Consider the following 57671-nt stretch of genomic DNA (forward strand, 5'->3'; position numbering starts at 1 on the left):
CGATCCTTGCTTTGCCGGTCGCTCTGATGGTGCCCATGGTTGTTGTAAGAATGTCCCGCCCGCTACCTGTGGCCGTCCTGTTTGTGGTCGCGTTCGCCATAGGTTACGGAGGCATCATCTTCGCGCCACCAGCTTCTGCGGCGGTCTGGGTGGTCATTGCCGGACTAGGCCAAGGGTCCTATTCCTTTGCGTTCACCATGATCAATAAGCGAACACGAACGCAGGCCGGCTCAGGACGTCTGTCCGCGTTTGCCCAAGGAACCGGCTACGCCCTGGCGAGTGTCGGCCCGTTCCTTTTCGCGCTTCTGCACAGCCCCGGGGATGGCTGGCTGGCCTCGTTCGGCATGCTCGGTGCCTGGCTCGTGGTGCTTCTGGCAGGGGCCATCATGGTCAACAAGCCACGCATGCTCGAAGATCACTCGGCGGTACCGGGGCTGGCTCCCGGAGAATTACTGCCCTTCCAGGGTCCAACGGCAGCAAGCTGCAGAACGGAAGTCGGCGTTGACACCGAAGACTTCCGACCTTCGGATCCGAAAATGCCAGGTATTTAAAGGCCTTCTGGGACACCAAAGGGTGGTGCCCCCGAAATACACAACTGATCTCGTCGATTTTCTGAATTAACTCAAAGGAGAGATTTCATGAGCACCTCTTTCAACTTCGGCCTGATCTTCGAGGGGCCCGCATCATGACGACGGCGGCACAGTCCCAGCGCGTCGCCGTGGTGGGGGCGGCCGGGTGGGCAGGATCCCGTCATGCACGAGCATTCACCAAGGTGGGTGCGAATGTCACCCACTTGGTGGAGAAAGACGAGAGGGCGGTCTCGTTGGCCCACGAGCTGGGTGCGCAGGTGGTGCCCAGCGTCCAGGAGCTTCGTTGTGATCAGCTGGACTTAGTCGTCGTCGCGTTGCCCACCACGCTACAACCGGATGTCTGTGCGGATCTGCTGAACAGAGGATTTCGGGTGCTGACGGAAAAGCCGGTAGCTGCAGATGCCGAGAGTGCTGCCATAATGGCCGCCGCTTCGGGAGTGAACCAACGACTCATGGTGGGTTACACACTCCACCAGCATCCGGCCGTCCCGCTTATCTCTCAGTGGATCAGAGACAACGACGTGATCGCTGTAAACGTTCGATCGGTCGCATATAAGGAGACCATCGACTCCTGGCGTGCTGATCCGAAAGAGGGTGGCGTTGCGGTGGTGAATGGCATCCATGCCATCGAGCTGGTCTCTTCGTGGTTCGAGGGAGACCCAAGAGTCGTGGCGACCAACGCCAGCAGCAGCCTGTACGGGTCTCCGGTGCCGGAACACGTCGTTTCCACCCTCGAATTCCCCTCTGGAGCGGTATTTACCTTGCAGAGCTATTGGTCTCCCTGGCAGGAACCCCAAGGGCTCAACCAAGGGGATTGGAGCCTCACCATCGATGTTCTGGCCACTGGCGGCCGGATGTTGTGGTCGAACGATTCCCTCCACGTGTGGACCCGTGACGGCGGACAGCAGGAGAAAAACTTCGCACCCTCCGACCTCTTCCTCCGCCAGGCTCAAGCGGCCCTGAGGTTCTGCGTGGGTGAAACGCCTGCCGTTACATTCGCCCAGGCGCTCCGCGCCACGGAAATCGCCGATGCAGTCCGGACAGCGGCGGCCACCGGCGCCCGGGAGGCGCTCACCCCTTAAGCATCATCGAAATCCAAGCAAACGAGGACCGGCCGAACCGGGCAATTTCGAGTAAGGAAACGAACATGAAGACAGCACCCCACGCTCCGACCACAGGAGAACTGCAGGCAAACTGCGCCCAGAACGGAGATAACCGATGAGCCTCAAAGACCAGGTGGTTCTGGTAACCGGATCAAGCGGAGGAATCGGCGACGCCGCAGTCAGCGCTTTTATAGCCGCAGGGGCCAGGGTCATCGGCGCCGACCGTTCCCCCAAAGAGGACCAGGCCCTTCAGGCGTTTTATCCCCTCGACATCACCTCGGAACAACAATGCGCAACGGTCATACAGGACATCGAAGCCGAGTACGGACGTGTCGATGTCCTCGTTCACGCGGCCGGAGTGCTTGGCCCCACGCCGGACATCATGAACACAACCACTGAAGAGTTCGACTCCATCCTGAGGATCAACGCAACGGCGACCTTCACCATGGTCCGGGAGACAGCAAAATCCATGCTTGCGACCGGCACTGCCGGCGCCATCGTGGTCCTGTCCTCAGTTGCGGCCAAAGAAGCACGCCTCAACTACCTGCCCTACAACGCGAGCAAGCTCGCAGTCCTCCACATCATGTGGTCCTTTGCTGAACTTCTCGGACCCAACGGCATCTCCGTGAACGCGATCGCCCCAGGACCGGTGAACACGCCCATGTGGGCGCAATTTGCCCGGGACTCCGGCCCCGACGCGGCAGCCAACCGAGCGAAGAGGGCAGCGCAGCTGCCGATGCGTCGGTTCGCCGAACCTGATGAAGTAGCCCGGGCCATCCTGTTCCTTTCCGATCCCGACAACCGCTACATCACGGGAGTGTCTCTCGACGTGGCCGGCGGAGCACATCTGGGAATCGGAAGTTGAAATGTGCGACGAGGGCTTGTTATTGGCCGCTCGTGCCACTGTGCCCTTGCCTCACTGAACCCAACAACGCTTTAGGGCCGCTTTCATCCTGAAAGGCAGTTCAGCAATCAGAGACGAGTCCCTGACCTTCGAAGGAGACACTTAATGCGACATCACCACACTGCCCTGCACGTCACGGATATGGAGCGGAGCGAGCGATTCTATGTGGATGGCCTCGGACTGGCGCGTTTGGATGCCTGGACGTCGGGACCATATATCGGAGAACTTTACGGCCGTCCTGACGTAACCGTCAGAGCCATGCTTCTCGCTACCCGTGACGGATCCTTTCGGCTGGAACTCGCCCATGCCGAGCCGCTACTGCCAGCCGTCAATCCATCAGAGGCGCAACCGGGCACCGCTCACCTCGCCTTCACGGATATTGATGTGCGACAGGTTTACACCAGAATGACAGCGCTCGGCTACAGCGCGGTATCAGAGCCCGTTGCTCCGACCTCCGGACCCATCGCAGGCGGGTGGCTGGTTTACCTCCTCGATCCAGACGGAAATCGCGTGGAGCTGATTCAGCCGCCAGACTGGCGCTCGAGCAACGACTCATAAGTCGCTCGTCTTCTGAATGACGCACTCCGTCAGCCCATGCGTCCGAGTGCGTACCGAGGACTGCCCCCGGACAAAGTACGGGGCGCGTCCGGCATAGGTTGCAAAGGCAGTCGGGCGGGCAGGCTGGATCCTGCCCGCCCACACTGCATCCAGTGTTTCAACACGCAGAACGCCTAAAGGTCCCAGACCGCGTTTGGCTCGCCGGCCGAGATTCTGCGCTCCGGAGTGAACTCGGTGGCCATGAGCCCCTCGCCGGCAATCAGGTTGCCCCGGCGGGCCGAGCCAACCACCGACTGAAGGAAATGTCAGGTGTCGACTTATGTCGGTCAGCCACCAGTGCCTGAGGCACTTCGAGGGCGCACTCAGCGAGTCGGACTTCCGTGGTGGCCCGCAAAAGCAGGCCCCGTGACCGCCTGATGCGGTCACGGGGCCTGCCTTTTTTGCGTTGTCGGATAGTGCGGCTAACGGTTGCTTCAGTTATCCCTTGACACCGCCGGATGTCATGCCGGCAACGAACCAGCGCTGGAATGCCAGGAAGATCGAGAGAACCGGGATGAAGGCTACGACGATGAATGCGGCGAAGAGTCCCCAGAAGCTACCGAAGCCGGTGGTTATGTATCGCACTATGCCGTTCTGCACGGTCTTCATGTCTTCTGTGGTGGCGAGGACGGTGCCCACGAGGAAGTCGTTCCAAACGAATACGAAGATGAAGATGGCTACGGCGGCGATACCAGGCCGGATGAGCGGGAGGATGATGCGCCACAAGATCTGCATGCGTGAGCAGCCATCAATCGCCGCCGCTTCCTCGATTTCGACGGGTATATTTTCGATGAAATTGCGCAGAAACAGGATGGTTTGTCCGCAGATGATTGCCGTGTAGACGATGATCATCATGGGGTATGTGTTGATCAATGCGGTTTTGACGAACATGGAGTAAAGCGCGATAAAGACCACGATCGCCGGGACCATGGAAAGGACCAGAATTCCAGTCATGAGAGTTTCCATGCGGCGGCTGCGATACCTCGTTGCCACATACGCTGCGGGGATGCAAATGGCCAGAGCAAGAACGATCGAGCCGCCGGCATAGATGAGAGAGTTTGCGAAAAAGCGGATGTTGGTCGATGTCAGAAGACCAACATAGCCCTCGGATGAGAAGGGGGCAGGTATCCACCTTGGCGGGAATTCCAACGTGCCGGACGCGGTCTTAAGCGACGTGGACACAATCCATGCGACCGGGGGGAGTACCACCGCTGCGGAAAGTATGATGTACGCCCAGGCCGGAACGGCCTTTATGAAACTGCCCAAGCGTCGTTGGCGGCGCGGGGTTGTGATGCTCACAAGCTTTCCTTCCGTCGGAAGCGAATGGCGACGAGGGTGAGGGCGATATTGACGGCGAAAAGCAGGATTGCCGTTGCCGAGGCTCCCGAGAGGTCAAACTTGTCGAACATCTGGTTGTAGACCCGCATGGACAAGGTTTCTGTGGAGCCGATGGGGCCTCCTCTCGTGGTGACCAGGATGATGGTGACCATCTGCACATAAAGCATGAGAAGGACGACCACAACGGAGACGATGGTGTTGCGCAAGTAGGGCAGTGTGATATTCGCAAACTGGTGCCAGATGCCGCCGCCGTCCATTTTGAGGCTTTCGCGGAGCTCCTCAGGAATCGTTTGAAGGGCGCCCAAGAAGAGGAGCATGGCTTGCGGGTAGGACCACCAGGCTGACATCAGAGTTACTGCAACCAGCGCACTGGCCGGAGATGAGAAAACGTCAGTGGGACCGAACCCGAGAGATTTAGTGATCGCTGATGCCGGACCATAGTTGGGGTTGAGGAACCAGAGCCAGATTGTTCCTGCAGTGGCCTGTGACATCAGCCAAGGCAGGAGGAAGAGGCTCCGGACCGAACGCTTGAAGCGGTGAAGGTTGTTGAGCACGATTGCAGAAAGCAGCCCCGCCGGCAGTGCGATAACCAAGGCGCCGAGCGAGAACACCAGGGTTGTCCAGATGCGGCTCGGCAGGTCGGAGTCTGAGAACAGTCGGACAAAGGAATTCAGGCCCGTGAATTTGCCGATCTGGTAATACGACGTCTCGTGGAGGGCCGTCCACGCTGTGTAGATGAGCGGTCCCACAAACACAAAGAGGAAGACGACGCTGACCGGGAGGACGTAGAGCCATACCATTCGATCCCTACGGACCCGGCGAAAACTTGGGGCGCCCAAGGGAGACGTTGCGGTGTTGCGTGGGCTGCGGGTGGGGCTTTTTGTAGACATTTCTGTCCCTTCCGTGGGGGCCTGATTTCTCAGGCCCCCAGATATCGCGAGCGGCTACTTCTTGTTGGCCGCATCCTGCGCGGAACGGACAAAATCGCTGCCTGATGAACCGTTGAGAGTCAGCTTCTGCCCGGCTTGGGAGAGGCCAGTGGCAAGCGCGGTCCATGTGTTGGAATACGTCCGCGGTTCACTGTTGGTCTTGACGTAGGCGGCGATGTCGTTGACGGTCTTTGCCTCCGGAGTGGAGAAAAATGGTTGCTGATAGGTGGCCGCACGGGTGGGTACCTCACCGCCGGTTGCCATCAGAGCACCGGCTTCCGGGCCGGTCATGTATTCGATGAACTTCCAGGCGGCCTCGGTATTCTTACTGCCATTGCCTATGCCCAAGGTCCACCCAATGGTGGTACCTGTCGTATCGCCGGTACCCGCTTTGGGTAGGGCCGTCCACTTGAGGTCCTTGTTCTGCGAGCCGAAGGAAACCGCTCGTTCCGTGCCCAAGACTGCCATGGCAACCGTGCCGCTCGCCATGCCGTCAGCTACGGTGCCGTACGTGTCAGAAACGACGTTGCTGCCAAGAGCCTTAGCGTCCCTGAGCTTGGCCAGGAAGTCACCAAACTCGTTGCCTTTGGCCGTCGCGAAACTTGCCTGCCCATCTTTGTTCCAGATTTCCTGATCCACTTGTGACATGAAGCAGTTAAAGAACGTGCTGATGATGGCCGAGTTGTCCGTGTCCGAGAAGCCGGTCCCGAAGCCGGTATAACCAGCGGCAGCAGCTTTCTTGGCAACTTCGACTACTTGGTCGTACGTGGTGGGAACTGTCGCGCCGATCTGGTTGAGGATCTTTTCGTTGTAGTAGAGGGCGCAGGTTCGGTATTCATATGGCACGGCAACCGGTTTGCCGTCGGGGCCCGCCAGGGTGTCGGTGGGGCGCAGCCAGTCGGTGACCTTCGAAGCAGCGTCAGGCAGCGGGGAGTAGACGCCGGCAGATGCCATCTGGGGAACGACTGGAGTGAACATCTTGAAGACGTCAGGGGCCTGACCTGCTGCCGCGGCCTGAGGCAGCCTGTTCAACATGTCGCCGAGCGAAACAACGGAGAGGTTGATCTTGATGTCCGGATTAGCCGCCTCAAACTTGGCAATATTTTCCTTCAAGGCTTTTGAACGCGGATTGGCCTGGCTGGGATCGAGGAAGTCCCAGTAGCTCAATGTCACGGGCCCTTTGGGTTCCGAAGCTGAGGGTGAGCAGCCACTGAGGGCAAGGCTGGCTACGACGGCTGTTACGAGCGCCAAGCCCCATCGCTTTTTGATCATGAATTTCTCCTGTGAACGGATTTGCTGATGCGGGAGCATGCCGTGCTCAAGCGACGCGTGCTAAGTGCGGGACACCGACGGTCGGGAGAAGTCGTTTTGGTCATCGAGTCTCTCCTTTGAGATCGGTTGCATTATCGAAAGTAGCAGTGAGATCGGTTGCTGAGATCGGTTGCACTAAATTTAGAGCCGAAGGATGGCTCTGTCAAGGAAAGATTTGATGTGGCATTTTGGACGTCCGAATTTCGGCATTGAACAAGGAACTCAGGTGGTCAACCTTTCGCCTGTCCGGCTCTAAAGTGGCTCCCACAGACTCGTTCCTGCCCGCACGCATCACGATGAGTCTTCGGATGTGATCGCCACTCACAGGGCCGATCGCCAGACACGGGTATCTCCTTCGGATCAGGCCAGATCCCACGCCGTTATGCAAAAACTCCCTCAGGGGATGCCGAGGTTGGTTTTGTAGGCGGTGTTTTGTTGGTGTTCCAGCCGGCGATGATGCCGGCGCCGAGCATGTGGTCGGTGAGTCGTGCGTTGCGCCGCTGATAAGCCTGGACCCAGCGGCGCCAGAGAGGCCTGCGGAGCACTGGCAGCCCCCATTGATTGTCAGCTGATAACGCCGAAGGCGCCTGTCCGTCGTTGAAGGCCCATATTCAGACCTGTATTCCGCGTAACCCATGGACTGCGTCATTCCGACAACGCAGTACCAGAGGATTTCTGATGAAAACCTGGTGAGCCCGATGTGTTGACGATCGCGAACCGCAGCGCTCAATGGCGCGCTTTTGTCAGCGCTATTTTGTCACCCCGGGTCAAGGGGCTTGAGGCGAAATCGAGGTCAGCACCGGCTGCAGCTCTCTAGGCACAGAAAGTACTTTGTCTTCGACCACACCGGACGGCTCGCATGTGCCGTGGGCTTGGGGTTCCCCACCCAGCGGATTGGCCCTGGCGGCGTCGCTCGGTTGGGGCCGGTGGTGGCCCGAGCGGGGCAGGAGGCAAGTTATGCGCTCGGGTATGAGGGGCACGGGGACTGGCAGAGGACGCCCTGGCCTGCCAGGTTGGATTCAGGACTTGTCGCCTGGCATCGGATGGGCTGTCAGTTGATTGGCTGTTTGAATCGGCGGCGACGGATCACGGTGTCGGCAACTGCTACGCCAATGAGGGGAAGCAATGCGCCCATAGCGGCAACGAAGGCGGGCAGGAGAAGGCTCAAGCCTGCCAGCACCGCCAAGGTGCCGATGCCGATGAGATCAGTTGGATGGCGCAGGCCCAACACCTGGCGGATAAAAATGCCTCGGCCGGCAAGGAAGAGGGCGGGGCCGCCAAACAGGAGCAGAACGGTGGACAGTTCCGGACGGGCGGACGGATCGCTGATCACAAGCTGATCGCCCGCAGCCACAAGGATCAGGCCAGCCAGGAGCATCAACAAGGTGTTACCCGCCAATATGCCCGGCCGAAAATGATCATCGACCGTGGCGAGCTTGTCCAGGATGTCCCGTTCGAGGCTATGGAAGTAGCACCACCAGATGGCGATGCTTCCAGCCAAACCTACAGTCCCCGTCACAAAGATCAGAGGGTCCTCCAGGTTCCCCGCTATTGCCAGACCGGTCGAGAGGATTGTCTCGCCGAGCGCGATCAGGTAGAACAAACCAAACCGCTCGAACATCCTTTCCCCCGGGAGCGGAACCCGGCTTCCTTCGGTTTTGCGGCCCGGCAATCGGTGAGCCAGCATATGGCCAAGAAGGTCAATCGCGGCAGCAACACCCCAGATCATCAGACGTGGCACCGCATCAAAGAAGACCCCGGCAATCCAAAAAGGCGCGCTCATAAACCCCCAAGTCAGCGTGCGCACGAAATGGTTGTGCGTTGTCTCATCCAGTCCCGCCGTAAGCATCCACGCACCGCGGCCCAACTGGACCGCCAGATAGCAGGCAACGAACAGCCAGCCGAAAGCGCCAAATGACGAGTCGATGGAGGCGTTCATGAACAGCGTGACCAGCATGACGATCAGCAGCATCCACTGCACTTCCCGCAGCGAAGTGTCCAGCAATGTTGCTGACCAAGTGGTGTACACCCATACCTTGTAGACCGCCAGAAGCAGCACGAATGTCTCCCCGGCACCCAGCCAGGACAGATGTTCCAGTAAATGATGGGACAGCTGTGACAGCGCGAAGACGAAGACCAGGTCGAAGAACAGTTCCACGCGGGTAACCCGGTCTCCGGAGGTCGCGGAGCGCATCAGCGACCTGGCACGGACCATCAGTATCCTCCACTGGACCAGGAACGGACGGATGCCCCCTCCTGTTGTCGACAACAGTGGCTGTGGTCAGTAGCAAAGTCAAGGGAGGGGAGCCAGCACAAACGTCTGGAGGTCGCAGGCGCGGGAGAGCGGCTTGGTTACACGGAAGATATCAGCGCATCAGGTTCACCGCCGCGTTGACGATCGATGCTTCGTCTATGCCGTGGATGCGGCAGGCGTCCTCCACGTCGGATGACTGACCGAAATCCCTCACACCCAGTGAGACAGCTCGGTCCCCGCGTGCCCCGGCCAAAAAGGACAGGGTGTGTGGGTGCCCGTCCTGGACCGTGACAAGGGGCGCAGGAGCGTGCCGCGGAAAGAGAGCGTCGACGATGTCGAATCCGGCTGGTCCGGATCCGTGGTTCAGCGAGTTGCGGCTTTGGAGGGAGTCGAAGACCAGGTCGGGGCTGGTGAGACAGACGACGCCGGCCGTGATGCCCAGTTCTTTCAGCCGTGCAGCCGAGGCGATGACTTCGTGCATCATTGCTCCGATGCCGACCAGGGTGACCTTGACTTCGACCGGGTCGTGGTCGCTCAGCCGGCCACCGAGTGCCAGCGGCGTCGTTCCACCAGCACCTCGTCCGTCGGCATGGCGACCAGTCCTTGATCCAGTGGACGGGTGGTGAGCCGGAAGTAGGCAGAGCGTCCTCCGGGGAGGCCGATCCGGCGCATCGCCTCGAGCATGCACCATTCCAGATCCTGGGCGAAGGCAGGCTCCCAAGCCGGGCACTCGAGCTGTTCCAGTCCAATGGAGGCAGTGGTGAGGGATTTGGTGGGCGCCGCCTTCCGGTGCCAGGGTCACACCTGACGGTGTTCCAATGAGGATGGACTGGCCGCCGGCATACATGCCAAAGGACCACGGTTCGAGGGCGCGGGCCACAAAGGGGTCATAGATGGTGGCGATCGGAATCAGGGGCTGACCCCAGCGGCTCCAGGTCGTTCCGAGCTCGGAGACCAAGCCCACGAGGTTGGTGGAGGAGGCAACGTCAGGACTGCAGGTGACGACACGGTGGGCTACGTCGGGCGCTGCCCGTTTCAGGTCGGACAGGAACCGTCCCAGCGCCGCTTGCGTGGAAATTCTGTCACCATAGCCCCAAGGCAGGGAATCGGGGATCTGTTCGAGCGGAGCCTGCTCGGGTTGCCTGCGTTTGAGGCGGAGGGATGTCCGGGCGCAGGTCCATTCCTCGACCGTTCCCGCGGGGAATTTCCGTCAAGGATCGCCCAGGTCCATCCCTCGAGCGGCAGTCCAATGGCATGTCCGGCGAGGTCCCGTACCGCCACAGCCTGTCCGGCCGGGAAACATCGGACTCTGCGCATCCAAAAACGGGAACGGGCTCTGTCGACGGAGGCTACTATGCGCGAGATGCTTCTTCCGTCCGGTGAAGCACTGATGTGCCCTGAAGTTCGAGTTCGCGTCTGACGCGGCATAGGCCATTCGGGATGTCGATGGACGCTCCGGCGTTAACGAGGACGACGGCGGGAGTTATGCTCCCGCCGTCGTGCGCCGTTCGGCTTGCCGCCTCGCGTCGTTGGCGCGGCGCTCAGCCTTCATGCTTGGAATGCTCGCCCAGGCGGTGCCATGAGCGGTTGTGGTAGACCAGAGCGTCGCCGGGTTCGCCCGCTTGGACGTCACGCATCACGCGGGACTCCAGGGCGTGAACGGCGATGATTGTAGAGGTCCCCACCTCCATGCGATTAACGACGGCGCAGCGCACCCAGGCGCGGACATCGTCATACACCGCTTCGCCGGTTGCAAGGGTCGACCAACGGTGCGTCTGGTCAAAGCGGTCGGCGCCAGGGGTCGCGCCAAACTTCGCCAAGTCGACGTCGTGCGCGTCCAGCAGGTGCACGACGACAGTTTCGGCGCGTGAAAGCACCTCGGAGGCAGAGGACAGTGCCGAGACCGAGAAAATCAGCAACGGAGGTTCCGCACTCACTGACACCACCGACGATACCGTCAGCGCCACCGGTCCTTCGCCGGCATCCGCCGTGATGACGGCGACACCTCCCGGGTGGCCGCGGAACAGTGCTTTGAAATCGTCGGCCGATAGGGAGGACGGGAAGCCCGGCTTGGGAGCCTCGAGCCGGGTGTCTGGGGGGTAAGCGTGAAACATGGTTATGACACCGGGGTTGCAGAGCGGGCGAGTTCTTCGCGAATGATGTTCGTCCCTGCACTGAGAGCACTCAGCTTGGCCAGTGCGACGTCCCGGGGGAACGGTGCCATGCCGCAGTTGGAGCTGGCGATGAGCTTGTCCGCATCGACGAACTGCAGGGCCTTGCGGAGGGTGTTGGCGACGTCCTCCGGGGTCTCGATAATCTCGCTTGCGACGTCGATTGCCCCGAGCATGACTTTCTTGCCGCGGAGGAGCTCGATGAGGTCCATGGGCACGTGGGAGTTCTGGGATTCCAGCGAGATGATGTCGATGCTGGAGCTCTGAAGCAGCGGGAACGTTTCCTCGTACTGCCGCCACTGTGAGCCGAGCGTCGCCTTCCAGTCAGTATTCGCCTTGATCCCGTAGCCATAGCAGATATGCACGGCGGTCTCCGCACGCAGCCCTTCTGCCGCCCTCTCCAGCGCAGCCACGCCCCAGTCCTTGACCTCATCGAGGAAGACATTGAACGCGGGCTCGTCGAACTGGATGATGTCCACGCCGACCGCCTCCAGTTCTTTCGCTTCCTGGTTCAGGATTGCAGCGAATTCCCAGGCCAGCTTCTCGCGGCTCTTGTAGTGGTCATCGTAGAGCGTGTCCACCATGGTCATTGGGCCGGGAAGAGTCCATTTGATCGGCCGGTCTGTGGTTGCGCGGAGGAACTTTGCGTCTTCGACGAATACCGGACGCTCGCGGCGCACCGCTCCGACGACGGTCGGCACGCTCGCGTCGTAGCGATCGCGGATGCGCACGGTCTTACGCTGTTCAAAGTCGACCCCGCTGAGATGTTCTATAAAGGTGGTGACGAAGTGCTGGCGGGTTTGCTCGCCGTCGCTGACGATGTCGATGCCGCGTCGGGTCTGTTCGTGGATGGCGATGCGCAGAGCATCCTGCTTGCCCTCGAGCAGCTCATCTCCCTCCAGTTTCCACGGGGACCAAAGAGTCTCCGGCTGTGCGAGCCACGATGGTTTCGGCAGGCTTCCGACAACGGTGGTGGGCAAAAGTGTGTTCATGATTGACGATTCTCCGTGGGTCAGTTGACGAGAGCGGGGTATTTGGCGGTCCACTGGTCCAATAGATCCTTGTGGGGCGTGATGAAGTGTTCCTCCGTGTACTTCGCCTGAGTGATCGCGAGCTGACTGCGCTCTACGCGGTCATAAGCGATCTGGGTCCGCGAGTAGTCCTGCTCTCCCAGGCTCGGCTGGTAGACGACGGCGGCGGCGGAGTTCGCGTTGTAGATCTCCGGGCGGTAGATCTTCTGGAACGTCTCCATAGTGCTGATCGTGCCGATGAGCTGCAGGTTGGAGTAGTCGTTAAGCAGGTCGCCGCGGAAATAGAAGGCGAGCGGCGCAACGCTGCCGCGTGGCATGAAGTAGCGGACCTGCAGCCCCATCTTTGCGAAGTACGCGTCCGTCAGCGAGAACTCGTCCTGCTGGTACTCGACGCCCAGGACGGGGTGACGGTTCTCCGTTCGCCGGTACGTCTTGCTCGTTGAGACGCTGATGCACACCACTGGCGGCTGCGGGAAGCGTTCCTGGCACGCCGGGGAATCGAGGAATTGCTGGAACAGTTTGCCGTGAAGATCGCCGAAGTCCTCGGGCACGGTGGGCCCGCCTGCCGCCGCTGCTGCCGCTGGCAGTACGACGCTGAAGTCGAAGTCGCGGACGTACGAGGAGAAGTTGTTCCCCACGATCCCTTGGTGGCGGACCCCGTTCAGCTGGTCGACGATCTGGATGTCGAGAACCTCGAACAGCGGGAACTGCTGATCCGTACCTTCCGCGGTGAACTCTATCTGCACGGAAACGATCTCAAGGTCGAGCGTGTAACGGTCCCGGTCCGGGTTGTCCCAGCTTGCGAGATCGTTGAAGCGGCGCCGAATCATGGTCAAGGCGTTGCGGAGATTCTCTTGGCGGTGCTCGCCCCGTGCCAGGTTGGCGAAATTCGTCGTGATCCGCGAGCCTTCCGACGGGGAGTAGTCCTCGTCGAAGGGGGTGGTGGTGATGCTGAAGGTGAAGTCGTCTGCCATGTGCTGCCAATCCGTTGATGGGCCGGAGACGGCCTTTTAGAAGGTGATGTATCCATGGTGCAGCCTTCCGATGGGTATCAGGTAACTAGTGGTTACTATGCATTCATATAGAATTTCCCTATGTCCCAGATTTCGAGCGGATTGACCCTGCAGCAGCTCCGTTACTTCATAGAAGTTGCAGCTGAGGGATCCATCTCCGCGGCCGCCGATCTTCTCTACGTAGCGCAGCCGACAATGTCCGCCTCGATGAAGGACCTTGAGGCCCGGGTTGGCCGTGCACTCCTGCTTCGCTCCGCCCGCGGAGTCACCCTCACCGCCGACGGGGTAGAGTTCCTCGGCTACGCGAGACAGGTCGTAGAGCAGTTCGCTCTCCTCGAGCAGCGCTACCTTGGTAGGCCACCGCGGCGACGTCTGCTCGGGGTGTCAACGCAGCACTACTCGTTCGCGGTGGACGCCTTCGTCCGGATGGTCAAGGCCACTGATGTGGCCGAATACGAGTTCTCGCTGCGTGAGTCCCGTACTTGGGACATCATCGAGGATGTCCGGACGCTCCGCAGCGAGATGGGCATCCTCTACCGGAACGATTTCAACCGGAAGGTCATCGACAAGCTGCTCCGGGAATCCGGGCTCGCGTTCACTCCACTCTTCCTCGCCGATCCGCACATCTTCATCTCACGGAAGAACCCGCTCGCCTCAAAAGAGCGTGCAACTCTCGACGATCTCGCCGGCTTACCGCGGCTAACCTTTGATCAAGGTGCGAACAACTCCTTTTACTTCGCCGAGGAGATTCTCTCCACCTTGTCCAGCAAGCAGGAGATCCGGGTCTCTGACCGTGCCACGATCTTCAACCTCATGATCGGGCTCCACGGGTACACGATCTCGACGGGCATCATCAGCGGGCAGCTCGACCCGGAGATCGTCGCTATCCCGCTCGACGTTGACGAACGCATCGAGATCGGCTGGATCGGCCACGCCGCGATTCCGCTCACCGACCAAGCGCAGCGCTACCTCAAGGAATTGCGGGCCGTCGTGGCTGAGTTCGGCGTCGCGCTACTCGACTGACTGCAGTTGAGCGGGCGGGTCTTTACCCCTTCGGTGATTGGACATGTTCGTTGCAGCAAAGCGGGTTGCTGAGCCGTGAGGCATGTTGGGCAGCCCTCGGAAACTGCAAGACAAAGATGCCTGGCGGGCATGCCCCCCGTCAGAGGGGTTTTTGCTTTTGACGTGTATATATTCTGTTCGGTCAGGTCCCTCTGACACTGGCCGCGGGTGCGCTTGGCGTTGCGGGTCGCCTGTTTAGTTGTGGGGGGAGCACGTTATGGCTGGTCTGCCCTGCGCTTGCCGTGAACTGGGACTGGGCGTTCCTCGCCTGGTTCTTCTGGTTGGCCTACACCGCTTCATGGGTGGAAGGGCGGAGCGCAACATGACTTCTGGAGGACGAGTCGAAGCCACCTGGTTTCAACTCGTTTTTGGTTCACAAAAGCAAGTAGCTGCAGCAGCGTGAGTCTCCACACGTTATTTTGAGTAGATCGTAATAAGGCGTACCTTGGATGTAGGCCAGAGTAGCCCTCGAGTACCGCACCGGTGAACATCCCCGGGCCGGCAGGGCAAGCAACACAACCAGCACAGCCCTTCCGCTTGAGCGGCACTGAACCTGAACCGGCCCTGATCCTGAACCCCAAGGAGAACCCATGACTTTGCTTACCGAGCGCCCCGCAACAACCGAACCCGCCCCTGAGGCCGTAAACCGTATCTCTGTAGCCGGTACCGCACTGCGTGGCGGCAGCTACGTATCCCTTCCCGCAGGCAGCGCCCAGGCCCGTGTTGAAGGCGCCTATGTCACCGCCCCCTGTAGCCGAAAAATCTCTGCTGTCACCCATGGCAGCTATGTCGCGGTATCCGGCGCTCCCGCTGTTGCCGGCGGCACCGTCGAAGGCAGCTACGTAACGCTTTCGAAGGCAGCCTAAGCCCCGGGCGTCTGTGGTGGATGGCGCCATCCGGCGCAAGAAGGGGAGGACGACGGCGACACTGCGTGTCGTCGTCGTCCCTTTTTATGCAGCCTTCGGCGGTCGGCGGGTTGTCCACATGCAGCACTTCGGGGCTGCCTCCATGGGGTGGCCGCTGCAATGCTCGAGGTGCCCAGGCGGCTCAGAGAGGCCCCCTCCCGGAGTGGTAGCACCCAACCCTCGCCTGGGCAGTCACAGCGGCCGGCACCTCGGTCGGATCGAGGTGGTGGAACGCGACGAGAACATCCACTGTCTCGCCAAACAGGGGGTCACAGTAGGTGGCTCGACAGCAAGACTCGCCGTCAGCAGGGCGACAACCTACAGGCGGATGGACAGGCTGGAGGATCACCCATCCGAAATAGGCGGTCGCCGCGCAGACTCCGGGGAGCCCCCTGTATCTTTCGTGGCCTCCGGCAGCGGAGTAGATTGAAGAAACACGGCGGGTGTCGCCATGGTCCGGACGAGAATCATCGGACGCGGTGCGGCCGACAACGGAACGGGCTCTTTCTGAGAGGAGTTACGTTGCGCGAGATATCTCTTCCTTCCGGTGAGACTGTCCCGGTGCTCGGGATCGGAACGTGGGGCATGGGCGAGAACCCCGACAACGCCCGCCAAGAGACCGCGGCGATCCATATGGCCTTGGACGTGGGAATGTCCGTGGTTGATACCGCCGAGATGTATGGCAATGGCGCGGCCGAGGAACTCGTCGGAAGGGCGCTGGCAGCCCGGCGGAATGAAACGTTTCTGATCACCAAAGTCCTGCCGCATCACGCCACATTGCGCGGAACCATCGATGCCTGCGAAGGTAGCCTGCGCCGGCTTGGAACGGACAGCATCGACCTCTATTTGCTGCATTGGCGAGGTGTTGTTCCCTTGGCCGAAACGCTCGAAGCCTTCGAACACCTGCAGCGGGCCGGGAAGATCCGGTACTGGGGCGTCAGTAACCTCGATGTAGCGGACATGGAAGAACTTCTGCGCTTGCCGGGCGGCCGGAATGTCGCGACAGACCAAGTGCTCTATAACCTGACCCGCCGGGGCATCGAGTTCGATCTGTTGCCCCGCTGCGTCGAGAGGGGCATCCCGGTGACGGCGTACTCGCCGCTGGAGCAGGGGCGGATGCTGAATGATCCAGTGCTGGTGCGCATCGCAACCGAACACGGCGTCAGTCCCGCGCAGATTGCCCTTGCCTGGGTGCTCAGGCAGCCACTCGTCTTGGCCATTCCCAAAGCGTCAAGCCCACAACATGTCCAGGAATGCCATCGGGCCCTCGACGTTCGGCTTGCGCCCCAGGACCTGGCCGACTTGGATCGCGCCCATCCTTCTCCCACCCACAAACGCGTGCTTGAGATGCTCTAGCGGCCTCCTCGTGGCGCGCATCCCTCAGCCGGGACCAAGGCTGCGATGCCAGTCCACCGGCAAGCGGAACCGTCTCTTGTGGTGACCAGCGATCACTGCGAGACTGGCAGTGCATCGCGCCGCTCCGTCGATAGGTTGAGGAGGGTTCCACGATGTCGGCTCGGTCCGCATCTTCCCCGCCGCAGTTCCGTTCACAGGAGGCTCGCCATGAAAACTGCCCTGCAGTATGGAATCCGTCAGATCGGGCCGGGTGAGGGAGCATGATTGAGGTTGCATTGTCGGTGATCCTGAAGGCAAAACCCGGCAAGGAGCAGGACGTCGCAGAGTTCCTCCGCTCCGCACGCTCCGTCGTTGAACAGGAGCAAGGGACGCGCGCCTGGTTCGCTCTCAAGTTCGACGATTCGACCTTCGGAGTATTCGACGTATTCCCCGATGACGAAGCCCGCCAGACTCACCTTGCCGGGGGTGTCGGGCAAGCACTAGCTGCTCAGGGAGCTGAGCTGTTCAGCGCGGAACCGAACATTCAGAACATTCACGTGCTCGCCTACAAGCTGCCCGGTGAAAGCGGGTAGAGGGCTACCGCTCCGCCGTCACCGCACTGCGATCCCGCCTGATGCATAGGTTCAGGAGCGGAGGGTGACACGCTCCGACACCGGCCGTGCCGAGGCGTTCAGCGATGCCGTCATCGCGATCGTTATCACGCTACTGGTACTTGAGCTCACTCCGCCGGAGACCGAACCCGGGGAGCTGCTGGCCGGACTGCTCGGTCAATGGCCGACATACCTGGCGTATGCGGCGTCCTACATCTATTTGGCCGTGATCTGGCTCAACCACAAATCTGCCTTCTCCCGTATCCGGCAGATGGACATCGGCCTACAGTGGGCCAATCTGGGAATCCTTGCCACGCTCGCCCTTTTGCCCTGGCCAACAGCCGTGATCATCGATACAGCCAAGACAGGCAATGTGGCCGACGAGCGGGTCGCGGTCGCGTTGTACGCGATCGTCGGGGCACTGCTGTGCCTGTCATGGCTGGTGTTCTTCTCGCACTTGGCACGGCATCCTGAGCTCACCGAGGAAGAAGTGGAGGATTCCTACTTCGCGCGCGAGCGACCACGTGCCCTTGCCGGGGTAGTGCTGTACCTCGCGGCGGGAACAGCAGGTGTCCTCGTCCATCCGCTGGTAGCATCGGTGATTTTCGTGATCCTGCCTGTTTTCTACGGTCTCACCAGCCACGGGGTCGAGCACAGGCCGGGCTTCCTGCGAGGTCTCTAGGGCGCTGTCCACAGCCGCAATCGCGTTACTTTGCCGCGCCGACTTTGCAAGCGGGATTCCCGGCCCCTAGGGTACTAAGGAAGCTTACCTTTTTGGTTGAGTGCAGTAATCGATTTGCCGATCAACATCGAGGAGAACGCGCAGTGCCAACTGAGGACAACATTAAGATTCCAGGGGCTCCGTCGATTGAGCAGCCCGCCGTAGAAGAGCCCACAGCGTCGCGTGAGCCTTTGCCGCCGAAGCCTGATCAGCAGGGGCCGGAGGCCGTGTCACCCACGGGGAGCCCCACCGGCGCACCCGCAAACTCACGTGCCCAGTCCGGCCAGTACCTGACAACGGCCCAAGGTCTGAGGCTCGGAGATACAGACCATTCCTTGAAGGCCGGGCCGCGGGGCCCGATTTTGCTGCAGGACCATCACTTGCGTGAGAAGATCACGCACTTTGATCACGAGAGAATTCCTGAGCGCGTGGTCCACGCCAGAGGAGCCGGGGCGCATGGAACGTTCCGCTCTTACGGCACGGCTTCGAAGATCACCAAGGCAGGGTTCCTTGCGCCGGATGTAGAAACCCCGGTGTTCGTGAGGTTTTCCACTGTTCTGGGATCCAGAGGGTCGGCTGATACGGTCCGTGACACCCGTGGCTTCTCCACCAAGTTCTACACGGATGAGGGCACCTACGACCTGGTGGGGAATAACATTCCTGTTTTCTTCATTCAGGACGGCATCAAGTTCCCGGACCTCATCCACGCGGGGAAACCGCATCCTGACAGGGAAATCCCGCAGGCTCAGAGTGCGCACGACACATTTTGGGATTTTGTTTCGTTGCATACCGAAGCGCAGGCCCACACGATGTGGAATATGTCGGACCGCGGAATTCCCCGTTCCTACCGGACCATGGAAGGGTTCGGCGTCCACACATTCCGGTTGGTGGATGCTGCAGGTAAGACCACTCTGGTGAAATTCCACTGGAAGCCGAAGCTGGGTGTTCACTCATTGGTGTGGGAGGAGGCCCAGATTATTAACGGCATGGATCCCGATTTCCACCGTCGCGATCTGGCCGATGCGATCGAATCAGGTGCGTACCCGGAGTGGGAGCTTGGCATCCAGACGTTCCCGGACACCGAAGATCAAATGTTCGAAGGTATCGACCTTCTGGATCCCACCAAGTTTGTCCCTGAGGAACTGGCGCCGGTTCAGCCAATCGGACTGATGACGCTGAACGCCAACCCGACCAACTACTTTGCCGAGACCGAGCAGGTGGCCTTCCATCCGGGACACCTCGTCCCAGGCATCGATGTCACCAATGATCCTCTGCTGCAGATCCGCCTGTTCTCATACCTGGACACGCAGATTTCGCGGCTCGGTGGACCGAACTTCGCCCAAATTCCCATCAATCGTCCCCACGCCCCGGTCAACGACATGCTGAGGGACGGGATGCACCAGACTGCCGTGCATGGGGGAGTGGCCCCTTACCATCCGAATTCCCTTGATGGTGGTTGCCCCTTCATGGCCGGGCAGGACGTGGGAGCATTCGTGGACGTACCTGAGGAAATCGCGGCAGGAATTGAGGAACGGAGAAACCCGGCGTCCTTCGATGACCACTTCAGCCAAGCCCGGCTGTTCTTCCGCAGTTTGACGTCGGTAGAGCAGGACCACGTGATTCAGGCCTACACCTTTGAGCTTGGCAAGTGCTATGAAGCGGCGATCCGGGAACGGCAACTCATGGCGCTGGCTAATATTGACGCCGGACTTTGCGCCGCCGTCGCCAAGGGCCTCGGGATGCCGGCTCCCACGGCCACCGTTGACACGCCGGACGTGGAGCCCAGCCCCGCTGTGTCCCAGATGGGTGGGAAATGGCCTGTTGCTGGTCGTGTCGTGGGCATCATCGCGGACAATGAAAGTGACCTGTCGCTGGTGGCCGCAGCCCGCGAGGCGGTTGACGGGGCAGGCATGGTCCCCCTGATCATTGCGCCGACCGGTGGTGTGATTGAGCCGGAGCATGGTGCTGCAGTGACTGTCCAAAGGAGCTACCTCACAGCACGCTCGATCGAGTTTGACGCAATTATTGCAGCGGGCGGTGGGATTCCAGCAGCCGATGCCGTTCCGGGCCGCGATGCCAAGGCCGGCGAACCAGGTGCGACCCTTGATCCGCGCGTGGTTCTTATGGTCTCTGAAGCTTTCCGTCATGGCAAAGCCATTGGCGCCTGGGGTCCAGGTGCCGCAGTTCTGGACGCGGCAGGCGTCCCTCAAGATGCCCCCGGAATCATCAGTGGAGAAGGTCCGGACACAGTGATTCCGGTGGTCCGGGAACTGCTCTCTGCACACCGGGCATGGGAGCGGTTCCCGGCGGCAGGATCAGCTTCGTAGCACTTCCAGTAGGAGGCTGTTAGGTTCGACGGCGGCGGGTTGCCTATACGGGCCAGCCCGCCGCCGTCGGGTTGTCAGGCCGGACGGTGCTTTCGCAGCGTTCTCAAGGCGGCTACTGCCCCCAGTCCCGCCAGTACCCACGGGGCGCCGACGAGGATGGGGTCGATCCACTGATGGTTCAGGTCGGCGCGCCTTTTCCCGACGCGGGAGCTCGCACCATGGTGGGAGAACTCGCTGAGCACACCGGTTTCGGTCACCGGGTTGTCCGGTCGCAGGGTTGCGAACGAACGCAGGTGGCTTTCCCACGCGTCCACTCTGTCGGCGGCGATCAGGACCAGCCAGTGGGCTGCGCGGCCCTCGCTGTACTTCCGGTACGCGTACTTCCGAAGCGCACCGGAGATACCCTTGGGAGGGGTTGAGGTGCCAAAGACGGGGGTCACGAAAGCGTGTTCAACGGACCGTTCCCTGGGCCACTTCTCCGGCTGACGTTCGGGAAAGTCCCAGCGCGCACCGGTCTCGATACCGGGCTGCTCGCGGGGGTAGGAGGGTCTGTCCGCCGGGTCGAGGTCAACGCCCCATCCCGGAATTCGTGCCCGCAGCTCCTCCGCAGTCTCCTTCAGCGCGGGGGTGCCGGAGGTGTAAGGCGTTGGTATTTCAGCCATCATGGTCCCTTTCAGGCCGAGGTTGCGACGATGAGGGGCTTGATGCAGTCATCAAGCTTCGCCGAGAAGATGTGGTAGCCCTCGGCGATGTGCTCCAGAGGGATGCGGTGGGTGACAATGTCACTGGGTTTGAGGTGCCCGTTCCGGATGTGTTCGAACAACCGGGGCCACTGTCTTTTGACCGGGCATTGGTTCATCCGAAGCGTCAGCCCTTTGTTCATCGCGTCGCCGAACTTCACGGCGCTGAAGAGCGGCCCGTAGGCGCCCACGACTGACACAGTGCCGCCCTTGCGGACGGAGTCGATGGCCCAGTTGAGGGCGATGGGGGATCCGCCCTGCAGTTTCAGCTTGCTGCTGGTCACATGCTGGAGGAAGTTGCCGTCCGCTTCGGCTCCCACCGCATCGATGACGACGTCGGCGCCCAGATAGTCCGTGGCTTTCTTCAGGTGCACCACAATGTCGTCGTACTCCACAAAGTTGTAGGTCTCGGCGTGGGCGAATGAGCGGGCCTTTTCCAGTCGGTATTCCAGGTGGTCGATGACGATCACCCGCCCCGCTCCCATGAGCCAGGCTGACTTCGCTGCGAACAGTCCCACCGGGCCGGCACCGAACACCACAACGGTGTCACCTTCGGCAATGTCGCCCAACTGGGCGCCGAAGTAGCCAGTGGGCAGGGCGTCGGTGAGCAGTACGGCGTCCTCCTCGTCCATCCAGTCCGGAATCTTGGTGGGACCCACATCAGCGAATGGCACGCGCACAAACTCAGCCTGGCCGCCGTCGTAACCCCCGCAGGTGTGGGAGTAGCCGTAAATGCCACCCACGGCGGTGGCGTTCGGATTGACGTTGTGGCAGTTGGAATACAGGCCGCGGGAGCAGAAGTAGCAGGACCCGCAGTAGATGTTGAACGGAACCATGACCCGATCCCCGACCTCCAGGTTTTGGACTGAGGAACCCACCTCGTGGACCACGCCCACAAACTCATGTCCGAAGGTCATCCCGACCCGCGTGTCCGGCATCATGCCGTGATAAAGGTGCAGGTCTGAGCCGCAGATGGCCCCCAATTTCACTTGCACGATCGCATCATTGGGATGTTCGATCTGCGGTATGTCTTTCTCTTCCACGCGCACCTTATAAGGCCCGCGATACACCATGGATCGCATCAGTTCCCCTTCCGGGAAGTAGTTCGTTCCGGCATCGGATTAGCCTGTCAGGCTCTAGGAGCCGGCCGGGTGGAGGACCACTTTGGTCCAACCGTCGACGCGGTCATCGAAGTTCCTGTAGGCCTCCGGGGCCTTGTCCAGTGGCAGTTCGTGGCTGACGAGGAAGGAGGGGCTGGCCTTCCCGCCGGCAATGAGGTCGCGAAGGGCCCGGTTGTATTTCTTGACCGGGCACTGACCGGAGCCCATCGTTTGTCCTTTAAACCAGTAGTTTCCGTAGTCGAAGGCCACCTGCCCCTGCTTGGCTAGTTCGTCCGGGGCTCCAGGATCCTGCGGCAGGAACACGCCTACTACGCCTAGGCCGCCGACGAACCGGACGGAGTCCACCAAGCGGTTCAACGTCAGGTTGGGCTGTTCGTTTCCGCTCGGGTCGTGGGCTTGGTACCCGACGCACTCGCAACCCCGGTCAGCCCCGAACCCCATGGTTTGGTCTTTGACGAACTCAACAGGGTCCACTTTGGAATCGTCTACAGGGATGGCACCGATCTGTTCGGCAAGCTTCAAGCGGTCACTTTGCCGGTCCACCACCATGACTTTTCCGGCGCCCTTGATGATGGCCGAGTAGGCTGCCATAAGTCCTACTGGCCCTGCGCCGTAGATGACTACCGAGTCGCCGGGGTAAACGCCGGCCATCTCGGTTGCGTGCCATCCGGTGGGGAAGATGTCCGCGACCATGACATAGTCGAGTTCCTTCTCCTCGGCGTCCTCGCCCAAACGCAGGCAGTTGAAGTCTCCGTACGGCACGCGCAGGTACTCGGCCTGTCCGCCTTGATACGGGCCCATGTCCGCGAACCCGTACGCCGCGCCGGCGAGCTTGGGTTCGGGCTGCATGGTCAGGCAGTAGTTGGTGAAGCCCCGTTCACAGTTCTTACAGAATCCGCAGGCGATGTTGAACGGCAGTACCACTCGTTCGCCCACCTTGACCTTGCTCACTGCTGAGCCGACCTCGATCACTTCACCGAGGTTCTCGTGCCCGAAGGTGCGTCCGGTTTCGAAGCTGGTGCGGCCCTCGTACATATGCAGATCGGAACCGCAAATATTCGACGACGTAATTCGCACCAACACGTCGGCGGGGCGCTCAATCTTGGCGTCAGGTACGTCCTCGACGCTGACATCGTTCGGTCCTTTGTAGACTACTGCCTTCATTTTTCCGCTCTTTTCTTGTTGCCCAAGCCGATCCGACCACGTCGATGTAGCTTTCCGTGGGCGCAGGCGCAGAAATGCCGCGGTGTCCTGAACGGAATGATGGCGCAGCCGTTACCCAGAAACGGGCGTTGATTCAGCGAGGAAATGGGGAATGCAAGTTGAGGTCCGGGCCCGCTCAAAGGGGCGGAATGCCCGAGGCTCTTAGACGTCAGGCTGTCCGGGTACCTGCCCGTCCGCCCGAAAACGAGACAACGAATGAGCCTTAATACTAAGCACACTTATTAACGGTGTCGAGGTGTAGCGCCAGAAACTTGTTGCAGACGGGTGGGCGGGTGGCAACGAATGAACTGGGCCTGTGCCTCGTCCACTTGTGACGCGCGAACGGGGCCGGCGTTGGTCATTTCAATGCCGGGTTTTCCCGATTTCGATCAGAGATAGTGTTGCGGACCGTTTCGAGGACCTTCCCTGAAACGCCTTTGAGGGAGATTCCCAGGAGCGTGGGAGGATGCCACCCCGCCCATCAACCCAACTGCCTTGTCAGACCCGAAGGATGCCTGTAGGAGACTTGCCGCGAAGTTGCGGCCGCCGCGGGCCGTGCGTCGATCACTGGAGACTTAATCGAGGAACTCGGTAATCAGCGAATCCGCCACTGAGGACGAGACGCTGCGAAGTGGACTCCGCCAAATACCTGGACCCCGGCCGGAACATGGGTTGCGAACGTCATTCCCACATGGCACGGACAACCATGGCCGCGTCGATTGCGATGTGCCGTCCAGAATGCCCGGCATCGAGAACGCACATCTCCTCGATTTCGTGCTGACCGGACCAGACAGGGCACCCGACGGCGCTAAAACTCAACAGCTCCAAGGGGAGGTTGTCGCCCACGCGAAGTTCGCTCATGATGTCCTTTGTTTGGTCCGGGAATTCTCAGTGGGGTCCGTGCCCGGTTCGGGGGAGGGACTGGTTCTCTTCCCCGGAGGCGGCCGGACGTCATCAGCGTATAGCCCACCGTTGCCCGCCGGATTTACTGGCGCCGGGTGGAACATCTCCTGATTCGACGGGCCCGTGCGATGAATTGCGCGTTCTGGATGGCCCCTTGGGCGGAATGTTCCAGGGCGGCAAGTTGTCGTCAATGTGCGGCGCGGACAGGATTCTGCACGAATTGATCGCTTAGCAATCAAAGGATGCACACATTGGAATGCTTGTCGCCCAGGCCCGGTGGGCGGCAACCGTAGGATTTGAAAACCGGTCGGCGGCTTCAAAGCCCACAAGTGCGGGAGGCAGCGTTTGCCCATGCGCGGCACTATGGCCCGGCGACCCCAACACGAACAGGAGGGCCTTATGTGCACCGTCAACACCATGCCGACTTTTCCCAGCGTGGGCTGTCGGCCACAGGTGATGGCCCTGCGTCCTCGTTTCCGTCGAGGGATTGGCGTGGAAGCAGGCCCGCAGAGAGTGCGGATTTCGCGTGAAGCGCCATCGATCGACCCCCATTCAGTGAACACCCGATGCGCTGCATCACCACACTCCCACGACTGATGCAGCGGCTAGGAGCGCACGTCGGAGCAGTTCTCCGTCGACGCCTGTTGTCCATGTGTCCAGCTCTGACTGACGGCGTCCACTCTCATAAGAGCGTTGGTAGTCGATGGTTGCTATGCCTGCTGTTCGGCGGGGTGCTGTCAACGTTGTCGGTACTCCTGCCCCTCGCTTTTGGACTTGAGCCGTGGGCCGGCCTGGAGGCGCATGCCAGGGTATGCACCCTCATCACGGTCCTGCTTTTCCCGGCCGCAGTTCATGGCACGTGGCGGCTCATTCGGCACCGAGACGGTGAGCTCATCGAATCCTCACATACCTTCGGCCCTATGGAGCTCGCCACCGCGGATGTCCCGCGTGCGCTGAGCCGAAGGGACCAGGACATTGCGGCACGCGTCGATTCTCTGTTGACCACCCGGTCACTAACCGTGGTTTTCCAGCCGATCTGTCATTTGGGAACGGGCGAGGTTGTAGGCGTCGAAGCGCTCACGCGCATCATAGGCCCTCCGTTCAGGTCTGTAGATCAGTGGTTCACAGACGCAGAGTCAATCGGTCGCGGCCTCGAACTCGAATTCCTGGCCTTGAAAATGGCACTGGCCGCCGCTGCGGGTCATCCTGCCCACGTCTACGTCGCCGTCAATCTCTCACCATCTGCGTGCCTTGACGTGAGGCTAAGTGGGATCGTGAGGAAATCAGGTCTCAGGCCAGAGCGAATCGTCGTAGAGCTGACCGAGCGCTCACCCGTAGCTGACTACGCCCGTCTCACGGCAGCGCTCGCCCCACTGAGAAGCGCTGGGGTACGCATAGCTATTGATGACGTCGGAGCCGGGTTCTCCTCCATGCGACACATCCTGAGGCTCAATCCGGAGCTCATCAAACTCGACCGGTCAATCGTCGCGGGAGTTGATACCAATCCTGGCCAGAAAGCTCTGCTCGCGGCGATGCTCAGCTTCTCTTCCCACATCGGGGCCGGGCTGGTCGCCGAGGGAATTGAAACCAGTTCCGAATTGGCCACGCTGGCTGAGCTGGGAGTTAAGACCGGACAAGGGTACCTCTTGGGGCGACCCTCTGTGCTTCGGGCGATCGGGTCCCACTCGTGGTGGCGGAACCGGTTGCCAACAAGTGCGATTGACGATCGTCACCATATCCAGGGCTGATCCTCGGGAGCAAGGGGCTGCGCCGGCCAATAGGGACCTCGATGATCTTGATCGCTTGGTGTCCCTCCGAGCCCGGCGCCGAGCCACCTGGCTTATCCCTCTGAAGCAAACGCGGTCCGGCGGTTTCATGCCAGGCGAGCAGCTGTCCGAGGGGTCACAACTCGGTCTGTTTTCTTAGTTCGGCGGCTCTAATCTGCAGTAGTACTGGCTTCTCCTGCGCGTCCCTCAACGAGAGGCCACTGAGTTCCTTGACAGCGCGCCGCATGGCTGGGAGGGTTGTGAACCCGCTGGCGCCCGCTATGTCCGTCAGGGAACGTCTCCATGAGTTTGCCTCGGCGAGGAGATCAATGGCCTCCAAGGTCCGCAGGGCGCGGATGTATCCGCTGACCTGAAGTGTTTCGTCGTCGAAAAGGTAGTAGAGCGCCCGGCGTGAAAGAAAAGAGTAAGCTACAACCTCGTCAACGGTGAGCGCAGGACTTCTGAAGTTCTTGCGCACGAATTTCTTGATCGTTGCGATGCGGGCCAGCTTGAGATCCCCGGGATCGGCCGGGGTTTCAAGCAAGGAGCTGACCAGAGCCAACATCATGGACCGGGCGACCGGCTGGAGATGTTGGATCTCCTGCGCAATGACCGTCCGCTGCCACCCAGACAGGGCAGGAAGAATCAACCCACGCAGGATGGGATTGCTTCTGATATCAGCCAGCTCTTTCAGCCGTTTCATGGCTTTGTCGTCCAAGCCCAGCAGGTCCCGATCGAAGTGGATCCGCACAGCGCTAAAACCGGCTGGTGCATGGAAGTTGCCCGGCAAAGAAAGATCAAAGAACCTGACTGTCCCGGGCGAGACGGACTCCCCGCGTCCCGAGAAGCTGAACTTGTTACAGGCAGTTCTGAAATATACAAGCCAATCGCTGGGCCTCGTTTCACCGCTCCAGAAACAATCGGCGGGTTCATTCGTGACATCGACAAGGCTGAAGCCGGGACCGTCCAGGCTCAGGGCTGTTGGATTGAAACTCGGTCGTACCAGCTTGTCGGTCTTTTCCAGCCGAACTGGAGCGTCAATTGCACTGCCGTACCAGCTTCGCCAGTGTTCGAACTTTTCTTCGGGACTGAGCCCGACCGGAACCGCGTAGCGCCGTACGTGATCATGCGGTGCGCCGTCCGGTCTGCCAACGGGATTGTCGCGAGAAGTGTTTTCCATGGGCTTGGGACTTTCTGGCTGGAACTAGATTAGATGTGCCGCGTCCCTGCGACTGTTCGTGATCATGTTGTTGGGGTGGTTGGCCGACAGTAAATTCTACCTGCGGCCGACGGGGAGGTTCGTCCGCTGAGGGTGGGTCGGCCTGCGCCGCGGCGGAATGACGTTAAAGTCGTGGATTTCCGCCGTCAGGACACGATCATTCGTCATCGGCGACCGACTGGCGACGGTGGCGTTCCCGTTGACCGTACGCAGCTCGAAGAATGTCGTCCTTTGACTCGAATCCCGAGCCCAACGCACCACCGATCAGCGCCGCCGAAGTGGTCATCCACGCGACTTCGGCAAAGTCCCAAAAAGTCACTGGGTGTTGCATGGTTACCGCCAACAGGGCGTTGTCGATGGTGAACGCAGCGGCCAGCAGCACGGCCACGAACAGCAGGAAGTAGCTGATAACGACGCCGATTATGAGGGACCACACCGTCGAGATGTTATACAAGGAAGCCTTGTATCGTTCGAGGGAATCATTGCGTTTGGCGCTTTCCCACAGATCGTGCTGGACGATGATCCAGAACACCATCGAACTGATGGAAAGTGCCATCAACAGTGTCAGTCTCGTCGTCCCGAGGAGGTCTGCGAGCTGCCAGATGGTGTTCGTGACAAGGGCGAAAGCGCCGGTGGCAATCGCGGCGGCCATCGCGCTTCTCAGGCCGAAGACGAGCCGCCACGGACGGTTCGCACGCAGCATGCCCGCCAGTAATCGTCCCCGGCCGAGGCGGGTTGCTGAGACGTAGCGGAACCCAATCGGCCCCTGGTCGGGAACAGTGGCTTCAATATGCCTCGATTTGTGTAACGAGGGTGGACCGAATTCCACCGCTTCATCTTCGGGATCGAAAGGACGGTGCATCGCCCAGCTGAGATCGGCGACGGCGGTGCGGACCCGGCGGTCCATGTTGATGGCACCGAGAGCGGGCACGGAAACAAGGGAGATCTGCTCGCCAAGCGCAACCTCCGCGATCACGGTCCGGCCATCCATCCGGATCGGAAGGTCGGTGAGGCAAACCATGACGTCCCATGCGCGGAGGTTCCTATGCTTCGCCAAGGAGCCCAACATGGGCTCCAACCCGTTGCCGGCAGTAAAATCCTGGTACTCAATCACCACTGACCAGACGTGCCGCTCATCGGCGAGGTTGAGCAGATCGCGTACTTCGCGCCCGTTGCGCTCGGCAAATTCGGCTGTGACTTCGGGTTCGGCGAGCACGCCCAGCGTACGGGCACTAGTAGGGTTCATATCGAAAGAATGTTCCAGCACGCGCTTGTCTCCTGTTGTTCATCGTTCATAACGAGTGAAGCCGGATTCCGTGACGCATCCCCGCATGGTCAACCGGTGGCGCGCTCACTGCGGCCACAGCCTGATTTAGGCACCGCTATGGGAGGTGGAACAAGGCACCGTGCGGACGAAGGCGCCAAGCCCGCGTTGCTACGTGCAGATTCAGGCGGGTCTCGGGATGGGCAAGATCGAAGCCGGTGATCTGCCGGATGGAATTCAAGCGATAGCGCAGAGTGCTTCGATGGATGGCCAGACTTTCTGCCGTCTTGTCGTAGTTGCCGCCGTGGTCAAGGTATTGGGCCAAAGTTTGAACCAGGTCCGACCCTCGGCTCTCGTCGGAACGCTGAAGGTCACCTAGCCACTCGTCGAGATAACCGACCAGGTCCGGTACGTTCCCAGCTGTGTCCAGGATCCGGTAGATCCCGAGTTGATCAAAGCGGGTGGCCCCGTAGCAATCGATTGAGGCGGTTCGAATGTGCAGCGCGTGCAAGGCCTCCGAGAAGGAACGCGGAATTTGCTCGACATCAAGGCTGGAACCACCGATGCCCACGGAACCGGTGGCACTTCGCAGGGTTTTGGCAACGACGGAATACACTTCGGCACCCAACGGATCTCCACGCACCACGGCAACAGCCATGTCCGAACGCCCTGATACAAGTGCGGAGCAGTGGAGTTTCTGGAACGTCCGGCGCAATGCGTCTACCACCGTGTCATCAGTTCTTGGCGGCTCCCACACCGCCACGACGACGTGCTGCGGACCACTGATGTCATATCCCAATGCCGCGGTACGGACTACTGCTGTTGCGGCCTCCATTCCGGATACGAGTTCGTCCACGAGGTCCCGCCCCAGCTTCAGCTCCAGCAAGGCAAGAGCGCGGCGGTGCGACAACTCTGCTTCCAAGAGCCGCGCTGCGTACTTCAACGCGAAGACATTGGCGGCGGTGACCGGAAGGTCGGTTTCCAGCATGCAGACAGCTCCCAGCACCTCTCCGTGCGACAAGGCAAGGGCGACGAGCCTTCGATGTTCGCTGACTGGCAAGCCCGAGGAGATCCAAAGTTGGGCAGTGCGCAACCTGGCCGCTGCGGGCAGCCTCGGGTAAGGGGGAGTCGAACCGATGCCAGCCTCCGCACTGATTTTCCCGAAGGCGTCCTCAATGTAGATGGGCCGGCCCGTCAGCCGTGAAAGGACCTTCGCCAGTAGTCCCTCCCTGGTCTCACTTGTACCGAGGTCGAGGGCCGCGCCCTGGTCCAAAGCCTCCCGGATACTGTCGCGTTCTTCCAGCTCCAGGATTCGCACCGACAGAGACCGGAGTCGCGGGTCCACGCCGTCACGTCGGTGTGGCTGACCGGGAGTGTCCTGGGGAAGTTCTGAGGTGCGAGCTGCTGCCACTACCCCTGCAACGGCCCGCAGCTGTTTTAGCTGGGGGATATCCGGCGGGTTGTCGGCGGACAGGACCAAGCACCCATTCAGCTCGCCGCCGCTACTTGTGAACAGCGCATAGAGCCAGCCAGGCCTGGCGCCCGGGAGCACCGAGTCCTTGCCGTTGAGGCGTCGGACGTCTTGATCCTGCGGTGATGCCGCGCGTGCCAGGACGGGCTTCAGCTGGCCATTCACCGCAAGGTACCGGTCCTGGATCTCACAAAACGACAATTCGGATACCGCCTGCGTGGCCGTGTTGAGGAATTCCTCTGCCGCACGTTGGTCGATCATGTGAATCCTCGCTTCGTCCAATGGGAGGCCTGCTGGACACAAGACCGGGCGGAACTGTTGCTCTCAGTGATCACGACCCGGCCAAGCCGCTTGCCTCCATCACGTGCAACAAAAAATCGACGATCCTGGGCCCCGGTAGGCCTTCCTGTAGATGAGCCTCTCCGCAGGTTAGCCAACGCCGTATTTGGCCAACATGCCGTCTTTCATTCACTTGCCAATGTGGAAGGCTTGAATCGGCATCTTGGGACCCAACCTACGCCTGTACTCCGCCGTTGTTAAGCTGTTGTGGCCGATGTGCGATCTGAGGCTAATGGTTCAGCGTCCGACGACGGCCCAAACCGGAGTAAGCGCAGGTGTTCGTGGATCATGGCCACCGCTGTTGAGCCCTCACCGGCAGCAGCTGTTACACGTTTCACTGATCCATGCCGAACATCCCCCACCGCGAACATCCCGGGTACGCTGGTTTCGAGGGGTAGTCTTCTGCGCCCCAGATGGCTGAATTCTGGAGGGAACTCCCCGAGGTCAGCGCCGGTCAGAATGAAGCCTTTGTCATCCAGCGCGAGCGTACCCTGCAACCATTCTGTGTGCGGTACGGCACCGATGAAAATGAAGAGGTAGCGGGAATCGAAGGTGTGTTGTTCACCCGTGGCCCGCAGATCGACCACGACCTGTTCCAGTGCGCCTGAACCACTGACGCCCACGATAGTGGCCCCCAGAAGCACCGTTATGGCAGATTGCTCTTCGATCCGGTCCGCGAGGTACCTCGACATATCCGCGCGCAGGTCCGTCCCCCGCACCACCAGACGCACTGCTGCTCCGGTGCCGGCCAGGAAAAGCGCGGCCTGGCCGGCGGAGTTTCCCCCGCCGACGACTGTCACTGGTTGCGATCCGCAGAGCCTGGCTTCATGGACAGTGGCGGCGTAGAAGACGCTGTTTCCCTCCAGCGACTCCAGCCCAGCAATCGGCAGCCGGCGGTAGTGGACCCCTGTTGCCAGCAGAGCGGCCCGTGATGAGGCAGGGCCGCTGCCGTTGAACTCGGCGCGGAAACCGCCATCCGTCAAGGCGATGGTGCGTGCCCCGCAGGCGACGTTAATGTGTACCCCGAACTTTCGGGCCTGAAGGATCGCCCTTTCTGTGAGTTCGCCGCCGGAGATGCCGGCGGGGAAGCCGAGAAAGTTTTCGATCCGCGGTGAGGTACCTGCCTGCCCACCCAGCCCGCCGCCCTCTTTAAGGACGACGGACAGTCCGTCGGATGCTGCATACACGGCCGCCGCCAGGCCAGCAGGACCAGCGCCGATCACCATGAGATCGTAGGTGGTCGAATGTTCTTTGACAGCTCGCAATCCCGTGGCGAGGGCCAGGTCTGCGTTTGAGGGGTTCCTGAGGACTTGCGAAGCATTCAGCACCACTGCGGGAAGGTCGCCCGCGGGGATACCGACCCGGTCCAGAATGGCTTGTGCTTGGCCGTCGTTCTCAAGATCAACCAGTCGGTGCGGCAAACGGTTGGAGGCGGAGAACTCCAGGAGGCGGAGGGTGTCGCGGCTGAAGCGGGATCCGACGATCCGGATGCCCGCGCCGGTACCGATCAGCAGGATGCGGCGCTGAAGATACGCACGGAGGATGGTCTCACCCACCGCGGCGTCCGTCAGAACCACGCGGCGCAGATCTTCACCACTGATCTGCAGCACCTTGGAAGCTTCGGCGGACACGCTACTGACAAAGGACGGTTGCCCCTCGACCAGGCCCAGCTCCCCGAGGAACCGTCCAGGACCGTGGACTTCGAGGATGTGCGTGCCTGGACCCAGCTGCGCGGCCTGGTTGCCCTGAACGTCCAATAGCCCCTCCACGACCACTACGGTGCCCTGCAGAACGACGAAGAAGTCGCCGTCGAGGTCGCCCTCCCGTGTGAGGACTTCGCCGGCGGCGGAACCCCTGATGGTGCCGACTCTGCTCAGTAAATCGATCTGGGCCTGGCTTAGCCGCGGATAGGCGCCGGAGACATCCGGTGTTTCAACCGGCCCGGAGTCTGCGAAAGGCTGCATCAGATGTTGCGCCCGTCAACTTCTTAGACGAATGCCTCGTGGGGATAGCACCAGCGCCAATTCTCGCCGGGCTCCAAGGAAAGAACGATTGGATGCAACTCGGTGGCGTGGGCTCGGGCGTGCCGCATGGGCGACGAATCACAACACCCGACATGGCCGCAGGACAGACACAGCCTCAAGTGAACCCAAGGAGTACCCAGGGATAGACATTCCTCGCAGCCTTCCGGCGTGCGCACCCGAACCGGACGAATTTGCGCGAGATGCGGGTCGGGAATTCGTGTAGTCATGTCCGCTCCTGTGATGGTTCGTTCATGGAGCCGACCCGGCCGTGACAGCCAACAACGATGTTACGTCGGCACTGACCAATGGTGTGGGTACCATCCGGCCCGGCGAGCGGGGTGCACCAGATATAGCCCAGTACTAGACCCGGCTCAGCTGCCTGTCAAGTGGTTTACGTGCTCGTGACCCTTGCTTGGTTGGACCGGCCATGTGGCCGATCCCCACCTGTGTCAGTGCCTTCGTCTCCACGCCCGGGGCCGTTCGCACGACAGGTTAATTTGCTGCAGCATATTTGACCTAACAGGGTCATGCGGCTCTCCCGTCCAGGGGGCAGACTCAACTTTATAAGACTGCATGACGAAGCCACGAAACCCCTGAGCCTCTTGGCTGGGCGGCAACGGCCTGCGTCGTGCGGTGCAACCTCGGGCGGACGTCGCCGCAGGGCCGGTCGCGTTCTCCAGGACCGGAGTCAGTCATGGGCAAGGCAGTAGGAATTGATCTCGGAACAACCAACTCGGTGATCGCTGTCTGGGAAGGTGGGGAGGCGCGCGTCATTCCCAACGCGGAAGGAGCGCGGACAACCCCGTCAGTTGTGGCTTACACCGACAGCGGGGAACGGCTCGTGGGGCAACTGGCCCGCCGGCAGGCGATCCTCAACCCCAAGGGAACCATCACGTCGGCCAAGCGATTTATCGGCCGTCACAATGATGAGATCACTGATGAGGCCAAGGCAGTGAGTTTCGACGTCGTGGCGGACGACAACGGTGTGGCGCGTTTCCAGGTGCAAGGTAAGAAGGTGGCACCTGAGGAAGTGAGTGCGCTCGTTCTTCGTAAGCTGGTGGACGACGCCGCGAAGCAACTGGGCGAGAAGGTAACGGAAGCAGTCATTACGGTTCCTGCGTACTTCAACGATGCACAGCGAACCGCCACCAAGGACGCTGGCAGAATTGCGGGGTTGGAAGTCCTGCGGATTATCAATGAACCTACCGCAGCCGCCCTGGCCTACGGCATCGACAAACGTCAGCATGAGACGGTTCTGGTTTTCGACCTGGGCGGAGGAACCTTTGACGTGAGCCTGTTGGACGTCGGCGACGGCGTTGTGGAGGTCCGTTCGACGGCGGGCGACACGCACCTTGGCGGGGACGATTTCGACCGGCGCCTTGTTGATTACTTGGCCGATGATTTCCAGAAGCAGGAGGGCATTGACCTGCGTGCGGATGCGCAGGCCTTGCAACGTCTGTTCGAAGCGGCCGAGAAAGCGAAGGTCGAGCTAAGTTCTGTGACCCAGACGCAGGTCAGCCTCCCCTTCGTCACTGCGGACGCGGCGGGGCCCAAGCATCTGACCACCACTGTTCGGCGCTCTGTTTTTGAAGACATTACTCATGATCTGGTGGAACGGACCATGGATCCGGTCAAACAGGCGATGACGGATGCCAAGGTTACCGCCAACGACATCGATGAAGTGATTTTGGTCGGCGGATCCACCCGTATTCCGGCGGTACAAAATGTGGTCCGGCGCCTGACCGGTGGAAAAGATCCGAACATGAGCGTCAATCCGGACGAAGTCGTGGCCATAGGTGCGGCGATTCAGGCCGGAGTTCTTAAGGGCGAAGTCTCGGATGTCTTGCTGTTGGATGTTGTGCCGCTTTCCCTGGGGGTTGAGACCCGCGGCGGTGTCATGACAAAGATCATCGAGCGCAACACGACCATCCCCGCACGGCGAAGCGAAGTGTTCTCCACCGCCGATGATAACCAGCCTGCCGTGGACGTCGTGGTCCTGCAGGGGGAGCGGGAACTGGCTGCGGATAATCGGGTTCTGGGTCGATTCCAGCTAACCGATATCCGGCCGGCGCCTCGCGGCGAACCGCAGGTTGAGGTCACGTTCGACGTCGACGCAAACGGCATTCTCAACGTCACAGCCCGCGATAAAGACACAGGCAAGGAACAAGGCATCACGATCAGTGAAGGATCCAACCTCGATGCCAAGGAAGTCGAGCGAATGATTGCCGAGGCCGAGTCCCACAGGAGCGAGGATGTGCAGAATCGGGAGCGCATTGACACCCTGAATGAACTCGACGCGGTGGCTTATCGCGTTGAGCGGGCCGTCAATGAGCTGGGTGATGCTGTCCCGGTGCACGACAAGGCCCGTGCTGAACTACTGGTTGGTCAGGCGCGGGACGCCGTCAGCAACCAGGCCGACGTTGGGGCGGCGAGGGAACTGATTTCCGAGCTCCAGCAGCTGCAGTCGGCCCTGAGTGCCTCGGCAGCCTCCGTGGCCAGTGCAGGGGCTGGCCCGGGACCCGTGTCTCAGCCCGGGACTTCTGACAATGTGGATGACGATGACATTGTCGATGCAGAATTCGATCGTGGCTAGGTACGGCCATGAGCGACCACGCAGGGCCGGCTGGGCACGCCGATCCAGGAAGTGATGGAACGGAGGCTGCCGCAGCCGGCGAAACGGAAACCATGCCTGGGGCGTCGGCGGAAGCGCTGGCCAAAATGGAGGATCTTTGGCGCCGCGCGCTGGCTGACGCAGACAATATTCGAAAACGCGCCGCCAGGGAGGCCTCACAGCTAAGGGCCCAGGAGCGCGCAGCGGTCTCGCTGCTGTGGCTGCCCGTCTTGGACAATCTGGAACTTGCCCTCGCTCATGCCCCCTCTGCCGGGGACCCCCTCGTGGATGGACTGGCCGCTATCCGTTCTCAGGCCATCGATATCCTGGCCCGCCTCGGGTACCCCCGGATCGACGGCGAGAACGTCCCCTTTGACCCTAGGATTCACGAGGTGGTCAGCGTATCGGAGACGGATGACGTTCCTCCCGGGACAGTGATCACCGTCCTGCGCCCGGGTTACGGCGGGACTGATACCATCCTCAGGCCCGCCGCCGTCGTCGTGAGCCGGGCGGTGACCGCTGACCGTGGCTAAGGATCACTACTCAGTCCTCGGCGTCCCTCGCACGGCGAAGCCGGATGCAATCCAGCGGGCTTACCGAAAACTGGCAAGGAAATACCATCCGGACGTCAATCGGGAGCCGGATGCTGCGGACAAGTTCAAGGAGATCGGCGAGGCGTACGATACTTTGTCAGATCCCGAAACCAGGGCGCGCTATGACCGGTTCGGCGCGGACTACCGGCAATATGCCGGTAGCGGTGCTGATTCGGAGGCCGGCGGCGCGGGGTGGGGTTCAGGTGGTCCGCGCCCAGGCCCGCGCCCGGGACGCGGCCCGTACGGCGGCGCCCATGTCGACATGGGAGGGGACGTCGATTGGGAGGATCTGCTGGGTGGCTGGTTCCGTCAGCACGGGGCGGGTCCGGCGCCGGGCTCAGACCACGAGGCCGAGCTTCGGCTGACGCTCGAAGAAGCAATCCGCGGCGGGCGGCGCACGGTTCGCCTGGCAGAGCCAGGTGGCGAGACGCGGAATTACGACGTCGACGTGCCGCCCGGTGTGGTGGACGGCCAGCGTATCCGACTCGCGGGGGAGGGCGCCGGTGGCCGCGACGGGGGCCGGCCGGGGGATCTCTTCCTGACCGTGAGCATCCAGCCGGACGCGAGGTACCGCCTCAAAGGCCGGGACATCCATTTCGACCTTCCCGTCACGCCGTCCGAAGCGGCGCTCGGGGCCAGGATCAAGGTCAACGCGCCCGGCGGCCCTGTGACCATGACCGTTCCAGAAGGGTCTTCCAGCGGACGCAGACTACGGCTTCGCGGGCAGGGGTTGCCCGACCCGAAAGGCCAGCCGGGGAACCTCTACGCCGAGATCCGCGTCATGGTGCCCCCGCGATTGAGTAATGAGGTGCGCAAGATCTACGAGCAGCTTGCAGCCGTGTCCGATTTCCACCCGAGGGAGGGGCTGCTGTGAGCCGCCAATATCCGCTCGCCTATCCGTGGCGCCTGAGTCTCGAAGCGGTGGCTCGTAGCAGCGGTGTCCACTCCGACGTCGTCATGAGGTTCGTGGAGCTGGATCTGATCCGGCCGCTGGGAGGCGATGGTCCGGGCGGTCCCTGGTTCAGCCCGAGGGCTCCTGAATTGATCGCCCGCGTCCTGCGTCTGCATTCGGAGCTGTCGCTGAACTATGCGGCAATCCCGCTGGTACTGGATTTGCTGGCGAGGGTGGACACGCTGGAACGTCGTTTGGTTGAAATCTCGTATGTGGAAAGGACTGCTTCGCCATGAACATGGAGAGCTTTACCCAGAAGTCGCAGGAGGCGTTGGCAGGGGCACAGCGGATCGCCCAGCTACACGGCCATACCGAGACCGACGGGGAGCACCTGCTTGCGGCCCTGCTGGAACAGGAGGCGGGACTGGTCCCGCGACTGCTCGCAGGCATGCAGATTGACGTTGAGGAGCTGAACAGGGCGGTCGAGACCGAGCTGCAAAAGAAGCCGAAAGTCACGGGGCCTGGCGCAGCACCCGGTCAGGTGTACGTCAGCCGCAGGCTGGGCACACTCCTTGATGCTGCTGAACGTGAAGCCAAACGGCTCAAAGACGAGTACGTCTCGGTGGAACACCTGCTGGTCGCGCTTGCGGAGGAAGGCCGGGCATCGGCGGCCGGCAGGGTGCTGGCGGAACACGGCATTACCCGCGAGGCATTCTTGTCGGTCCTGACCCAGGTTAGGGGAAACCAGCGCGTTACCTCGGCAACGCCGGAACAAACCTACGAAGCGCTGGAGAAGTACGGCCGCGATCTGGTGGCGGACGCGCGTACCGGAAAGCTGGATCCGGTCATCGGCCGCGACTCGGAAATCCGGCGGGTTGTCCAGATACTGTCACGCAAGACCAAAAACAACCCGGTGCTTATCGGTGAGCCTGGAGTCGGCAAAACCGCCATTGTGGAGGGACTGGCCCAGCGGATCGTCCGGCAGGATGTGCCCGAAGGCCTGAAGAACAAGACCATTTTCTCGCTGGACCTGAGCGCCCTGGTGGCCGGTGCCAAGTACCGCGGCGAATTCGAGGAACGGTTGAAGGCTGTGCTGGCCGAGGTGCTGGCGGCAGAAGGCAGGATCCTGCTCTTTGTGGACGAACTGCACACCGTCGTCGGGGCAGGCGCTTCCGAGGGGTCGATGGACGCCGGCAACATGCTGAAGCCCATGTTGGCCCGCGGGGAGCTGCACATGATCGGCGCTACCACGCTCGACGAATACCGCAAACACATCGAGTCTGACGCCGCATTGGAGCGCCGCTTCCAGCCGGTCACGGTTGAGGAGCCCGACGTCGAGGACGCCATTTCAATCCTTCGAGGCTTGCGGGAGCGACTCGAGGTATTCCATGGCGTACGGATCCAGGATAGTGCCCTGGTGGCCGCGGCCACCCTTTCCCACCGGTACATCACTGACCGGTTTCTTCCCGACAAGGCCATTGACCTTGTGGATGAAGCGTGCGCCCGGCTCAGGACGGAAATCGACTCGATGCCGGCGGAACTGGATGAGCTCACCCGGAAGGTCACGCGGCTCGAAATCGAAGAAGCGGCACTTGCCAAGGAAACCGATCCGGCCAGCAAGACCCGGCTCACGGAGTTGAGGCGTGAATTGGCGGACTTGCGCGCCGAAGCCGACGCCAAGAGGGCCCAATGGGAGGCCGAGCGCCAGGCGATCCACAAACTGCAGGAAATACGTACTGAACTGGAGCGGGCGCGGCTGGAGGCTGAGGAAGCCGAACGGAATTACGACCTCAACCTGGCGGCAGAGCTACGCTACGGGCGACTTGCCGACCTCGAACGGCGGCTGGCCGCCGAAGAAGAACGGCTGACCGCTAAACAGGGCGAAAAGCGCTTGCTCCGCGAGGTGGTGACCGAGGACGAGATCGCCGACATTGTCGCGGCCTGGACCGGGATACCGGTCGCCCGGCTGAAGCAGGGCGAACGGGAGAAGGTCCTTCACCTGGATGAAATCCTTCGCGCCCGCGTCGTCGGACAGGAAGAAGCGATTACCGCGGTGTCGGACGCCATTATCCGGGCCCGCTCCGGTATCCGGGATCCCCGGCGACCCATTGGCTCCTTCATCTTCCTCGGCCCCACGGGAGTCGGGAAAACCGAGCTTGCCAAGGCATTGGCTGCATCGCTATTTGACAGCGAGAACGCAATGATCCGGCTGGATATGAGCGAGTATCAGGAACGCCACACAGTGAGCCGCCTGCTGGGCGCTCCGCCCGGCTACATCGGCTACGACGAAGGAGGACAGCTCACAGAAGCGGTACGCCGGAAGCCATACTCGGTGGTGCTCTTTGACGAGGTGGAAAAGGCCCATCCGGACATCTTTAACACCTTGTTACAGGTGCTCGACGACGGACGGATTACAGACTCGCAGGGCCGGACGGTCGATTTCCGCAACACTGTCATCATTATGACGTCCAATATTGGCTCCCAGTATCTTCTGGAAGGTTCGGCCGAAGGAGGGACGATCACGGAGGAGGCGCGCGGCATGGTGTTGGGTGAGCTCCGGGCGCACTTCCGACCCGAGTTCCTTAACCGCGTCGACGACACGGTCCTGTTCGCGCCCTTGGGACTGGCGCAAATCGAACGAATCGTTGATCTGCTGTTTCAGCAGCTGCGGCAGCGGCTGGCCGAGCAGCAAATAGAGCTGCACCTGACCGAAGAAGCACGCCTTCTGATTGCCGAACGGGGCTTCGATCCGGTCTACGGAGCCCGGCCCTTGCGCCGCTATATTTCCCATGTTGTCGAAACGCAGGTGGGTCGGGCCTTGCTGCGCGGAAGCATCGAGGAGGGCGGAGTGATCACAGTGACCGTATCCGGAAACCAGCTCGTGGTTGAATACAACACATCGGAGCTAGAGGAGGCCGGAACCACATGAATAAAGCCATCATCAAATGTCCTCACTGTGGCAAGTCGAACCGCGTTCCGGCCGCCGCCGACGGCCGGCCGCGCTGCGGGAATTGCCACCACGACCTCCCTTGGGTGGTTGAAGCGGGCGACGACGACTTCAGCGCGATCGCCGAACGAGCCGGTGTTCCGGTATTGGTGGACTTTTGGGCGGTGTGGTGCGGACCCTGCCGGATGGTGAGCCCCGTGCTCGACCAACTGGCACACGAACGCGCCGGGCAGATCAAACTTGTGAAGGTCGATGTGGATCACTCGCCGCAGCTCTCTGCCAGGTTCGCCATCCAGGCGGTGCCGACGTTGATGGTCATTGTTGACGGCAAAATCGTGGCGAGGCAGGCCGGCGCGGCTCCCGCGCCGGTGTTGAGGTCATGGCTGGAGGAAGCACTCACGAAGTAGCCCGGAAACAGCGGACGACGGCGGCAGTGGCGGTGTCCCGCCGTCGTGCCTTTTGCGCTGCGCGTCCAAGTTCAGATGTCTGAGAACAATTCCAGTGTCTGACTGAAGGAATGGGAAGACTGCGAATATCGCGGTCTTCTCTTTTTGTATCCCGGCGCTCAACGGCCCCTTGCACGAAGTGATCCCTTTGCGGCAAAGCTCTGCACGAATCGGATTCTTCGCTACTTTTTCGCGCCATCAAGATTCATAGAATAATTTCACGCTGATCGTCGGGTTTCTCCGTCCCAGCGGGATGCGCGTTTTCACTTTTTGTCACCTCAAACACAGGAAACAATCATGCGTAGAATTACCAGGCTCTCTGCCATTTTCACCACTTCCGCTGTGGCTCTAACCCTCGGTTTGACCCCTGCCTCGGCCGACGTCGTCGACTCAACGATCTCCGGCGGAACGCTTACGGCCAATACCTACGGAGCGACCCTGACAGGGGTCACCCTGGACGGATCCAATACCCAGACCTCCACGGGCAATTCCTCCTCGGAGTGGACTATCACCGATGCCCGTGGCACGGGCTCGGCGTGGGCTCTTTCGGTGAGCGCATCCACGCCGACCAGCGCCGCAGGGACAGACGAATCGATCCCACGCACTATCCCTGTCAGCGGCTTGACGATCACGCCCGGCACCATCACCGCGGGCGCGGGCTCGGACTCTGCAGCTACTATCACCGCCCCGGCATTGGCTTTGTCAACGTCCTCTCAGGCTCTGGTCTCCACGGTGGGCCAGAACATGGGAACGTACACGCTGGCCCCGGCGTTCAGCCTCGCCATTCCGGCCAACGCCTACCGCTCCAATTACGCTGTTGGCGCCAGCGGAGCCCTGAACCCTTACACCTCGACCATCACTTACACCATGGGCTAGAACACGCGGGCCCGTCCGCCGTCCTCTTTACGAGGAGGCGGGCGGGCTTTCGCTCCCCACACCACAGCACCACAATCGCTAATCCGATGCTTCCAGGACTGAGAAAACGTGAAAACACCATCCCCGCGCCTGACCGGGCCAGTGATCATCGCTATGGCTTTGCTGATCCTGGAAATTCTCCTCATGGCCGGCCCCGCCTCTGCAGTCGATAACGGGACTTTGGGTATCCGCCCGGAGACAGAATCGGACTTCTTCCACTTGTCCCTCTATCCCGGGGCCACGACGGAGGCCACAGCCGTCGTTTCCAACCACACTTCCTCGCCAGTGACCCTGCTGACGTATCCCGTAGACGGGGAGAACACGGTGCAGGGAACCTTTGCGATGGCCGCGCAATCCGCCCCCCGCGAAGGTGTGGGGGCGTGGGCCGAGCTTGATACGGAACAGATCACCGTCCCCGCCAACACGGACCTGAAAGTGCCCTTCCGTCTCACCGTTCCCGAAGGCACCCCTCCAGGAGACTACGCAGGAGGGCTCATCATCCAAAGCCCCACTGTCCAAGGCAAGACCACCGCGGTCAATGGTGATACCGCCATTCGACTGGACACGATTCAACGCCAAGGCGTCCGAATTTACCTCAACGTTGCCGGCACGGCAGCCAAATCACTGGCCCACGGCAGCCTGAGCTGGAAACACAACGGGGACAACCTCGATTTCACTCTGCCCATACGCAACACCGGCAACACTATCCTGCATCCGTCCGCTCACATGGACCTCTCAGGCTGGCCGGCAACGGCGACGAGGTTGGAATTCGATACACCCGATGGCCTCCTTCCAGGAGCGAGCATTGACCTGCACGCCACACTCGCGCGGGCACCCATGATCCAAAGCGGCGCGGCCGAGGCAACACTGACTTCTGAGGCCGGCACCGCTCAGGCGGGCTTGCGCGTTTTCTACGCACCGTGGCCACTCCTTGTCATTGGCCCGGTCTGTTTTGCTGCTGCCTTCTACGGGGCGTGGAGGGCTTTCCGTTTCATTCGCCGCGCCCGCATTGCGCTCTCCCAGCTGAAATCCATGGGGAGCGCAGCACCTCAATAATGCGCGGGCGCCCCTTCCCGAGTGGTCCCGTCCGCGCGCCTGGGCAAGGTTCGAACAGCGCGTTGTTGGCGCCGTCAATCGCCGGTCCGGTCAGGCTGCAGAGTTGAGTCTCTGCCGCAGTTGTTGCAGGGCCATATGAACAACGGGCTCGGATTTATGGATCTCCCTGATATTCATCCCCGTAAACTCTTTGATTGCCCGGCGCATGCTTTGAACGTTAGTGAATCCGCACCGTGCGGCAATTTCTGAGTAGGTGATTCTTTGGGCATCGGCTTGAAGCAGGAGCTCCAGTGCTTTCCGCGTTCTCAAGGCGCGAATTCGCTCACCCAGACGGAGTTCTTCAGTCTCAAAAAAGTAGAACAAGGAGCGACGGGAGAGGTTGAACTTTCCGGCGATCATTGCCACGTCCAGACGTGGGTTATCGAAGCTGGTCTCAAGGTATTTCTTTACCGCCCGGCTCAGTGCGGGTTTCTGTGCCTCATCGTCGACCGGCGATTCGAGCAGGGAACCCACCAAGGTTGCCATGACGGATCGGAGGATCTCGCCGGTTGCTGATGCCTCACTGTCAATGCCCGGCCTCTTCCAACTCATCAAGGCGGGGACCACGAAGGTGCCCACAATTGGGTGGCTTGCAAGGTCAGGCAGGCGAAGAAGGGAGCGCAGTCCGCCTTCGCTGACGTTGAGACTGATGCGGTCTATGTTGAGCTGTTGTGCGTGAAACCCTTCGGGGGCATCGAAACTGCCGCCCAGCGACGTGTCGATGAATCTCACCGAGCCCGTCGGAATTGGTTCGGGTATGCCGTTGAGATCCAGGGTCAGGCCTGATGCCTTACGGAAGTATGCAAGGCGCAGATCCGTGGAGTCGGGATTCGGCGCCCAAAAGCCCAGCGCGGGGGTGTTGTGCATCTCTATGAGGCTGAAGCCCGGTCCGGCAAGATTAATGGCTGAGGGACTGACGGACGCAGGACTCTCGCCTTCTGACCTTTCCAGCCGCATCGGTGTTTCGACGGCGTTGCCGTACCACACCCGCCAATGCTCAAACCTTTGCTCGGGAGTGAGCCCTTCCGGCACTGCGTATCGTCGCACACGGGCGCTGTTTGCGTCACCAGATTGAGGCATGCCATCCTCCTTCACCAGCCGAGCATCATGGCAGTCGTGTGAGCTGCCACGGCGCCTTAAGGAAGCGGTTGCGGTGACTCGTCAGACCGGCCGAAAATGAGGTCCGCTGGTAGGGCAATTTTACCCCTGGATGCGCCTTCGGCTGGCGCGTTGATGTGCTTATATTGGTGCCGTCGAGGCCTGCGTGAGCATGTCGTGCACAGGTACGTATTTGGAGAAAGGGCCGTGGCGGCAGGTCCAAACCCACGCGCGGCTGTCTAACCGAATTAGTGCAGAGAGGTGGTCACGTAGGTGCGTCCTGCAATTGTTTGGCCATCGCCTCAAGAAGCGGCCAGGGTGTCGGGGGAGCGGGCTCTTCCTGCCGATTGATATTTTCTTTTCCGCCGGAAAGCAGCCGGGTTGCCAGTTGATTTACTCGGTGGGGGGAGAGGACATGCTCGACGGCCAAGATGCTGGCCCCAACCACTCCAGCTTCCGGCCCGGTTGCGGATTGGGTGATGTTCAGGTGCTGGGTCGCCAATGGCGTTGATCGTGCATAGACCGTTTCGCGGATTCCTGCCATGAGGTGTTCTCCGGATTGGGCAAGCGAGCCGCCCACAACAATCAGGGATGGGTTGATGAAGCTCACGCACATGTTGAGCATTTCTCCGATGTCACGGCCCGCCTGGCGGACCGCTTGGATAGCAGCTGGATTCCCGGAACGAACGAGCGAAACGACGTCGCTTCCGTTGGTTGCCCCCAGTCCGTTCTCGCGGAGCTGGGCGGCGATGGCCGGGGCGCCCGCTATGGCTTCCAGACAGGCACTCTTGCCACAGCGACACAGAATTCCTGCCCCGCGGGAAACAGCAATATGGCCGACGTCTCCAGCGACACCTGCTGCGCCCCGCTGCAATTCTCCTCCACTAACCACTCCCGATCCGATCCCGGTGGCGACCTTGAGGAAGATCATGTTCTCCTCGTTTGGCCAGCGGGTGGCCCTCTCACCAAGTGCCATAAGGTTGACATCGTTATCCACGAGTACGGGTACGCCCAAGGTTTGCTGAATGTAAGCGGGAACATCGAATCCGTCCCATCCCGGCATGATCGGGGGGCTCGTCGGCTTCCCAGTGGAGTGCTCAACGGGGCCAGGTAGCCCAATGCCGACTGCGATGACATCAGCAGTCGGACGCTCCAGCGCTTTCAAGTGTCCATTCACCATCGTCAAAAGCCAGTCCAGGACCGTTTCGGGTCCGCACGAAATCTCCATCCGCTCTGTGGTTTCCACGAGTACCGCTCCTGACAGGTCCGTGAGTGCCACGGTGGCGTGAGTGGCACCAACGTCTGCAGCCGCCACCAACTTTGCGCCTGGGTTGAAAGCTAGCCGCGCCGATGGACGGCCTCCAGTAGAAGGCGCCCCTGATACGGGTATCACCAGTTCCAGCTTCAGGAGCGGCTCAAGGCGGGAACTGACGGCGGCTCGGCCCAACCCTGTTGTCCCAGCCAAGTCGGCTCTGGTTCGGGGTTGTCCGTCCCGCAGGATTTGCAGAAGCTCGCCGGGTCCGCCGTTGTCCATGTCACTCCAATTCAGGGCTCAAAAGAGGTTGTTTGTGTGCGCCTGAATTGCTGACGCATCGGGCTCACCGGCCCCTGCGGGCCCTCATCTCCACTCAGTGTCAAGCTGCTCACTCGTTCCCGTCCACCCGGCGAGGTGCTAAGCATCAAAAAGTGCAACTTGGGCGTGCATTCGACCGTCCTCAGCGTCAAAAGGTGCAGACTTTTGCTGGGCCCCTGACCAAAGTCAGGTGCTGCGTGTCACTGTTTCGGCATGGAAAACGACAGAACCACGACAGCCCCCTCCCGGTTACGGGCCGGGTTCGTCGGCGCCGGGTTCATGGCCGAGGTGCACAGCCGAGCCGCCCGTGCTGCAGGGGCGGATATCGCCGGCATTGCGTCCTCGAGCCGTACCAGCGCCGACCGCGCCAAAGACCGCCTGGGTGTGCAGCAGGCCTACGACTCCGTACAGGACCTCGTCGAAGACGACGCCATCGACGTCATCCACATCTGCACGCCAAACGGCACTCACTACGGACTGGCTGAGGCCGCGCTGAAAGCAGGCAAGCATGTGGTTTGTGAGAAGCCTTTGGCCACCAACGTCCAGGACGCAACCGAACTTGTAGAGCTGGCCGCCAAGGCCGGGACTGTTGCGACCGTTCCCTTCGTCTATCGCTTCCATCCGATGATCCGGGAAGCCCGGGAACGTATTGCATCGGGCCAAACGGGACGGATCTCCGCCATCCAGGGCTCCTACCTTCAGGATTGGCTGCTCTCCCGGGAAGACGACAACTGGCGAGTTGACGCCACTTTGGGTGGGCCCTCACGGGCGTTCGCCGATATCGGCTCCCATTTGTGCGACCTTGTCGAATTCGTAAGCGGTGAACACATAACAAAAGTCGGCGCCCTGAGCCGGACTCTTTTCTCGGGCCGGACGAACAACAAGGACATCCAGACCGAGGACCTCGTTGCCGCTGTTTTCGCCACTGAATCCGGCACCGTGGGAAATCTCTTGGTAAGCCAGGTTGCTCCTGGGCGGAAGAACCGCCTGATGATCGAGATCGCGGGTTCGGAGGGCACCCTCCAGTTCGACCAGGAAGCCCCGGAGACGTTGTGGCTAGGCAAGCGGGCGGGGTCCCAATTGCTTGTCCGTGACCCGGAGGTGCTTAGCCCGGACGCAGCACGGCTGAGTGTTCTGCCAGCTGGCCATCCGCAGGGTTATCAGGATGCCTTCAATGCGTTCGTGGCCGATACCTATGCCGCCATCGACGGTGACGTCCGCGAAGGCCTGCCCACGTTCCAGGACGGCCTCAGGTCAGCCATCCTCACCGAAAGCATCATCAAATCCAGTAAGGGCGGCGAATGGGTCGACGTCCCAAACACAAAAGAGTTAGAAGGAGTGCAGCAATGAAAATCATCCAAGTAGGCCTCGGCGCCTGGGGCGCCTCATGGCTGAACGTGATTCACCACAGCAAAAGTTGGGAGCTGGCCGGTGTTGTCGACGTCAACTCCGACGCCGCACGGGCCGCTGGTGAACAGTACGGAATCCCCGCGTACGCCACCATCGAGGACGCGCTGGACCACAAAGATACGTTCGACGCTGCCTTGGTCATCGTTCCACCCGAATACCACGCAGCCGTGGCCATCCCTGCTCTGGAAGCAGGCGTACACACACTTATTGAGAAGCCACTTGCGCACAGCCTTGAAGACGGCGTCCGGATTATCGAAGCGGCAGAGAAATCCGGGAAACAGGCCATGGTGTCACAGAACTACCGTTTCAAGCGCGCAGCCCGCACCGTTCAGCGCCTCATACGCGACGGAGTTATTGGAGACCTCGAGCATGTCTTCGTCGACTACAAGAAGAACCCGCCGTTCGAAGGCTTCAGGCTCGAAATGGATGAACCCTTGATCGTGGATGCCATGATCCATCATCTTGACCAGCTCCGCGGCATCGTTGGTGTCGAACCCACCGCAGTCCGTGCACGGTCCTGGAACACCGGCACCTCGAGGTTCAAGGGCAACGCGTCCGCGGTGGTGCAGTTCGACTGCGACAACGGGGCACGCGTCGTCTACACCGGATCATGGAGCTCATATGGCCCGCAGACCAGCTGGGACGGTGACTGGGAAATCCAAGGCAGCAAGGGCGCCATTACGTGGAAGAACAACGAGGTCACCATCAACTTCGCATCACTGTTCGACACCGTATTCCTCGCCGGCGCCGTGGAACGCTCCGGCGTCATGCACGTCGATTTGGACCCGTTGCCGGTGGAGGAACGCTTGGGAACCCTCGAAGCGTTCCGCGACGCCATCGAAACCGGGAACAAGGCTGAGACGGATGTCACCGACAACATTCAGAGCCTGCAACTCGTCATGGCCACCGCCGACTCCGCCCGCCAAGATGGCGCGCCCATCACCTTGAAGACCAACGCCGAACTCTTCGGCAGCCACTAGCACTTCCGACCCGAGGAAGTGTCGAATTGACTGGAGATACAAACATGCAGCCACAAACAGCCACCGGCTCTGCCGGTCCGGTTTCCGGGAGGGCTGGCCCCGGAAAATCCCACGACGAGTCCCGTTCACGGCTCTCCGGCGTCGGCGACTTCATCGGTGCGCAGGGCCTGCTGGTCGTCGTCTTGCTCTTCGGTGTACTGCTGACGTTCCTGAGCCCGGTATTCCTGACCACAGTCAACCTGGTAAACCTGCTCTACCAGTGCACGATCCTCGGTGTGTTCGCCATCGGCATGACCTTCGTGATCCTTACCGGCGGCATCGACGTCTCGGTAGGATCTACGGCTGCCCTGTCGTCCGTGCTGTCCATGGGCGTGATCGTCAACATGGATATGCCGCCGGCAATCGGACTCCTGACCGGCCTCGTAGTTGGCGCCGGAGTCGGAGCGGTCAACGGACTGATGGTCACGAAGCTGGGCATATCCCCGCTGATCGCGACCCTGGCAACACTCTCCGCCGGCTCGGGAATCGCCTTCGCCTACTCGGACGGCGGCAACATCACGCCTGTGCCGAAGGTGCTCACCGATATGGTCAGCGCGAAGATCGCCGGAATTCCTTTGCTCATACCGGCCGTTCTGGTGCTGGCTTTCCTGGCCCACTTGGTCCTGACCCGAACTACCTACGGACGTTCCATTTACGCCGTCGGCGGCAACAAGGAAGCAGCCCTGCTTGCAGGCATCCGCGTCGATCGAGTCACGATGAACGCTTACATTATCGCCGGCCTCTCGGCGGGAATGGCGGGTCTTCTGCTCACCGGTCGTCTGGCCTCCGGAAGCCCGCGTGCCGGCGACGGCATTGAACTCACCGTCATTGCCGCCGTGGTCATCGGCGGAACAAGCCTCTTCGGTGGCCAAGGAAACATCAAGGGCACACTGCTCGGCGTGCTGTTGATCGCGATGGTCTCCAATGCCGTAAACCTTCTCGGAATCCCGTCGTCCTATGACCGCATTGTCCAGGGCGTCGTCATCTTCGCTGCGGCCGCCCTGGACGTGTACCGCTACAAGTACGTCCAGAAGAACCTGTCAAGGAAACGCAGGATCGGACCGCCGGCGGCGACAGACCCGACGACGGCGGGCAGCCCGGTTACCGGGCCAGCCACAGCGCACACCACCGGAACTTCGGCCTAACAGCTCACCCGCATACAGCCGGCACAGCCGGCATGTCCTAGCACCCAACAGAAAGAGTAAGTCAATGAAGACCTCACCCAAACTGGCGGTCCTCGCGGCAGTCTCCGCCGCAGCCATAGCCCTCACCGGCTGCGCACCCAGCGCCGCCCAGGAAGCCAACGACGGAACGAAGACTAAGAAGATCGCCGTCCTGCTCTATAGCCAGAGTTTTGAATTCATGGTTGCCCTCGGGCAGGGTGTCAAGGATAAGGCGAAGGAACTCGGCGTGGAGGTCACAGTCCTTGATGCCAAGGGCGATTCCAGCACGCAGATCAGCCAAATCCAGGACCAACTCGCCCAGGGTGTGGACGGCATTGTCCTCAGCCCGAATAACTCCGCTGAATTGGTTCCCGGAGTCCAGATGATCCACGATGCCGGAAAGACCGTCACCACCGTGGACTCGGTCATCCCGGGTGACATCGCCGACGCTGCCGTCGCCTTCGACAACGAAAAGGCCGGCAAGCTTGGCGCTGAAGCCTTGGCCAAACTGATGGGAGAAAAGGGAACCGTCCTTGAGTACCAAGGAGCCAAGGGTGCTTACCACGCGATTCTGCGTGGCAAGGGGTTCAACGATGGCATCAAGCAGTTCCCCGGCATCAAGGTCATCGGCCGTGACGCACAGTGGACTGCAGACAACGCTCTGTCCCTGACCGTCGATAACTTCACCGCAGATTCCAGTATCAATGGCCTTTTCAGCCACAACGACGAAATGGTGCGGGGAATAGTCTCCGGCCTCTCACAGATCAACAAGGACGCTCCGGTGGGCGCCGCAAACCACATCCCGCTCGTCGGAGTAGACGGCACACCCCTTGCCCTTGACCGGATCCGCAATGGTGTCCAGGACGCCACGATGGACCAGAACCCGTTTGAGATGGGCGCACTGGCCCTTCAGGCCCAGGTTGACCTGCTTGACGGCAAGCAGGTGCCCAAGATGCAGCTGACTGACACCAAGCTCATCACCAAAGAGAACGTCGATGACCCCACTCTCTGGGGCAACATCTTCAAGGACTAGCGCAGCTCACCCCTCGGCTGCTTGGCCAGGCCTCGCCGCTTGGCCAGGCAGCAACACCAATTCCATCAAGGAGAAACATGTCCCGCTTCAAGTATTCCTACAACGCCATCGTCTACTACCAGGAAGACATCGCCAAAGGCATTGACCGCGTCGCCCGTTATGGCTACGACGCCATCGAACTGGTCGGAGAACCGGCAACGCACAACGTCGATGAGATCAACAAACTGACCAGCGACGCCGGTATCGACGTCAGTTCCATCTGCAGCATCTGGTTTGGAGAGGAACGCGACCTGATCAACCCCAGCGCCGCCAACCGGCAGAAGGCCTTGGACTACGGCAAGTCAGTAGCTGACTTCGCCGCCGCCGTCGGAGCTCCGACCATCATCGTCGGGCCGTCCCCGGTGGGCAAGACCGAAGCCCTGGCGAGCGATGAACAGGAATGGGAATGGGCTGTGGAGAACGTCCGCACACTTGGCGAATACGCGGCCAGCGTCGGCATCAACATCACCCTCGAACCGTGGAACCGCTACGAGACGCATTTCCTGAACCGGCTCGACCGCGCCGTTGAACTCCTGGACGCTACCGGTCTGAAAAATGCCGGCGTGCACGGAGACCTCTTCCACATGAACATCGAAGAAGACACCATCCACGGTGCCTTCGCCCGCGCCGGCAGCAAGGTCAACCACGTCCACCTGGCCGACTCGAACCGGGCAGCCCCCGGTGTAGGACACATCGACTTCCGTCCGACACTGCAGACGCTGAAGGACATCAACTTCGACGGCTACCTGACCTTCGAACTTCTTCCCGCCGCGTCGAATCCCTTCGCCATGATGGCCCGTGGCGGCCACCTGGAGTTCCTGGACCCCTACACCGAAAAGGCCATCAACGAAATGAAGAAGCTGGAACAGGAGCTGTGGCCCAATGAGTAAATACCAATTCGGAGTCAGCACCTTCATCCTGGTCTCCCCGTTCACAGACCAGGACGTTGATCAGTTCGACGTCGCCAAGGAGATGGGCTACGACCTGATCGAGGTCTGCATTGAAGACCCGGCCGTAGTCAGTGCGGAAGCACTGAAGAAGGCCTCGGAACGGACCGGACTGCCCGTGTCCATCTGCGGTGCATTCGGACCCGATCGCGACGTCTCACACGAAGACCCGCAGAAGCGGCGGCAGGGCATTGACTACCTGAAACTCTGCGTTGACATCGCTCAAGCCGTCGGATCCCCCCACGTGGCCGGCCCGATGTACTCCGCCACCGGCAAAGCACGGCTCCTTCCCCCCGAGGAACGTCGGCAGCAGCGCCAGTGGGCAGCCGACAGTCTGCGGGAAGTGGCCGACTACGCCTCCGCACGAGGCGTTACCCTGGCCATAGAACCGCTCAATCGCTTCGAAACGGATCTGGTCAACACCGTCGAGCAGGGACTGGAACTCTGCGAATTGATCGGCCGGGACAACGTGGGCCTGATGCTGGACACGTTCCACATGAACATCGAAGAGAAGAACATCGCTGCGGCCATCACCTCTGCCGGTGACAAGGTCTTCCATTTCCAAGTGTCAGAAAACGATCGCGGAACGCCCGGCAGCGGACACGTTCCTTGGTCCGAGACCTTTGACGCGTTGAAAACGATCGATTACCAAGGTTCCATTGTGGTCGAATCGTTCCTTCCCACGGTGGAGGAAATCGCCAAGGCTGTTTCGCTCTGGCGGCCGGTGGCACCGTCCATGGACGCGCTGGCCAGAGATGGACTCACCTTCCTGAGGAGAGAACTGCCGTGACTAAGACGCCCGGACGTGCTCCAGCAATCGTTGAAGCACGTAATCTCGTAAAACTGTTTCCGGGCGTCGTCGCCCTCTCCGGCATGAATTTCGAACTTCATGCCGGAGAGGTGCACTGCGTCTGTGGTGAGAACGGAGCCGGTAAATCGACGCTGATTAAGACGCTCAGCGGGTTTTACACTCCCGACGAAGGGGGCGTGTACGTGGACGGCGAACTCATGCCCTCCAGTACAGCGGCTTCCAAAGCCGCCGGGATTGCAACCATCTACCAGGAGCACAACCTGGTCCCGGACCTGTCCGTAGCCGAAAATGTACTGCTGGGAAACTGGGGTGGACGCAACGGCATCCTCTCTCGCCGCGAGATCCGCAAGCGGGCAAGGAAGGCACTCGACCAGGTTGCACCGCACCTCAACCTCGACACTCCTGCCATGGCGCTCTCAACGGTGGACGGCCAGATGGTGGAAATCGCGCGCGCCATAGCCCAGGACGCGAGAGTGATCATCATGGATGAGCCAACCACCGCCCTGACCGAGCAGGACGTTGAGAAGCTGTACAAGCTCGTCAACGAGCTTCGGGGCAAGGGCTTGGCGATCATGTACGTTTCGCACAAACTGGAGGAAGTCTTCACCCTGGCCGACCGGATAACCGTCATCCGCGAAGGCAAGACCGTGGCCTCATCCGTCCCCGCGGGTGAGCTAGATGCCCGATCCGTCGTGCAGTTGATGGTGGGCCGGGACGTGGACCTTTACGAGCATATTCCCCGCGAACGCGGTGAACTGGTTCTTGAGGCGCGGGGTCTAAGCCGTGCCGGAGCGTTTGAGGACGTGAATGTTCGACTGCACGCAGGGGAAATCGTTGGACTGGCAGGACTCGTCGGCGCAGGCCGGACAGAGGTCGCCCGGTGCATCTACGGGGCAGACAAACCAGACGCAGGAACCGTAGAGATCAACGGCCGGAAACTACGTCTCCATGGTGCGTCTGACGGCATCGCCGCCGGCATTGCCCTCGTCCCGGAGGAGCGAAAGCTGCAGGCCATCATCCCCATGCTGTCCATCCGCGAAAACACCACCCTGACTCTCCTGAAACAGATCAGCAAGTGGGGCGTGCTGAAGAGGGGCCACGAAAAGAAGATGGTTGGCGACTACATCAAAGAACTTGATGTCAGGACCCCCTCTGCGGAAACGCCGATACAGTCCCTGTCCGGCGGCAACCAGCAAAAGGTCATCATCGCACGCTGTCTGGCCAGCAATCCCAAGGTCCTCATCCTGGACGAGCCAACAAAGGGCATCGACATCGGCGCGAAGGCCGAGATCCACCGTCTGATCGAACAACTGGCTCGCAGAGGCGTAGCCGTACTCGTGATTTCCAGCGAACTCCCCGAGTTGCTCGAGCTCTCCGACAGAGTGATGGTTATGCGGTCCGGCCGAGTAGTGGCCGAACTGGACAAGGCACAAGCAACCAAAGAAAACGTCATCGCATATGCCGCGGCGTAAGCGATCCAACCAGAACGGATAGAATCATGCCCGATCAACAGACCCGGCCGTTCACCCTGTTCACCGGCCAGTGGGCCGACCTTCCCTTCGAGGAAGTCGCGCGTCTTGCCTCGGGCTGGGGCTACGACGGCCTGGAAATCGCCGTCTCCGGAGACCACCTGGACGCCTGGCGCTGGGACGAGCCCGGTTACGTCGAGTCCAAACTCGCCATCCTGGAGAAGTACAACCTGAAGGTCTGGGCCATCTCCAACCACCTCAAGGGCCAGGCCGTCTGCGATGACCCCATCGACTTCCGCCACGAAGCGATCGTCGGATCCCGCGTCTGGGGCGACGGCGAACCCGAAGGCGTCCGCCAACGCGCCGCCGAAGAAATGAAACACACCGCCCGCCTCGCCAAAGCGCTCGGCGTGGACACCGTGGTCGGCTTCACCGGCTCCTCCATTTGGCAATACGTCGCCATGTTCCCGCCCGTCCCCGAAAAAGTCATCGACGCCGGCTACCAGGACTTCGCCGACCGGTGGAACCCCATCCTGGACGTCTTCGACGAACAAGGGGTCCGCTTCGCCCACGAAGTCCACCCCTCCGAAATCGCCTACGACTACTGGACCACCGTCCGGACCCTCGAAGCGATCGGACACCGGGAAGCGTTCGGCCTGAACTGGGACCCGTCCCACTTCATGTGGCAAGGCATCGACCCCGTGTCCTTCATCTGGGACTTCAAGGACCGGATTTACCACGTGGACTGCAAGGACACCAAGCTCCGCCCCACCGGCCGGAACACCGTAATGGGCTCGCACCTGCCCTGGGGCGACCCCCGCCGCGGCTGGGACTTTGTCTCCGCCGGACGCGGTGACGTGCCCTGGGAATCCTCCTTCCGGGCGCTCACCGCGATCGGCTACACCGGACCCATCAGCGTGGAATGGGAAGACGCAGGCATGGACCGCCTCCACGGCGCCCCCGAAGCCCTCGCGGCGCTGAAGAAGTTCGACTTCCCCGCCTCACAGACCTCCTTCGACGCCGCTTTCAGCAGCAAGGACTAAACCGAAGACCATGACGCCTAAGACTCCCGGAGGTCCGAGGTGTCTTACATTCAGGCCAATTCGGTGATGCTCCTGGATTGGGCCTCCGCTCCTCGAAAGTTGTAGGGCGGAGGTCCAATCAGTTGACTACAGCGCCACGCTTTTGGGAGGCGGCGGGCTTGGAGGGAGTTGCTCGCCAACTCTCCGGATGATGGACACCATCGAATCATCTGTGCCGACTCCCTGCCTCTGAGCACGAGTTTCCTGAGTCACGTTCGATCCGCTGCCCACGAGCTTGATGACCTTTCGTTACTTCGTGGGTATGTTGCGCGAGTCACATCTATTTGCTTCCACTGAGCTGGTGCCTTGATCCTTGCATGACCTAGTTTTTTAGCGCTTGTCAGAGCGTGCCCAATGGAGGACACAATTTATGACTAACGTTCTTTGGTTTTCGGAGCTTGGCTTGTCCGACCTTGACCAGGTTGGCGGCAAAAATGCATCGCTTGGCGAAATGGTCCGGAATCTCGCCTCTGCCGGGGTGAAAGTTCCGGGCGGATTCGCGACGACGGCGGACGCTTACCGGCGTTTTCTGGCGGAGTCCGGGTTGGATGCCCGGATCGAAGGCATCCTGGAAGGCCTGGACAGCAGCGACGTCACTGCTTTGGCCAAAGTCGGCCAGGAAATTCGCACCTTGATTCGTGAAACACCGTTCCCGGCCGGATTCGAAGGAGACATCCGGACCGCTTATGAGCGCCTTACGCAGGAGCATGGTGGGGATGTGTCGTGGGCGGTGCGTTCCAGCGCCACGGCTGAGGACCTTCCGGATGCATCATTCGCCGGTCAGCAGGAGACGTTCCTGAACATCCGTGGCATAGACAACATTCTCCTGGCCATCAAGGATGTGTTCGCTTCCCTGTATAACGACCGGGCCATAGCCTACCGGGTGCATCACGGCTTCACGCATTCTGAAGTGGCGCTGTCGGCCGGTATTCAGCGGATGGTGCGTTCCGACGTCGGCGCCTCTGGCGTGATGTTCACCATGGACACCGAAACCGGCTTCACGGACGCTGTGTTCATTACGTCCTCGTATGGGCTGGGGGAGGCCGTGGTCCAGGGTGCTGTGAACCCGGACGAATTCTATGTTTACAAGCCGGCCCTGGCAGCCGGTCGTCCGGCCGTGCTCAAGCGCGGACTGGGGGAGAAGGCCGTTCAGATGGTCTACACGGACTCGGAGGAAGTTGGCCGGACCGTTGACTTCGTTCCTGTGGCGCAGGATTTGCGGAGCCGTTTCAGCCTGACCGATGCCGAAGTCCAGGAGCTCGCCCGGCACGCTGTAGCCATCGAGGCACACTATGGCCGTCCGATGGATATTGAGTGGGGTAAGGACGGTGTGGATGGTGAGCTGTACATTCTTCAGGCTCGTCCGGAAACCGTCGAGTCCCGTAAGGCCGCCGGGACCACGTCCCGGTACACGCTCACGGAACGTTCCACGGTGTTGGTGGAAGGCCGGGCGATCGGTCAGCGGATCGGTGCCGGGCAGGTTCGGGTGCTGACCTCGATCGATCAGATGGCCTCCTTCCAAGAGGGTGATGTCCTGGTGGCGAACATGACGGATCCGGACTGGGAACCGATCATGAAGAAGGCCGCGGCTATTGTCACCGACCGTGGCGGACGGACCTGTCACGCAGCGATCATTGCCCGGGAGCTGGGTATCCCCGCCGTCGTCGGTACCGGGTATGCGTCCCAGATCCTCAAAGACGGGGCCCCGGTCACGGTGTCCTGCGCTGAGGGGGAGGCCGGTCTGGTCTATGAGGGTTTGCTCGAGTACTCCTTGCACGAGACCAGCGTGGAGACCATGCCGGAAGCTCCGGTGAAGATCATGATGAACGTGGGTACCCCGGAACAGGCGTTCAGTTTCTCCAGGCTCCCCAACCATGGCGTGGGCCTGGCCCGCCTGGAGTTCATCATCAATCGACAGATCGGCGTCCACCCCAACGCCTTGCTGGCGGTGGCAGGCGAAATTGAGCGCCCGGCTGCCTTGGATGACTACACCGTCCGGCAAATCCAGGAAAAGACCGCCGCTTACGATGGTCCCCGCGATTACTATGTCCGCCGCCTGGCCGAAGGCATCGCCACCATCGCGGCGGCGTTTGCGCCGGATCCGGTCATCATCCGGCTCTCGGACTTCAAGTCCAACGAGTACGCCAACCTCATCGGTGGTCCGGCTTTCGAGCCGGAGGAGGAGAACCCGATGATCGGGTACCGTGGCGCGTCCCGGTACCTGTCGGCGTCCTTCCGCCAAGCGTTCGAACTCGAGTGCGAAGCCTTGAAGTACGTCCGCAACGAGATGGGCCTGAGCAACATCAAGCTGATGGTCCCGTTCGTCCGGACCTTGGACGAGGCTCGCGGTGTGATTGAACTCCTCGCCGCCAATGGGCTCCGCCGGGGCGAGGATGGGCTGGAGATCGTGATGATGTGCGAACTGCCGGCCAACGCACTCCTGGCCGATGAGTTCCTGGAGTACTTCGATGGTTTCTCCATTGGCTCCAACGACCTCACCCAGCTCACTCTGGGACTGGATCGTGACTCCGCCCTGGTTGCTGAGGGCTTCGATGAGCGGAATCCGGCAGTGACCAAATTGCTGGAATTGGCGATCACCGCATGTCGCGCCAAGGGCCGCTATGTGGGAATCTGCGGCCAAGGCCCCAGCGACCACCCGGACTTTGCCGAGTGGCTGCTCGGACAGGGCATCAGTTCGATTTCGCTGAACCCCGATGCCGTAACCGAGACCTGGCTGCGCCTGGCCCGCACCACACGTACCACCAGCACCACCGCCTAAATGGCAGACCACACCACCGCGGGGGCGGGCTCCGTGCCCGCCCCCACGGTGTTCTTCCTTTCCGACAGCACCGGAATCACGGCTGAAACACTCGGCAACACGCTGCTGACCCAGTTTCCCGGCCAGCGGCTGGAACGGCGCACCATCCCGTTCATCACCACCAGCGAGCAAGCGCGTGAGGTGGTGGCACTGATCGACCGGGTCGCGGACAGCGGTTCCCTGCCGATCATCTTTTCCACGGCTGTGGGGCAGGACATCCGTGCCATCCTTTCCCGGAGCCGCGGGCAGTTCTTCGACTTGTTCGGCACGCACATCGGACAACTCGAACAGACCCTTGGCGCGCAGGCCAACGGCAAGCCCGGCCAGGCCCACGGCGTGGGTGACGCCGTCCGCTACCAATCCCGCATGGCCGCCGTCGAATACGCGATAGAGCACGACGACGGTCAGTCGCTTCGGGCGCTCGAACGCGCCGAGCTGATACTCATCGCGCCGTCGCGGTGCGGGAAAACTCCCACCACCATGTACCTGGCCCTGCAACACGGCATCCTCGCCGCGAACTTCCCCCTGGTGGAGGAAGACTTCGACACCATGACTCTCCCGAAACCCTTGCTGCCCTTCGCGAGCAAATGTTTCGGGCTGACCTCCCAGCCCGTTCGCCTCAGCCAGATCCGGCAGGAACGCCGCCCGGGCAGCAACTACGCCTCACTGAATCAGTGCGCCTTCGAGCTGCGCAATGCCGAGGACATGTACCGGGCCAACAACATCCCTTACGTCAACTCCGCGTCCATGTCCGTGGAAGAAATATCCGCCACCGTCCTCCAACGCATGCAGCTGCACCACTGATGACGCTTGGTGGCCAACGTTCGTCCCCTACCATGTAACCGGGCAGGCATGACCCACATGCGATTGCAGACTCGATGTTTTCATGCTCGACATGCTCGACATGTGCGCCGTTATCGGCGTTACTTGCGTTTATCTTTTGTGAATATCGAATGGAACTCTGAATCTGGGCAGCTCAAGGTCGAAAGCAATGATGAATGGTTTGCCGTCGGCTTTGCCTGCCTCCATGAGGACGTTCATGCGAAGCGCCTGTTCCTGCGAAGTGGCTTGGTCGAGTGGAGGGATTCCGGGCAGCAGGGTCCGTACTTCGCGTCGACCGGTACGGGTTACACATCCGCGACGTCGGCCTGCTCGCCTCGGCATTGGCCAGGCCAGCGACGACAGTCATGGGCGCTGAGGCCTATCCGGAATTGGCGATGAAGGCGGCCGCGTTGCTGGAGTCGGTGGCCCGCTTCCATCCGGTCATTGACGGTAAAAGGCGCAGCGCATGGACGCTCATGGTTCTGTTGTTGTGGATCAACGGTTACCGTCATGACTTCACGACTGACGAGGGCTTCGGCCTCGTGGTCGGAGTCGCCGAAGGCATTGTTGAACTGCGGGACTCCGCCGCGCTGCTTTCCCAGCATCTGGTTTCGCGCTAGCCCAGGCTGCAGTCCG

At 61.1% G+C, this 57671-nt stretch carries 50 protein-coding genes (1 of these 50 only partly in view); 30 read left to right on the plus strand and 20 right to left on the minus strand.

All coding sequences use genetic code 11. The annotated features are described in order from the left end of the window. The 4 genes from ARUE_RS09915 to ARUE_RS23400 all read left to right on the plus strand — a co-directional run. A protein-coding gene (locus ARUE_RS09915) for an MFS transporter (RefSeq protein WP_014921672.1) crosses the window boundary here: on the plus strand, positions 1-551 show its final stretch. 757 nt of this gene lie to the left of the window's left edge; the window shows 551 of its 1308 coding nt (coding positions 758-1308); its start codon lies off the left edge, out of view; it ends in the stop codon at positions 549-551. A 134-nt stretch (positions 552-685) separates the two neighbouring features. Next, positions 686-1672 carry a Gfo/Idh/MocA family protein gene (locus ARUE_RS09920; RefSeq protein WP_014921673.1) on the plus strand — a complete coding sequence of 329 codons (987 nt, stop codon included), beginning with the start codon at positions 686-688 and terminating at the stop codon, positions 1670-1672. 136 nt (positions 1673-1808) lie between these two features. After that, positions 1809-2558 carry an SDR family NAD(P)-dependent oxidoreductase gene (locus tag ARUE_RS09925; protein WP_014921674.1) on the plus strand — a complete coding sequence of 250 codons (750 nt, stop codon included), beginning with the start codon at positions 1809-1811 and terminating at the stop codon, positions 2556-2558. A gap of 144 nt (positions 2559-2702) precedes the next feature. Then, positions 2703-3155, plus strand: coding sequence for a VOC family protein (locus tag ARUE_RS23400; protein WP_051024967.1), 453 nt, complete (start codon positions 2703-2705; stop codon positions 3153-3155). Between the two features lie 477 nt (positions 3156-3632). Here the strand turns inward: ARUE_RS23400 and ARUE_RS24970 are convergent, their stop codons facing one another. The 9 genes from ARUE_RS24970 to ARUE_RS09970 all read right to left on the minus strand — a co-directional run bounded on the left by ARUE_RS24970 (position 3633) and on the right by ARUE_RS09970 (position 13202). Then, complete coding sequence (locus ARUE_RS24970; protein WP_043470149.1) at positions 3633-4493, minus strand: carbohydrate ABC transporter permease; 861 nt, start codon at positions 4491-4493, stop codon at positions 3633-3635. Then, positions 4490-5332: a carbohydrate ABC transporter permease gene (locus ARUE_RS09940; protein WP_014921677.1), complete on the minus strand. Its 843-nt coding sequence runs from the start codon at positions 5330-5332 to the stop codon at positions 4490-4492. Before ARUE_RS09940 ends, ARUE_RS24970 begins: the two co-directional genes overlap by 4 nt. Before the next feature lie 144 nt (positions 5333-5476). Then, positions 5477-6733 (minus strand): ABC transporter substrate-binding protein, encoded by a 1257-nt coding sequence (locus ARUE_RS09945; protein WP_162486146.1) that lies wholly within the window; start codon positions 6731-6733, stop codon positions 5477-5479. Positions 6734-7823: 1090 nt separating this feature from the next. Next, positions 7824-8930: a low temperature requirement protein A gene (locus tag ARUE_RS09950; RefSeq protein WP_238324570.1), complete on the minus strand. Its 1107-nt coding sequence runs from the start codon at positions 8928-8930 to the stop codon at positions 7824-7826. 208 nt (positions 8931-9138) lie between these two features. Beyond that, entirely contained in the window at positions 9139-9582 is a 444-nt protein-coding gene (locus ARUE_RS24675; protein WP_502691472.1) for a transketolase-like TK C-terminal-containing protein, read from the minus strand. Next, positions 9561-9710, minus strand: coding sequence for a hypothetical protein (locus ARUE_RS24680; protein ID WP_286140362.1), 150 nt, complete (start codon positions 9708-9710; stop codon positions 9561-9563). The genes ARUE_RS24675 and ARUE_RS24680 overlap by 22 nt, the downstream gene beginning before the upstream one ends. Before the next feature lie 857 nt (positions 9711-10567). Further along, on the minus strand, positions 10568-11140 hold the full coding sequence (locus ARUE_RS09960) for a flavin reductase family protein (protein WP_011774548.1): 573 nt from the start codon (positions 11138-11140) through the stop codon (positions 10568-10570). Between the two features lie 2 nt (positions 11141-11142). Continuing rightward, positions 11143-12189 carry a methionine synthase gene (locus ARUE_RS09965; RefSeq protein ID WP_014921680.1) on the minus strand — a complete coding sequence of 349 codons (1047 nt, stop codon included), beginning with the start codon at positions 12187-12189 and terminating at the stop codon, positions 11143-11145. 20 nt (positions 12190-12209) lie between these two features. Continuing rightward, positions 12210-13202 (minus strand): DUF1852 domain-containing protein, encoded by a 993-nt coding sequence (locus tag ARUE_RS09970; protein ID WP_014921681.1) that lies wholly within the window; start codon positions 13200-13202, stop codon positions 12210-12212. A 120-nt stretch (positions 13203-13322) separates the two neighbouring features. Between ARUE_RS09970 and ARUE_RS09975 the strand changes: the two genes are divergently transcribed. The 6 genes from ARUE_RS09975 (at position 13323) to ARUE_RS10000 (ending at position 20202) form a co-directional block, all read left to right on the plus strand. Further along, the gene (locus tag ARUE_RS09975) at positions 13323-14264 is read left to right on the plus strand and encodes a LysR family transcriptional regulator (RefSeq protein ID WP_014921682.1); all 942 of its coding nucleotides are present in this window, start codon (positions 13323-13325) and stop codon (positions 14262-14264) included. A gap of 629 nt (positions 14265-14893) precedes the next feature. Continuing rightward, positions 14894-15169 carry a hypothetical protein gene (locus ARUE_RS09980; RefSeq protein ID WP_011774553.1) on the plus strand — a complete coding sequence of 92 codons (276 nt, stop codon included), beginning with the start codon at positions 14894-14896 and terminating at the stop codon, positions 15167-15169. 561 nt (positions 15170-15730) lie between these two features. Continuing rightward, positions 15731-16564 carry an aldo/keto reductase gene (locus tag ARUE_RS09985; protein WP_014921683.1) on the plus strand — a complete coding sequence of 278 codons (834 nt, stop codon included), beginning with the start codon at positions 15731-15733 and terminating at the stop codon, positions 16562-16564. Positions 16565-16824: 260 nt separating this feature from the next. Further along, positions 16825-17136, plus strand: a complete 312-nt coding sequence (locus tag ARUE_RS09990; RefSeq protein ID WP_014921684.1) for a putative quinol monooxygenase — start codon at positions 16825-16827, stop codon at positions 17134-17136. Positions 17137-17200: 64 nt separating this feature from the next. Then, on the plus strand, positions 17201-17836 hold the full coding sequence (locus tag ARUE_RS09995; RefSeq protein WP_011774556.1) for a TMEM175 family protein: 636 nt from the start codon (positions 17201-17203) through the stop codon (positions 17834-17836). A gap of 143 nt (positions 17837-17979) precedes the next feature. Next, positions 17980-20202 carry a catalase gene (locus tag ARUE_RS10000; RefSeq protein ID WP_014921685.1) on the plus strand — a complete coding sequence of 741 codons (2223 nt, stop codon included), beginning with the start codon at positions 17980-17982 and terminating at the stop codon, positions 20200-20202. A gap of 74 nt (positions 20203-20276) precedes the next feature. Here the strand turns inward: ARUE_RS10000 and ARUE_RS10005 are convergent, their stop codons facing one another. The 4 genes from ARUE_RS10005 to ARUE_RS10020 form a co-directional block, all read right to left on the minus strand. Further along, positions 20277-20864 carry a hypothetical protein gene (locus ARUE_RS10005; RefSeq protein WP_043471271.1) on the minus strand — a complete coding sequence of 196 codons (588 nt, stop codon included), beginning with the start codon at positions 20862-20864 and terminating at the stop codon, positions 20277-20279. A gap of 11 nt (positions 20865-20875) precedes the next feature. Then, positions 20876-22024 (minus strand): zinc-dependent alcohol dehydrogenase, encoded by a 1149-nt coding sequence (locus ARUE_RS10010; RefSeq protein WP_014921687.1) that lies wholly within the window; start codon positions 22022-22024, stop codon positions 20876-20878. Positions 22025-22078: 54 nt separating this feature from the next. Continuing rightward, positions 22079-23227 (minus strand): glutathione-independent formaldehyde dehydrogenase, encoded by a 1149-nt coding sequence (locus tag ARUE_RS10015; RefSeq protein WP_011774560.1) that lies wholly within the window; start codon positions 23225-23227, stop codon positions 22079-22081. Between the two features lie 720 nt (positions 23228-23947). Continuing rightward, positions 23948-24127 (minus strand): hypothetical protein, encoded by a 180-nt coding sequence (locus tag ARUE_RS10020; protein ID WP_014921688.1) that lies wholly within the window; start codon positions 24125-24127, stop codon positions 23948-23950. A 638-nt stretch (positions 24128-24765) separates the two neighbouring features. Between ARUE_RS10020 and ARUE_RS10025 the strand changes: the two genes are divergently transcribed. After that, positions 24766-25917 carry an EAL domain-containing protein gene (locus ARUE_RS10025; RefSeq protein WP_286140364.1) on the plus strand — a complete coding sequence of 384 codons (1152 nt, stop codon included), beginning with the start codon at positions 24766-24768 and terminating at the stop codon, positions 25915-25917. Positions 25918-26071: 154 nt separating this feature from the next. On the opposite strand, the gene ARUE_RS10030 is transcribed toward ARUE_RS10025, so the two are convergent. From ARUE_RS10030 to ARUE_RS23755, 5 genes are all read right to left on the minus strand, one after another. Then, the gene (locus ARUE_RS10030) at positions 26072-27115 is read right to left on the minus strand and encodes a helix-turn-helix transcriptional regulator (protein WP_014921690.1); all 1044 of its coding nucleotides are present in this window, start codon (positions 27113-27115) and stop codon (positions 26072-26074) included. A 196-nt stretch (positions 27116-27311) separates the two neighbouring features. After that, positions 27312-28400, minus strand: a complete 1089-nt coding sequence (locus tag ARUE_RS10035; RefSeq protein WP_011774564.1) for a hypothetical protein — start codon at positions 28398-28400, stop codon at positions 27312-27314. Positions 28401-28536: 136 nt separating this feature from the next. After that, positions 28537-30150 carry a PucR family transcriptional regulator gene (locus ARUE_RS10040; RefSeq protein ID WP_011774565.1) on the minus strand — a complete coding sequence of 538 codons (1614 nt, stop codon included), beginning with the start codon at positions 30148-30150 and terminating at the stop codon, positions 28537-28539. Positions 30151-30425: 275 nt separating this feature from the next. Further along, positions 30426-32192, minus strand: a complete 1767-nt coding sequence (locus ARUE_RS10045; RefSeq protein WP_011774566.1) for an FAD-dependent oxidoreductase — start codon at positions 32190-32192, stop codon at positions 30426-30428. A gap of 23 nt (positions 32193-32215) precedes the next feature. Next, complete coding sequence (locus ARUE_RS23755) at positions 32216-32479, minus strand: UBP-type zinc finger domain-containing protein (protein WP_011774567.1); 264 nt, start codon at positions 32477-32479, stop codon at positions 32216-32218. A gap of 467 nt (positions 32480-32946) precedes the next feature. Between ARUE_RS23755 and dnaK the strand changes: the two genes are divergently transcribed. From dnaK to ARUE_RS10085, 8 genes are all read left to right on the plus strand, one after another. Next, the gene (gene dnaK / locus ARUE_RS10050) at positions 32947-34845 is read left to right on the plus strand and encodes a molecular chaperone DnaK (protein WP_011774569.1); all 1899 of its coding nucleotides are present in this window, start codon (positions 32947-32949) and stop codon (positions 34843-34845) included. Between the two features lie 8 nt (positions 34846-34853). Beyond that, entirely contained in the window at positions 34854-35396 is a 543-nt protein-coding gene (locus ARUE_RS10055; protein ID WP_014921692.1) for a nucleotide exchange factor GrpE, read from the plus strand. Next, positions 35389-36330: a DnaJ C-terminal domain-containing protein gene (locus ARUE_RS10060; protein WP_011774571.1), complete on the plus strand. Its 942-nt coding sequence runs from the start codon at positions 35389-35391 to the stop codon at positions 36328-36330. Before ARUE_RS10055 ends, ARUE_RS10060 begins: the two co-directional genes overlap by 8 nt. Further along, a complete protein-coding gene (locus tag ARUE_RS10065; RefSeq protein ID WP_011774572.1) occupies positions 36327-36644 on the plus strand; it encodes a chaperone modulator CbpM in 318 nt (105 codons plus the stop codon). The genes ARUE_RS10060 and ARUE_RS10065 overlap by 4 nt, the downstream gene beginning before the upstream one ends. Beyond that, a complete protein-coding gene (clpB, locus tag ARUE_RS10070) occupies positions 36641-39277 on the plus strand; it encodes an ATP-dependent chaperone ClpB (RefSeq protein ID WP_014921693.1) in 2637 nt (878 codons plus the stop codon). The genes ARUE_RS10065 and clpB overlap by 4 nt, the downstream gene beginning before the upstream one ends. Next, positions 39274-39702: a thioredoxin gene (gene trxA / locus ARUE_RS10075; RefSeq protein ID WP_011774574.1), complete on the plus strand. Its 429-nt coding sequence runs from the start codon at positions 39274-39276 to the stop codon at positions 39700-39702. The genes clpB and trxA overlap by 4 nt, the downstream gene beginning before the upstream one ends. 336 nt (positions 39703-40038) lie before the next feature. After that, positions 40039-40617 carry a WxL domain-containing protein gene (locus tag ARUE_RS10080; protein WP_014921694.1) on the plus strand — a complete coding sequence of 193 codons (579 nt, stop codon included), beginning with the start codon at positions 40039-40041 and terminating at the stop codon, positions 40615-40617. Positions 40618-40725: 108 nt separating this feature from the next. Then, entirely contained in the window at positions 40726-41712 is a 987-nt protein-coding gene (locus tag ARUE_RS10085; protein WP_238324578.1) for a WxL protein peptidoglycan domain-containing protein, read from the plus strand. 90 nt (positions 41713-41802) lie between these two features. Here ARUE_RS10085 and ARUE_RS10090 read toward each other — a convergent pair whose 3' ends face one another. Further along, positions 41803-42846, minus strand: a complete 1044-nt coding sequence (locus ARUE_RS10090; RefSeq protein WP_014921696.1) for an AraC family transcriptional regulator — start codon at positions 42844-42846, stop codon at positions 41803-41805. A 268-nt stretch (positions 42847-43114) separates the two neighbouring features. Beyond that, on the minus strand, positions 43115-44383 hold the full coding sequence (locus tag ARUE_RS10095) for an ROK family protein (RefSeq protein ID WP_014921697.1): 1269 nt from the start codon (positions 44381-44383) through the stop codon (positions 43115-43117). Positions 44384-44635: 252 nt separating this feature from the next. On the opposite strand from ARUE_RS10095, the gene ARUE_RS10100 reads away from it, so the two are divergent. The 11 genes from ARUE_RS10100 (at position 44636) to ARUE_RS10150 (ending at position 57655) form a co-directional block, all read left to right on the plus strand. Further along, positions 44636-45772, plus strand: coding sequence for a Gfo/Idh/MocA family protein (locus tag ARUE_RS10100; RefSeq protein WP_011774579.1), 1137 nt, complete (start codon positions 44636-44638; stop codon positions 45770-45772). After that, on the plus strand, positions 45769-46812 hold the full coding sequence (locus ARUE_RS10105; protein WP_014921698.1) for a Gfo/Idh/MocA family protein: 1044 nt from the start codon (positions 45769-45771) through the stop codon (positions 46810-46812). The genes ARUE_RS10100 and ARUE_RS10105 overlap by 4 nt, the downstream gene beginning before the upstream one ends. A gap of 44 nt (positions 46813-46856) precedes the next feature. Next, positions 46857-47996 carry an ABC transporter permease gene (locus ARUE_RS10110; RefSeq protein WP_014921699.1) on the plus strand — a complete coding sequence of 380 codons (1140 nt, stop codon included), beginning with the start codon at positions 46857-46859 and terminating at the stop codon, positions 47994-47996. Positions 47997-48060: 64 nt separating this feature from the next. Further along, positions 48061-49047 (plus strand): sugar ABC transporter substrate-binding protein, encoded by a 987-nt coding sequence (locus tag ARUE_RS10115; RefSeq protein ID WP_011774582.1) that lies wholly within the window; start codon positions 48061-48063, stop codon positions 49045-49047. A gap of 77 nt (positions 49048-49124) precedes the next feature. Beyond that, positions 49125-49976, plus strand: coding sequence for a sugar phosphate isomerase/epimerase family protein (locus ARUE_RS10120; RefSeq protein WP_014921700.1), 852 nt, complete (start codon positions 49125-49127; stop codon positions 49974-49976). Next, positions 49969-50823, plus strand: a complete 855-nt coding sequence (locus ARUE_RS10125; RefSeq protein WP_014921701.1) for a sugar phosphate isomerase/epimerase family protein — start codon at positions 49969-49971, stop codon at positions 50821-50823. The genes ARUE_RS10120 and ARUE_RS10125 overlap by 8 nt, the downstream gene beginning before the upstream one ends. Continuing rightward, positions 50820-52316, plus strand: a complete 1497-nt coding sequence (locus ARUE_RS10130; protein WP_011774585.1) for a sugar ABC transporter ATP-binding protein — start codon at positions 50820-50822, stop codon at positions 52314-52316. The genes ARUE_RS10125 and ARUE_RS10130 overlap by 4 nt, the downstream gene beginning before the upstream one ends. A gap of 26 nt (positions 52317-52342) precedes the next feature. Next, entirely contained in the window at positions 52343-53356 is a 1014-nt protein-coding gene (locus ARUE_RS10135; protein WP_014921702.1) for a sugar phosphate isomerase/epimerase family protein, read from the plus strand. 409 nt (positions 53357-53765) lie between these two features. Then, a complete protein-coding gene (gene ppsA, locus ARUE_RS10140; protein ID WP_014921703.1) occupies positions 53766-56174 on the plus strand; it encodes a phosphoenolpyruvate synthase in 2409 nt (802 codons plus the stop codon). Next, entirely contained in the window at positions 56175-57017 is an 843-nt protein-coding gene (locus tag ARUE_RS10145) for a pyruvate, water dikinase regulatory protein (protein ID WP_014921704.1), read from the plus strand. 272 nt (positions 57018-57289) lie between these two features. Next, positions 57290-57655 (plus strand): type II toxin-antitoxin system death-on-curing family toxin, encoded by a 366-nt coding sequence (locus tag ARUE_RS10150; protein WP_014921705.1) that lies wholly within the window; start codon positions 57290-57292, stop codon positions 57653-57655. The last annotated feature ends 16 nt before the right edge of the window (positions 57656-57671 follow it).

The organism is Arthrobacter sp. Rue61a, from assembly GCF_000294695.2.
In the GTDB taxonomy this organism is placed as follows: domain Bacteria; phylum Actinomycetota; class Actinomycetes; order Actinomycetales; family Micrococcaceae; genus Arthrobacter; species Arthrobacter aurescens_A.

Excerpts from the sequence above, each read along its gene's own strand:
- ARUE_RS09920 (WP_014921673.1), top strand. The coding sequence starts at position 686 with ATGACGACGGCGGCACAGTCCCAGCGCGTCGCCGTGGTGGGGGCGGCC.
- ARUE_RS09925 (WP_014921674.1), top strand. The coding sequence starts at position 1,809 with ATGAGCCTCAAAGACCAGGTGGTTCTGGTAACCGGATCAAGCGGAGGA.
- ARUE_RS23400 (WP_051024967.1), top strand. The coding sequence starts at position 2,703 with ATGCGACATCACCACACTGCCCTGCACGTCACGGATATGGAGCGGAGC.
- ARUE_RS09940 (WP_014921677.1), bottom strand. The coding sequence starts at position 5,332 with ATGGTATGGCTCTACGTCCTCCCGGTCAGCGTCGTCTTCCTCTTTGTG.
- ARUE_RS09945 (WP_162486146.1), bottom strand. The coding sequence starts at position 6,733 with ATGATCAAAAAGCGATGGGGCTTGGCGCTCGTAACAGCCGTCGTAGCC.
- ARUE_RS24680 (WP_286140362.1), bottom strand. The coding sequence starts at position 9,710 with ATGCTCGAGGCGATGCGCCGGATCGGCCTCCCCGGAGGACGCTCTGCC.
- ARUE_RS09960 (WP_011774548.1), bottom strand. The coding sequence starts at position 11,140 with ATGTTTCACGCTTACCCCCCAGACACCCGGCTCGAGGCTCCCAAGCCG.
- ARUE_RS09965 (WP_014921680.1), bottom strand. The coding sequence starts at position 12,189 with ATGAACACACTTTTGCCCACCACCGTTGTCGGAAGCCTGCCGAAACCA.
- ARUE_RS09970 (WP_014921681.1), bottom strand. The coding sequence starts at position 13,202 with ATGGCAGACGACTTCACCTTCAGCATCACCACCACCCCCTTCGACGAG.
- ARUE_RS09975 (WP_014921682.1), top strand. The coding sequence starts at position 13,323 with ATGTCCCAGATTTCGAGCGGATTGACCCTGCAGCAGCTCCGTTACTTC.
- ARUE_RS09980 (WP_011774553.1), top strand. The coding sequence starts at position 14,894 with ATGACTTTGCTTACCGAGCGCCCCGCAACAACCGAACCCGCCCCTGAG.
- ARUE_RS09990 (WP_014921684.1), top strand. The coding sequence starts at position 16,825 with ATGATTGAGGTTGCATTGTCGGTGATCCTGAAGGCAAAACCCGGCAAG.
- ARUE_RS10005 (WP_043471271.1), bottom strand. The coding sequence starts at position 20,864 with ATGGCTGAAATACCAACGCCTTACACCTCCGGCACCCCCGCGCTGAAG.
- ARUE_RS10010 (WP_014921687.1), bottom strand. The coding sequence starts at position 22,024 with ATGCGATCCATGGTGTATCGCGGGCCTTATAAGGTGCGCGTGGAAGAG.
- ARUE_RS10015 (WP_011774560.1), bottom strand. The coding sequence starts at position 23,227 with ATGAAGGCAGTAGTCTACAAAGGACCGAACGATGTCAGCGTCGAGGAC.
- ARUE_RS10020 (WP_014921688.1), bottom strand. The coding sequence starts at position 24,127 with ATGAGCGAACTTCGCGTGGGCGACAACCTCCCCTTGGAGCTGTTGAGT.
- ARUE_RS10025 (WP_286140364.1), top strand. The coding sequence starts at position 24,766 with ATGCAGCGGCTAGGAGCGCACGTCGGAGCAGTTCTCCGTCGACGCCTG.
- ARUE_RS10030 (WP_014921690.1), bottom strand. The coding sequence starts at position 27,115 with ATGGAAAACACTTCTCGCGACAATCCCGTTGGCAGACCGGACGGCGCA.
- ARUE_RS10035 (WP_011774564.1), bottom strand. The coding sequence starts at position 28,400 with ATGAACCCTACTAGTGCCCGTACGCTGGGCGTGCTCGCCGAACCCGAA.
- ARUE_RS10040 (WP_011774565.1), bottom strand. The coding sequence starts at position 30,150 with ATGATCGACCAACGTGCGGCAGAGGAATTCCTCAACACGGCCACGCAG.
- ARUE_RS10045 (WP_011774566.1), bottom strand. The coding sequence starts at position 32,192 with ATGCAGCCTTTCGCAGACTCCGGGCCGGTTGAAACACCGGATGTCTCC.
- ARUE_RS23755 (WP_011774567.1), bottom strand. The coding sequence starts at position 32,479 with ATGACTACACGAATTCCCGACCCGCATCTCGCGCAAATTCGTCCGGTT.
- dnaK (WP_011774569.1), top strand. The coding sequence starts at position 32,947 with ATGGGCAAGGCAGTAGGAATTGATCTCGGAACAACCAACTCGGTGATC.
- ARUE_RS10055 (WP_014921692.1), top strand. The coding sequence starts at position 34,854 with ATGAGCGACCACGCAGGGCCGGCTGGGCACGCCGATCCAGGAAGTGAT.
- clpB (WP_014921693.1), top strand. The coding sequence starts at position 36,641 with ATGAACATGGAGAGCTTTACCCAGAAGTCGCAGGAGGCGTTGGCAGGG.
- trxA (WP_011774574.1), top strand. The coding sequence starts at position 39,274 with ATGAATAAAGCCATCATCAAATGTCCTCACTGTGGCAAGTCGAACCGC.
- ARUE_RS10080 (WP_014921694.1), top strand. The coding sequence starts at position 40,039 with ATGCGTAGAATTACCAGGCTCTCTGCCATTTTCACCACTTCCGCTGTG.
- ARUE_RS10095 (WP_014921697.1), bottom strand. The coding sequence starts at position 44,383 with ATGGACAACGGCGGACCCGGCGAGCTTCTGCAAATCCTGCGGGACGGA.
- ARUE_RS10100 (WP_011774579.1), top strand. The coding sequence starts at position 44,636 with ATGGAAAACGACAGAACCACGACAGCCCCCTCCCGGTTACGGGCCGGG.
- ARUE_RS10105 (WP_014921698.1), top strand. The coding sequence starts at position 45,769 with ATGAAAATCATCCAAGTAGGCCTCGGCGCCTGGGGCGCCTCATGGCTG.
- ARUE_RS10110 (WP_014921699.1), top strand. The coding sequence starts at position 46,857 with ATGCAGCCACAAACAGCCACCGGCTCTGCCGGTCCGGTTTCCGGGAGG.
- ARUE_RS10115 (WP_011774582.1), top strand. The coding sequence starts at position 48,061 with ATGAAGACCTCACCCAAACTGGCGGTCCTCGCGGCAGTCTCCGCCGCA.
- ARUE_RS10120 (WP_014921700.1), top strand. The coding sequence starts at position 49,125 with ATGTCCCGCTTCAAGTATTCCTACAACGCCATCGTCTACTACCAGGAA.
- ARUE_RS10125 (WP_014921701.1), top strand. The coding sequence starts at position 49,969 with ATGAGTAAATACCAATTCGGAGTCAGCACCTTCATCCTGGTCTCCCCG.
- ARUE_RS10135 (WP_014921702.1), top strand. The coding sequence starts at position 52,343 with ATGCCCGATCAACAGACCCGGCCGTTCACCCTGTTCACCGGCCAGTGG.
- ppsA (WP_014921703.1), top strand. The coding sequence starts at position 53,766 with ATGACTAACGTTCTTTGGTTTTCGGAGCTTGGCTTGTCCGACCTTGAC.
- ARUE_RS10145 (WP_014921704.1), top strand. The coding sequence starts at position 56,175 with ATGGCAGACCACACCACCGCGGGGGCGGGCTCCGTGCCCGCCCCCACG.